This window comes from Bacillus sp. ME78, from assembly GCF_903970865.1.
Lineage (GTDB): Bacteria > Bacillota > Bacilli > Bacillales > Bacillaceae_G > Bacillus_A > Bacillus_A cereus.
The window spans coordinates 1-57,671 of sequence record NZ_CAJCKK010000023.1 but is presented as its reverse complement, the minus strand read 5'-3'; the positions used below and the strand labels follow the sequence as shown (position 1 = coordinate 57,671).

Below are 57,671 nucleotides of genomic sequence, written 5' to 3'. Positions count from 1 at the left end.
AAGCGGCAAAACAAATGCAGGAACTTGGATTTCATACCGCACTAGGCGGAGAGCATACGAACTGGGGTACTTGGAATAGTTTAAGTTATTTTGACTTATCATACATAGAATTTTTGGCAGTTCAACATGAAGAAAAAGCGAAAGAAGCAGAAAACCCATTAGTACAAGAAACAGTGGTGAAACTACAAAATGGAGAAGGAATGCTACAAATCGCAATCCGAACAGATGCAATTGAGGAGCTAGTAGTTAACTTTAAGAAGCACGGCTTACATACGATAGGGCCATTTGAAGGGAAACGCATGAGAAAAGATGGCCGGCTTTTAGAATGGAAAATGTTATTTGTTAAGCAAGAAGAGAACGGACCGAAATTACCTTTCTTTATACAGTGGAATGAAACGGATGAAGAAAGAAGAAACGATTTACATAACAGTGGGACGATTACTGAACATAAAAACAAAGTACAACAAATTGAAACGATTCATTACGCAGTGAAAAACGTTCGAGAAACAGTGCGGAAATGGAAAAAAGTAATGGGACTATCTACAAGCTCAGTTGTGAAAAATGAAAACTGGAATGCTGAGTGTCAAAGTGTAGTATTTGGAGATATTCATGTGCAGTTTTGTGAACCGATTGAAGAAGGGCTAGTACTAGAACATTTGAATAAGAATGGTGAAAATCCATTTGCAGTAGAGTTTACAGGTGGAAATAAAAGAGAGCATGAAGTGCTAGGTAGTTTGTACATATATTAATAGAGGTGAATGTTGTGGAAGAAATGCTTAGAGAGATAGAGAGAAAACTAGAATGGCCTCGTATTGCAAAGTGTACAGCTATTTCAAAAGGTTTTTCACATGAAGAGAAGTATAAAATTGAATTAAAGAATCAAGAAACTTATTTTGTAAAAATATGTGATGCTGTTCATTCTGAACGTAAATAAGAAGAATATACGTATATGCAACAATTAGAGTCATTACATATTCCAACACCCAAGTTAATTCATTTCATAATACTTGAGAAATTAAATAAATGTGTTCAAGTATTTGAATGGACCCGAGGTATAAATGGTGAAGAAGGTTTAACGAAGCTAACGGTGGAAGAACAGTATAATGCAGGAAGAAAAGCAGGGGAAGTATTAAAGAGAATTCACTCAATTGAAAGGGAAAGTGCAAGTAATAAATGGGAAACATCTAGATGGAATAAATACGAAAGATACATAGAGGCACTAGCAGATTACGAGGTGAATTTTCAGGATTTGAAGCCAGTATTAACCTTTGTAGAAAATCATAAAGATTTATTGAAAAATCGTCCAATAAGATTTTTACATGATGACTTCCATCCAGCAAATAGTATGATTCATAATAAGGAGTTTATCGTTATTGATTTTGGTGGATATGATTTTGGCGATCCAATACACGATTTTTATAACGTAGCGATTTTTACTACAAGAATAAGTAAATCATTTGCGGTTGGACAATTTCACGGTTATTGCGGAGGCGAACCATCGCTTCATTTTTGGAAACTGTATACATTGTACGCCGCGATGACATTCCCAGCGGATATAGTTTGGACGAATTGAAGTACGCCGCATTTAGTAGATGAGATGAAGGAAAGATTAAATGGAATTTTAGAAGATCATAATCATTTTTCATCTTATATTCCAAAATGGTATCAATCAAGTGAATTTAATAAATAAAGGAGTAATTTATATGGATAAAATAGCAGTAATTTCAGATATTCACGGTAATATTCAAGCATTAGAATCCGTGTTAAATGATATTAAATTAAGAGGAATCGAGCGCATTATTTGTCTTGGAGATTTAGTAGGAAAAGGACCTCATTCCAGTGAAGCAATTGAAATCATTCGTAAAGAATGTGAAGTAGTCGTAATGGGAAACTGGGATGATTTTATTACAAAGCCGACTGAATTTGAAGCATTAAAATGGCATCAAAAACAATTATCAGAAGAACAAAACGACTATTTAAGAAGTTTACCATTTTCAATCGAATTTTTTATGAGCGGCAAACTCATTCGTATGTTCCACGCCTCACCGAGAAGTTTATATGAAAGAATTCAACCACACGCTTCAAGAGAAGAACGTATTAGTATGTTCGAAAATAGTGATCTGACGGAAAATATAGAAGGGGAAAGAAAACCAGATGTCGTTTGTTACGGTGATGTTCACCAAGCGTTCGTTCAAAATTTCAGAGGGAAAACGTTATGTAACGCCGGTAGCGTAGGAAACCCACTTGAAATAACACAAGCTTCCTATTTAATATTTGAAGGGACTTACAATGAAAAAGAAGCAGCAAGCTTTTCTATCCAACTCGTACGAGTACCGTATGATATTGAATTAGCTATCAGACTAGCAGAAGAACTCGAAATGCCAGAAATTGCAGAATACAAACAAGAATTACGGACTGCACTGTATCGAGGATTTAAGGGGAAATAAGGAGAAATATAAATCAATATTTGTTGTTTATAATTATGTTATGTAGACTAATTACAGGGGAGATATTAGATGGATAAAAAAGAGAATCCGAACGATTGGCCTGTATGGGCGAATGAGTCAGTAGAGATAGTTAGTGCAAATCCTGATTGGCAAGATAAAGGCCGATGTGAAGAACAGCAACTATATGAACTGCTTGCTCCTCTCGGTATAAGCAAAGTAATACATATAGGAAGTACATCCATACCTGATTTACCTGCAAAACCTATCATTGATCTAATGGCTGAAATAGACTCTTTTGAAAGAGTACTAGATATTTCAGCTACATTGGCCATATATAATTGGCATTATGTAAGCCCAGAATTAGATGAAAGACCTTGGAGAAGGTTCTTTGTGAAAGTTAAGAATAATAGGCGTGTAGCTCACCTGCATTTGATGGTTAAAGGAACTGAGCGATGGGAGCAACAACTTTTGTTTCGCAACCACTTACGAGAAAATCCACAATTAGTTTATGAGTATTCAAATCTTAAACAAGATTTAGCTAAAAAATTTAAACAAGATAGAGAAGCATACACAAAAGCTAAAACAGAATTTATTAAACAAGTTCTAAAATGATACAACCTTGGATTGTAAATATGTTTGAATACAAAAGAAAAAACAAACTTTATTTTATAACTTAAACTTACATGAAAGGCATGTAAACAAAGTGATAGACTGCGATATTTTAATGTATTTCCTTTTATTTATTAGGATAAATTATATATAATTGAATCAAGTTCATATAAGGATAGGCAATTACAGGGGATAAGGCGAAAATATGTTAAAAAACGCAAAAAGGGGACAAGAAATATAATGAATGAAGTACTAGAACTAAAAGAAGAACTACTACAAATTAAAAATAACAATTATGCTGTACCAGAAGATGTGGATGCATATCCATATGCGCAGTGGATGTTAGATTATATCGGATCACCTGATGCTGAATTACGTGATGATTTAATTTATAGTACGCTTCACACATGGATTACAAATGATGTATTTAGACAAAAAGAATTACGAGGATTAATGCTGCAAGCAATTAGCTCTGATTATTTATTTTATAAAATTGGTGAAAAGGGAACAGACTCTGTTTTTAAACGTGCATTCTCCGTATTAATTCCACCACTTATTTTATCTGTTCATGAAAGAGAACCACTGTTATCTGAAGAACAACTGTACAGTGTGGCAGAACAAGTGCTGGAATATGTATATTTAGAAGAAGATGTAAGAGGCTACGTAGAAGGAAAAGGCTGGGCACACTCTACTGCACATGCAGCAGATGCGCTCGACGCTTTAGCACGTACAATCCAAAATCGTGAGTTCTCATATGCAATACTAGCTGCCGTTCGTCAGAAGGTACGCTTACATGACTACGTATACATTCACTTTGAGGATGAGAGATTAGTAGCACCAATTATGTCGTTACGTAACCAAAATCTTTTAACTGAAGAAGAGTGGAGCAACTGGTTACATAGTATAGCAACTGTTGAAGACATCCGACATCCGCAGCATGCTATTTTAGTACAAAATATTAGAGCTTTCTTAAGAAGTTTATATTTTAGAGTTTTAGAGACAGAGGGTAGCACATCCTTTACAGATGATATATTGGAGACTTTGAAAGGGTTGCGTAGGTATTAAAAATACGTTTTTCTAAGAGAAAAGTACATAAAACCACTACCTCCCAACCATACTAATAAAATGTGTTGGAGGTGAGTTTTATGGACAAAAAAGACTTTGAAAAAGGGTATAATGATTATTTACATCAAGGAGACGAACGAGCTCAATTTGAAATAGGTCATGAAGTCAATTCAGGAGCAGAACAAATTGTTGCTGTTCGTAAAAATGATGATGGAGATTTAATAGCGTTTAAAACAAGTAGCGGGAGAGAGTTAGATTATATGACTGCTCTTAATGAAGCAAAATCAGGGAAGTTAGCTCATGTGGACGTATTTCATAAGTATGGCAGAGATATTATACGTAGTGAACCGGATGGAATAAAAGAAAATAACTTAGATAATTTACCTTCATTTTAAACGGGTAAACCTCAAGAAGAGAATGTACATTACGATATTCTCTTCTTTGTTTTGCGAAGTTTTCCTAGCAAATAGACGATTCATTTTTAAAGTGAGATCATACTTTTAAAGAGTGCTCTAAATTTCTCTTTATCTTCTGCTGTAAATGGTTTCGGTCCCTTTGTACGTTTACCACTTTTTCGAACCATTGCACTTAAATATCGTGTTTGTAACAATTGTTCAATGTTATCATTCGTATACTTATAGCCTTTATGGTGTAGAACGATACAGCCTTTTGCTAAAGCGAGCGAAGCAAGACCGTAATCTTGTGTTACGATTAAATCTTCTTTTTTTGCTAACTGCATAATTCGGTAATCTGCAGCATCTGCTCCAGAATCAACATAAATTGTTTCGACACCTTTTGGCTGCTCTGCATTAGAATAATGTGAAAAACTAGTAACGAGGGTAACAGGAATTTCCACATTCGTAGCCTCAAAAATAATCACATCTTTTACAGGACAAGCATCTGCATCAACGTAAATCTTCATTTTATCACTCCTATAAATAGGTTCGAGTTGATAATAATGGTAGATTTAGGTTTTGTCAAACGAGAAAGCTTTATTTAAAGTTATTTTCACATACCAAAATAGCCTCGCGTAAACGAGAAATACCTTCCGCAATTTGATCAATATCCACTTTTCCATAAGATAAACGTATATAACCATCTTTCGCACCGAAAATACTACCTGGCATAAAAGCAATTTCTTGTTTTAAACTTTGCATAATGAGTTGTTTTTCGTTTATAGGTTCTTTTAATTTCCCCCAAATGTATATACCACCAGTAGGGTTTGAAAAAGAGATTTTATCATGAAGTTGCTCGTTTAGGGCACGAACGATAACGTCTCTTTTTTCTGCTAATTGTTTTCGTAACGGTACGATATGAGACTGAAATGGTACGGTTTCGAAAAATTGCTGCATAAGCCACTGCGGGAAAATACTCATTCCTAATTCCATTTGGTGCCGTGCGTCTGACAATCGCTCTACGACAGACTGTGGGGCGACAAGCCAACCGACTCGTAATCCTGGCGCAATCATTTTTGATAAAGAATGTACATAAATGACAGTTCCGTTTTCATCTATTGATTTCAAAGTAGGACAAGGTTGTTTCTTTTCTAGCGTCAGCAAACTAGAGGGATCATCTTCAACGATTGCAATTCGTAAATCTGCGCAAAGTGATAATAGTTTTTTTCTACGGTTTGGATGAAGCATCGTCCCCGTAGGATTTTGGAAGTTTGGATTTAAAAAGATCATTTTAATACGGTGTTTTCTATATAACTCCTGTACATCATTTGGATTAATACCATGTTCATCGACAGGTAACGGGAAAATACGAATACCTGCTGATTGGAATAACGGCAAGGAATAACAGTGTGAAGGACTTTCGAAAGCAACGGCATCACCTGGATTTAATAAACATTGCACGATAAGGTGAAGTGCTTGCTGTGCGCCAGATGTAATCATAATGGATTGTTCAGTAGCCTCAACTTTTAAATATTCCTTCATATATTTTACGACCGCTTGTCTTAGCGGGAGATAGCCTTGCGGATGATCGTAACTTAATGAATGCGTTAACGGTTGTTCACGTAAAATCGCTTGTAGTTGATCGTGGGGATAAAGATTACAACCGAGCTCTCCGTTTGCAAAATCAATAATATTTTCATTTTGTTGTACTTCTGCCCGAATATGGCGAAGTAGTGGTAAGTTTGGTAAAAAAGTACCACCTTCTACGAAATTTCTCCAGTTCGGCGTTAATGTTGGAGAAACACCCCACATATGTGTACTCACTCGTGTTCCTTTACCAGTCGTACTCTCTACAATTCCCATAGCACGTAGTTCATTATAAGCAGTCGTTACTGTACTTCTGTTTACATTTAACTGCGTAGCTAATTTCCGTTCTGAAGGGAGGAAGCTTCCTGGAGGAAGTTCTCCATATGTAATACGTTTTTCAATAAAGTCAACAACTTGCTGATAAATAGGGATTTTACTGTCACTATCTAGTTTCCATTCCATAAAAAACGCCTCCGTATCTCTTATATACATCAAGTATAGCAAATTGGCTGGGTAAAAAAACAGCCAATTGGACGGTGTTATATCCAGCCAATTTTACTATGCTAAATAGGGAAGGGGAGATTCGGATGAAACGATGGCAAATGGAATGGCTCCTAGTATCAGTTGCATTAGTATGGGGAGCAAATTATACAATAGGAAAGTATGGAGTGGCATTTATGTCATCCATTCAATTTAATAGTTTACGATTTTTAGTAGCATCACCGGTATTATTACTTATCACTTTTATGATGGAACGCTCATTACGTATTGAAAGAAAAGATTGGTTACGATTAGTAGCAGTCGGTATCGTTGGTACAACAATGTATCAAACGATGTTTATGCTATCTGTGAAATATACTTCAGCAACAAACGCCTCATTATTAATTGCAATGTCACCTATTTTTACAGGGATATTAGCAGTATTGCACAAACAAGAACGTTTTTCGATGAAAGTACAAATTGGTTCAATAGTGGCCTTTGTTGGTGCAGCATTCGTTTTATTAACAGGGCATACAGGAGGAGCTACTTACGAATATGCGTGGCTCGGAAACATAATTGGATTAGTCGCAGCGATTGCGTGGGGATGGTACCCAATATTAGCGCAACCTCTTATAACAAAATATTCCGCAATGAGAGTCACATCTTGGTCAACTTTAATTGGAATTGTACCTCTCGTTGTATATTGTTTATTCAACGTAAATACATTAACGTGGCCAGTAGACATGCCAAGCTGGGGGTCTCTAGCATATTCAATCGTCTTCGCGACAATCTTCGGACTTGCAATGTGGTATGTCGGTATTAGTAAAATAGGCTCAACGAAAGTAATGGTTTATATGTATCTTGTACCATTGTTCGCAGTTATCTTCGCGGCAGTAACTATCGGAGAGCAAATCAACATGATGCAACTCGTTGGCGGACTTATAATCTTTATCGGTTTATATGTTGTAAAAAAGGGTGGAATTCAAAAGCCAGCTCTCAATTTGAAAAAAGTAAGTTAACAATAAAAAGGATCTCTTTCATATAGAAGGAGATCCTTTTGGTTTTTGTAATAAAAGCGCTTGTTCAACAGCCCATTTTTGATGATCATGAATGAGAAGCTCTACAGCAAGTAAAGGAGACATCCACCGCAAAACATGATCTTCCTCACAGTTTTCAGTTTGTGTCTGCACCATGTTCGCAATATAAAAGAACCCATCGTTTAAATAATAAGTATCTTCTTTTTCCGCATAAAAATATCGCATTGCATTACCGATATATTGATTAATTTCAATTACCCATCCTAATTCCTCTAGTAGTTCACGATGTAAGCATTCATCTTTTGTTTCGGTACCTTCCATACCGCCACCAGGTAAAAAATAACGGTCTTCTTTTTGGATAATAGCAATGTTTGAAGAAGTTGAGTTAAAAATAATTGCATAACAACTAGGCCGTAATACATATTGCTCAGTAGGCTTTTTATAACCAAAAATAAGTTTAGATATCATAAAACACGTCACCTCTCTATAAAATACACAAAAGGAATAATAAGGTAAAAATAGAATTGTATAAGTATAATCTTACGAGATTGGAGTGATAACAAAATGATAAATCGAAAGTGTTCGCGCTGTAAAGAAATTACAGGTACATTGCACGGTGGTAAAAAAATTAAGGAAGAATTTCTATGTGAGGACTGTTTGCAAAAAGGAATTGCGAGTGGAGAAATCGAATTATCACAAGTGGAAGAAAAACAAACTTCGTATCTTTCTATAAAAATATTAAAAATAATGAGTGTGATTTATTTAATAGGATCTATTTTAATGGCTTTTTCAACTGGTCCATTTATACATAATATAGGATTTAATGAAATGTCCATTTCAGGATCAGAATTAGGTTTAATAAGTATTGTTATGCTAGGTTCTATATTTCAGTCAGTTCTCGTATTTTGCGGGATATGGGTATTCATCCTATTAGTAGAAACAGTCATTAAAATTTATGAAAAAATGAAGTGAGTGAGAGGGAGAAACATATGCGAGTAAGAAACATCCAAGGGGAAGATTATGTAAAGATTCATTCTGTTTTAAATGATTGGTGGGGCGGGAGAGACATGGCTGCCATGTTGCCAAAATTGTTCTTCATTCACTTTCAAGAAACGAGTTTTATTATTGAAGAAGAGGGAGAAACGTTAGGTTTCTTATGCGGTTTTTTTTCACAAACATATAAAGATGAAGCATACGTTCATTTTATCGGTGTGAATCCGAAGTATAGAAGAAGAGGAATTGCATCGACATTGTATTCTTATTTCTTTGATATCGCTCGTGCAAATAACCGTAAAGTTGTAAAAGCAATCACGTCACCAGTAAATAAAAAATCAATACAGTTTCATAGGGAGATTGGCTTTCAAATTGAGGCTGGGGATGATGAGATAGAGGGTGTATCGGTACATACAAATTATGATGGGAACGGCGGGAGTAGAGTGTTATTTTTGAAAAATGTGTAAAGAGAGGCTAACGTGTTGTTAGTCTTTTTGTGATGAGGAGATAAAAGTATGGAGAATAAACAAAGTAGAAATGAGTATGTAAGACGCATACATACAGTTCAAGATTATATAGAATCAAACATAGACAGTTTACTATCCATTGAAGAGCTAGCGGATATAGCAGGATTTTCAAAGTTTCATTTTCATCGAATTTTTAAAGGAATAGTAGACGAGCCGTTATCACGATATGTAAATCGATTGAAGTTAGAAAGGGCAACAAACCTTCTTACATATCGATTGGATATGACGATTACGGATATCGCTTACCATTTTGGTTTCACAGATTCAGCAGTTTTCTCCCGTACATTTAAAAATTATTACGGAGTAAGTCCGTCTCAATATCGAAATCACAATAGCAAGAATTGCAAAGACGTAAGGGGAATTCCTCAATACAATGAATGTAAGAAGGTTCGAGGAAATGTTGAAATTGTAACAGCGGACGATATAAACGTCGCATACATAAGACATATCGGTACATATGAAGAGTTAACGCTAGCTTTTCCAAACATGATAGAGAAATTATTTCATTACGCAGCAGAGGAAAACTATCATGTATTTGAGGATACGAAAGTATTAACCATTTACCACGATCATCATGAATTTACTGAGGACTATCATTTAAGAACAAGTCTATGTGTAACAATTTCAGATGAATCCACAGTAGAAACGAACGACGTTGGAATAATGGTAATACCTTCTGGAAAATATGCAGTAGGACATTTTGAAATATTCCAAGATGAATATAAAGGAGCATGGGATTTCTTATACGGTGAATGGCTGCCAAATAGCGAATATAAACCGAGAGACTCGTATCCTTTTGAAGTATATAGAAATGATCCAAAGCAGCATCCAAAGCATAAACATTTAGTTGATATATATGTACCTATCGAACCTTTTTAATTATTGGTTAAAGGGGAAGGAATAATGAAAACTGCTGAAAAGTTAGATCAGATTATAAAAGAAGAATATGAAAATATGAATGGTATGTTAGTAGTGCAGAAAGGTAATGTTATTTTTGAAAAATATTATAACGGTTACGGTCCAGATGATGCATTTCACATAGCGTCAGTCACAAAAACGATAATCTCTGCGCTAATTGGGATATGTATAGATAAGGGCTATATAAAAAGCGTTGATCAAAGAGTAATAGAATTTTTCCCGGAATATAACGTTAATTCATCTGAAGTAACAGTAAGCCATCTTCTAACGATGACAGCTCCACATCCATTCGTAGACTGGCAGGAACCGTTAGAAGAACTATGTACACAACAAGATTGGATACAATATACGTTAAATAGGATAGGAAGCGGCGGAGAAATTGGATCTTTTAAATATTCATCTGCAGGAGCTCATATACTATCAGCGATCATAACGAACGCAACAGGAAAAAATGCGCGTGAATTTGCGAATGAATACTTATTTCAGCCACTGGGCATAAGAGAAATTCCAAACTATAATATGAAAGCATTTGGATTTGATGACTTATTCGGAAAAGATGTGAAAGGATGGGTTCACGATCCAAATGGTATTTCGACGGGCGGCTGGGGACTAACGTTAACGGTTAGAGATATGGCGAAGTTTGCACAGATTTATTTGAATGAAGGTATTCATAATGGAAAACAAATACTATCAAAATCATGGATAAAAGAATCGACAGAAATGAACCAAAATCAATATGGTTATTTATGGTGGTTACGAGAAGAAGAGGGTGTCTATTCGTATTGTGCAATGGGTGATGGTGGGAATATGATTTGTTGTATTCCGGAGAAGGATTTGGTTATAGTAATTGCTTCTGAAATTATGCCGAATGCACGGGATAGATGGGAATTGATTGTGAAATATATTCTTCCTTGTATACAGTCAAATCAATAATGATAGCAAAAAGATGGTGTGAATTGGAGTTTCATACCATCTTTTTGTTTTATGACGGAAAGTTCAGGGGAATGTAAGAATTGTGTTAATAAATGTAAATATTAAGTTTTATAGATATATGATTATTTTTTTATGTATAATGAGGACAAGGCCTAAAAATACTTAAATATTTAAGTGAATATTTTAAAAAGGGAGATTAAGGATATATGAAAAGCTTACTTCAAAAAACTTTAGCTGTTACAGGATTAACTGCTTCTTTATTAGGTATGGTTTCTTCCGTTTCATTTGCTTCGATTAGTTGGGATAATAATGCAACGTGGACAGGAAGCGGAGCAAAAGCTAAGGCAACTGCCTATACTGCGAAAAAGAACGAACCTCATTTTTACAAGATGACTGTAAGAGCTAGCTTTGATGATGGGACTTCTAAAGAGTTAGCATTGTATGATGCTAAAATTTCAGATCGTATAAACGTTAGCGTTGCATCCAAAGGACCGGTGACCAGAGGTTATTCGGGTCATGAATGGATAATGGTAGGGGATAGTGCGTACACTTCTAAGGAAATGGTAATTAAATAAAAATCAACAAAACCGTGAAAAAGGATATATACTTTTTTCACGGTTTTTAAAATGAGGAGGATATATGAATCTAGTAATAAAAGAAATAGTGGTGAACAAAGCGATATTCATTATGTTATTTATTACGTTTGTATTGACAATATGGCCGATACTTATCGCAATGTCGACGAAAGATTATTATGATGAAAGATTTTATGATAGTAAAAATGGTTATTTTAATTATTACTATTCCGTTCAACTTACTAATATGGGGGAATTCAATTTCAAACAATTTCAGACGTTAGTAGAATCTGATTTTAAAAACGCTAGCGTTATTACAAATGATATTCGTACTACTATTCCAGGTATCGGCCGAGTAACAATGAATGGTCTCCTTAATAAAAATTGGTCTCCACCATTGCTAAAAGGTTCTCAGATAGAACAACATGAGGAAAATAGTGTAATAGTCGGGAAGAAAATTTATAAAAATACGGAAACAATAAAACTATTTAATAAGGAATATACAGTTAAAGGCGTAGCTGGAGTAAGTACCGAATATGAGTATAATATGAAAATTTATGTCTCTCTAAATGACATGCCAGATGAAGTGAAACAAGTGATACAAAATGAAAAGACATTCCAAATGATCGTTCGTTCTAACGAAAACCCTAAAGAAGAGATAGAAACTTTCATACAGCATTTAAAGCAGAACAATACAGATATAAATGCCAAAGTGATTAGTGAAAAAGAGAACTATGAGAAGGAAAAAAACTCTAGTGAAGCCGTAGAAGAGTTACTCAGTTTTCCAAATAGGCTTTTATGTATAGCTTTAATTACCAGTATAATAGTCAGTTATTATTGGATTTATACGAAGAAAAAGAGTTTGTCGTTAAGGAAAGCTTTGGGAGCAAGTAATGTAAATCTTTTTATTTTTATATTTAGTCAATTGTTTTTATGTGCAATCGCTGCATCAGTCTGTGCAATATGCATTCAATGGATTTTTAAAACTTTGAGTGGAAATATTTTAGAGTTTACAAGTTATAGCATTAGTTTACAATCTACTCATATTGTAATGTGTGTATTTCTTTCACTTACTATAGCTTTTATCCTCTCTGTAATACCATTTGTATATGTGATTAAAAGTGAACCTGCTAAAGCATTAAAGGAGTAAACATGATGAGAATAAAAAGTGCGTTCCTAGCATTAAAAAAGAGATTTCTATTTTCGGTACTTCTTCTAATACAGATTACATTTGGATTAGCAACTATAACGAGTTCAATTAATGTATTTTATAATTTACACCATCTGAATGATAAATCCAGCTCGGTATTAAATGCGGATAAAACATATTTAGTTACTTTTGAAATGACGACAGATAAGTTACAAAGCAATAAATTTAATAAAGAGCAAATTCAAGAAGTTTATAAAACGTTTCAACAAAATAAAGATGTGATTTCGTATGGTACATACGAGACGAGAGTTATTGAAATAGAGTCAAGTAATAGACCATTTCAAAATAGTATGATTACTGATTTGAAACATAAAACGTTTCGCGATGACAGACCTACTATTACAACAATTTTTGTAGATGAAAATTACTATAAAATGTTACAGTTACCTTTAAAATCTGAAGAAGGTTTCTTGCATGAAGATTTTCAAAAAAATAGTGAAGAGAAAACAAAGGTTTTAATGGGTTCATACTTTAAGAAATATTTTCAAGTTGGAGATACAATTAATAATCAATATACAATTACAGGCTTTTTGCCGGAGAATAAATTTATCGTAAATAATAATACGACGAACGCATATTCGAAGTTGGATTACGTAATGATAATACCTATGTCATCTAATAGAGTTGAAAAATATGAAGCAATGTTTTTAAGACTACATCAAAGTACAGTTTTATATTTACGAAAAGATGCAGATGTAAAGAAACTAGAAGAATCAATTCAACTTAAAGGAAACGGCGGTACGTTTTATTTAAAAAATTTGGGTGATGAAATAAATGAAGATGTTACTTTTAACAGCTATTCTGAAATACCTCAACTGATAGTCGGAATCTTATTTATTTTATTCTCAATCGTCGGAATTGTAGTAACGACTATTATTTCTATCTTGATGAGAAAGCGGGAATTTGGTATAAAAATAGCTTTTGGCGAAAGTAAATTTGGAATGTTTATTCAAATTGTTCTAGAGAACATTATTGTAGCAATAGTTGGCTTAGGGATGTCACTAGTTTACTTTTCATGGAGGTATAGGGTTCTATTACAAATGTCGAAGAATTTAAAGGAAGCAACGGTATTAGACTTTAAATTGGATATGCCTATATTGTTTTTAGTATTTCTTTTCTTATTATTGATTATCATTGTCTCGAATGTAATTGTCTTCTTGTTTATTAAAAAGCTTGAACCGAAAACATTAATAGGTGGGATGGAATAATGGGGTTAATTGAACTAAAAGATATTAAGAAGGTGTATAGTAATAAGAATCACAATACGTTCGCGTTAAACGGTATAAATTTAACGATAAATAAGGGCGAAATTATAGCGGTAATGGGGCGATCAGGCTCAGGGAAGAGTACATTACTAAATGTTATAGGGTTAATTGATATGCCAAATGAGGGTGAGTATATGTTAAATGGAAAATCATTAACTGAAATTAGAGCAAATAAAGTTCATAAAACAAGAAATGAAATGATCGGATTTATTTTTCAATACTTTGCATTGTTAAAAGAACATACTGTACTGGATAATGTAGCGCTACCACTCACATATAGAAAGCTAAAGCAACGGGAAAGAAAAAATAAGGCGAAGTTCTATTTAGAAAAAGTAGGTTTAAAAGAACATATGCATAAAACACCGGACGAGCTATCAGGTGGACAACAGCAGCGCGTCGCAATTGCTAGAGCGTTAGTAGGTGAACCAGAATTAATATTGGCTGATGAACCGACCGGAAATTTAGATAGAAAAACAGGAGAAGAAATTATGAATTTGCTATTACAACTGAATGAAGAAGGCCGAACGATTATTATTGTAACGCATGATATTGAAGTAGCGAATAAGTGTAATAGAATTATTGAGTTAGTTGATGGGGAAGTTGTGCGGAGTTAGTAATTCAATAATTATATCTAATTTAAGAATCCGTATTGATTAATTTTTCAAAATGGATTCTTTTTATTTGTAGGATTAAAGTAAAATAACAAATCCTCCCGTAACTTTTTATAACAGAAATTCGTTTAACAAAAGAAAGGATTTTTAATGATGAATGGGGGAGAACCATGAAAATTTTAATACTAGGTGGTACACGATTTTTGGGAAGAGCTGTTGTAGAAGAGGCTTTGAACAGAGGGCATGAAGTTACATTATTTAACCGCGGAACAAACAAAGAAATTTTTCCTGAAGTGGAGCAGCTTATCGGTGACAGAAATGGTGATGTATCAAGTTTAGAAAATCGAAAATGGGACGCGGTAGTCGACACGTGTGGATTTTCTCCACATCACATTAGAAATGTCGGAGAAGTCTTACAAAATAATATAAAGCATTATATATTCATCTCAAGTCTCTCCGTATATAAAGATTGGATTCCGCATGATATTAAAGAAGATTATATATTACAACCCGAACTTACGGGTGATCAAATAAAGGCTGTAGAGAATGGTGAAGTTTCACCTTATGAGTATTATGGTGCACTGAAAGTATTATGTGAAAAAGAAGCAGAGAAGTATTGGCCGGGGCGTGTATTACACGTAAGAGCAGGACTTCTTTCAGGAATGTTCGATTATACAGATCGACTTCCATACTGGATCGGGCGTGTAGCAAAGGGTGGGAAAGTATTAGTACCAGGAAGAAAAATTCGTCCCGTGCAATTAGTTGATATAAAAGATGTCGCGAGATGGGGGCTAAATATGGCAGAACATAATAAAGCAGGAACATTTAATATAACAGGTCCGAATGATGAATTGACGATGGAAGAGCTATTAAATACGTGTAAAAAGGTTACGAATAGCGATGCTGAATTTGTTTGGGTAGACGAATCATTTATGAGTGAACATAATGTGCAGCCTTGGACAGAAATGCCTTTGTGGATTCCAGAAACTTTCCCATTAGATGGTGAGACGAAGCCGTGGAGAGGCGGGTTTTCTATTTGTATCGAAAGTGCGGTTAATGAAGGGCTTACTTTTAGAAGAATAGAAGAGACAGTTACAGATGTGTATGAGTGGATGGAGAGTACGGAAGAATGGGAATTAAAAGCAGGTATTTCAGGGGAAAGAGAAAAGGTGTTATTGGATAAGTGGTATGAAAGAAAGAGAGTTTAAATAAGAATCTTGTGAAAAAAGGACTCTGTTTATTGAATAAACAGAGTCCTAATATAAATCTACCACTCAATTGGTTCTTCTCCGTACATCTCCCATAGCTTAGGAAACATCTTTTTTAAACCTTCCTCATCGTCTTCATCCCAATCTAACTCGATATCAACTTCCTCAAACTCTTCATTTGTTAAGACGTGGTATAGTGTAAAGTATGTATCATCTTCATCCCCAGTCTTCTCCATGTAAACTTCTTGCCCGAAATATAGAGTAAGTTCTTCAATCTCTGGGACGTCATACTCACTCAAGTTTTCTAATACAGGAATTAATCGTTCTGGATTTTCAATACAAGCTTCGTATGTCTCTTTTCCTTGATATAATAACCATCCGCGGAAGTAATCGAAAGTATCATCTGAACAGCCACCCATAATAATATAGGCTGCTGCCCATAAACGGGAGGTATAGGAGTCTTTCAAAAGGCGATGCATATGCGTATCAAAAGCTACAATTTCATGTACTGTACGTTTAGCAAGGTGAGAAGTAAGCCATTCTATTTGTTCTTCTTGGTCCTCACCTTTCGTTTTTGCACGATGAAGTAGTTCCCAAAATTCTTCTTCGGTTATCGTTTTTTCTTTTATGTAACCTTCCCCAGGCAACGGGTCTGTATATCCTTTTTTACGTTTGGAAGCAACTAGTTTATTAGCTTCTTTCATACATTCTTCTTCTGTTTCAAACTCTTTCGCTTTCACACTGCCAGCTGTGCCAATTTTTCCGTAAAACACAACATAGTCTTTTTCTTTCACAACGATTTTCCAAAACTTATTTGATTTCTCAGTTTGCTGGATTAATAACGTTTCCATCCGTACCCCCATAATGTTTTCTAGTGTGCAATATGATTGTAACATATGTATATACACTTGTAATGATGAAAAATAATAGTTTAGAAAATTCGAAAATCATTGAATGAAGTGAATAAATTTAGTAACCTTATTTGTACAGTAATTACATAATTGTTTTGTAATAATTCGATATTTATATGAGGGGGCATTACGGATGGATCTTACGTTTAAAGTTGAGGAAACATGTTTTAATTACCGCGTTGGAGCAATTTGTAAACAGGATAATAAAATACTTATTCTTCAAAACAAAGGGGAAGATTATTGGTATGTACCAGGCGGAAGAGTGAAAATGCTAGAAAATAGTGAAGCTGCGTTAAAACGAGAACTTGCAGAAGAACTAGCTGTTCCTATGAAAGAGAAGAGATTAATATGGACAGTAGAAAATTTCTTTACACTTTCTGAGCGAAAGTTTCATGAGATTAGTTTTTATTATGAAGTAGAGCTACATGAATTACCTGCGAATGGAGCGGATCAATATATTTTGGAAGAAGAGGGTAGAACGTATTTGTTTAAGTGGGTGCCGGTAGAAGAGTTAGATGCATATAACTTACAGCCTGCATTTATAAAAGAGAAAGTAAAGGATATAGCAGTTCATACAGAACATATCGTTTTACAAAATTAAATGTATTCGGAGGGGAAAAGGGTGAAGGGGACTAAAAAAGAAATACATATAGATGATAAAGTAATTCGTTACACACATATCGAAAAAGGTTCTAGTAGGATTTGCTTTATGTTCTCAGGTTCAGGATACAATTACGATAAACCGTTATTTTATTATGCAACGATGTTAATGCTTGAACATAAAATAGATGTTATACATATTCATTATTCCTTTGATGGACAATTAATGAATAAACCAATGGAAGAAGTAACGAAAGTAATGATGGATGATATTCATCCTATAATGAAAGAAGTATTAAAAGATGAGCAATACAACGAGACTTTGTTTTTAGGGAAATCACTCGGAACAATTCCGATTGCAAATGATTTAATGAGGAGAGACGATTTTTTACAGTCAAAAATGATAGTACTTACACCTTTACTAACTTTTGAATCTATTTTTGATTCTATTTTACATAGTAGTCACGAAGGGCTTTTAGTTATTGGGGATAAAGATCACCATTATAATGCAAATCAAATTGATCAGTTATATAAAACGAATTTAACGATCGACGTTGTCAAAAATGCAAATCATTCTGTAAATGTTGGGGAATATGAAACAGAGAATTCAATTGAAGCGATAGCAAATATAATAGAAAAGCTTAAAGAAGTTGTTAGGAAAAAATAACTTATCAATACATGCAAAAAGAGGTGCGAATTGCACCTCTTTTACTTTTAATAAGCCTTCAACACATGAAGCAAATAATCTTTTCGGTTCAGCGGATTATAATCAACACGTTTTCGAGTAGGGAAGGGAGCCATAAGCTTTGTGAAACCAGCTGGCTTCGTTGTAAATATGCCTTCTCCTTCTGTAAATGAATGTAGTATTCGTTTGAAACTCTCTGTTTTCGCAACAGGTAATGATCCTGTTAACTGATAAGAATTGTAATGGAATATAGGCTCTGCAAAAGTTGCTGGAACGGCAGCGAGTTTATACATTGCAGTACTAATTGCGTGCTCCGGTACAGTTAATTCAAACTCATTTACTGGTTCATATACATATGTTTCAGCTTGCTTTAAAGCATCCATTAATACGATCGGTGTCAAATTTCTAAAGTCACTTGCTGTTGTAACAGGACTAGCATAACCAGTATGTGTTAACGTGACGATAATATCTGTAACTTCCCATCCATATAATCCTTGTTTTAACGTTTGAAATACCGTATCTTCAATCGCTTTATGGAATGCTAAAGGTAGTGATCCGAGTTCAACCCCTAAGTGATATGTTACGCCAGAGTTAAGTTCACCACGTTCAACTTTGAATCCGACTGTTGCGTAAAATGGATTCTCTTTTTCACCCATTACTTCAACAGAATTGCCTAAGCCAATTGGTTTCTCGATACATACAACTCGCGTATTTGAAAAAGTAACTTGCAAATTATATTTCTCATAAAGTGTTGTTTCAATTACTTCTTTTTGTACCTCACCGAAAAGGCGAATGTATAGTTCATTATGAACATCATCTTTCCACACTTTAATAAGTGGATCTTCTTCACATAGCTCCATAAGTGCAGCGTATAAATCATGAATTCTTTCTTTTGATACTGCATCAATGGAAGCTTCCATTTGTGGTTCGGCAAAGTGAATATCTTTTATATAATCCGTACGTTCACCAATAATATCACCAATTTTTATATCATTCAGTCCCCACACTTTGCAAAATTCTCCGCTAGGAACGATAGTAGATTGAACAGCATTTCCGCTATGAAACATACACATTTTTTTAATCTTTTCTTTATGTGGTAGAGACTCATCGCGCTGTATATCAACATATTTTCTAACATGTAAGCTACCTGAAAAAACTCTTATATAAGCAACCTTTTCTCCAGAAGGTTCACGTTCAATTTTAAAAACAACACCGGATAATGGTTCCTCTTGTGCCGATGTAAGAGCCGGCATTAGGGCCGGAAGTTTGTCAAGTAGTTCTGTTACTCCTATACCTGTCATTGCTGAACCGAAAAAGATTGGATACACACTTGCTTGCTGTATTTGCTGTTCTAGTTTTTCTCTTAATAGTGCGTCCGGTATTATTTCGTTATTTACATATGACTCAAGTAATGATTCATTAAATGGTGCTAACAGTTCCATACAATCGTCATATGATTTATATTCAATGATCCGGGCTTCTTTCGCTCCTTCGTTTAGAACAGAGTAGAAGGGGAATGCTTCATTTGAAAGAACCTCTTTTATTTGTTTCATAACTTTTTCAGTGTTTGCTCCACTACGATCAATTTTATTAACGAATAAAATTGTCGGTATGTTTAGTTTCTGTAATGTTCGCATTAAAATTTTTGTTTGTGCTTGCACACCTTCAACGGCAGAGATAACTAAAATCGCACCGTCTAGAACGCGGAATGATCGCTCCACTTCAGCGATAAAATCAGCGTGTCCAGGTGTATCAATGACATTTATTTTTACATCATCAATAAAGAAAGAAACGACAGATGCTTTAATCGTAATTCCGCGTTGTCTTTCTAATTCCATTGAGTCAGTTTGTGTATTACCACTATCTACTCGGCCAATTTCTTTAATCACATTCGTTTCATAAAGAATACGCTCAGTCAAACTCGTCTTGCCAGCGTCTACGTGCGCGACAATCCCTATATTTATTGTTGTCATATATCAATATCCTCATTTCATTTTCCATTTTCATTTCCTCATTTCTATTTGTGTATTGCCGCATTATCAATCACTCTCCAGTTCTTTAAATTAGTATTATTATAGTGCAATTAACATTATTTGTAACGCTACAAAGCGCCTTAATTTGGAAAAAATAAAATGAAAACAAAATGCTTGCATTCTAAATCGATATAGATTATATTAATTGACATATCAACTATTGATACATCAAATGTTTTCATTTTGATTGTAAAGGAGGGGTAATTTGACAAGTTCATGCTCAAAAGAAGCGATTATTTTATATAAATTACACTTTCTAAATAAAGAAGTAAGTTCGAAATTTGAAGGGTGTACGGGTATGAGCCAGTCTCGATTAGAGCTTATACTTCAGTTATATGAAGTAGGTGAAATTAGTCAAAAAGCACTTCAGCAAGAAGTGAATATTGATAATGCTGCGATAACGAGGCATTTAAAGCAGCTTGAGGCCAATGAGATGATTGTAAGACGTAAAAATCCAGATGATAACAGAATTACGTTAGTTTCTCTTACTGAAGAGGGACGAAATAAAATTCAAGCGTTTCAAGAGGAAAAAGAACGTTTTGCAGCATCTGCATTTAAAGGATTAAGTGAAGAAGAACGCGACAATCTTTTAAATATGTTAAACCACATTCAAGAAAATATAAAAGAATTATAAAAAAGGGAGAATACAACTATGACTAACTCAGTAAAAACAAATGATTTTAACGAAATTTTAACAGGACGTCGTTCAATTCGTAAGTACGACCCTTCAGTGAAAATTAGCAAAGAAGAAATGACAGAAATTCTTACAGAAGCAACACTTGCACCATCTTCAGTAAACATGCAACCATGGAGATTCCTTGTGATTGAAAGTGACGAAGCAAAAGCAACACTTGCACCACTTGCGAAATTCAATCAATCTCAAGTAGAAACATCTTCAGCAATGATCGCTGTATTCGGTGACTTAAACAACTTTGATAACGCAGAAGAAATTTATGGTACAGCAGTAGAGCGCGGACTTATGCCAGCTGAAGTAAAAGAAGATCAAATGAAAAAACTTTCAGGTTACTTTTCAATGGTTACACCAGAAGTAATGAAAGACACTGTATTAATTGACGGTGGTCTTGTAGCGATGCAATTTATGTTAGCAGCACGTGCTCACGGCTATGACACTTGTCCAATTGGTGGTTTTGAGAAAGATCAAATCGCAGAAGCTTTCGGACTAGATAAAGACCGTCACGTACCAGTTATGTTAATTTCAATCGGAAAAGCTGCTGACAGTGGTTACCAATCAGTACGTCTTCCAATTGAAAAAGTTGCAGAGTGGAAGTAATCTAATTAGGTCATAGAAATATATGGAATATGAAAGGGGAAACACCATGATTATTATTCACGCAATATTTCAAGTAGACCCAGCAAAACAACAATCATTTTTAGAAGAAATTCAGCCACTCATTCATGGTTCAAGAGAAGAAAGTGGAAATGTATCTTATGACTTATATAAAGATACAGAAAAAGAAAGTGTTTATACGATGGTAGAAGTATGGAAAGATGAAGCAGCAGTTGCGAGTCATAATACGAGTGAACACTTTACATCTTTCGTTAGTAAAGCAGCACAATTTTTAACTGCTCCGCTTGATATAAAGGCTTATAATGGAGAGTTAGTAAAATAAGAAGGTAGAAAAAGATGACTTTAGCGTGTGGCTGAGGTCATCTTTTTTTATTTCAATTTAAGGTTGAAATGGTTATATTAGTTAATTTTGTTACAATTTTTTAATCAACATTATTATTCTTCTTCATGTATGTAATCACCTTTAAATAAGTGAAGTAAATTAAGTTTAAATTAATTTGTTTTACTTATACTTAATTTTGTGTTAATGTATATTTAATTTTTTAATGTATTTATCCTTGTTTTATTAAAATAGAAAGAAAAAGAAATGTATTAGAGTTAAAAGTTACACGGTCAGTATGTAAATAATAACTTATAATTTATTTTTAAATTTTTTAAGGGTGTGAACTATAATGAAATTGGTATTAAAAAGCATACTTATTTCCTTTGTTTTTTCAGCAGTAGGTATGTGTTGGTTGCTGTTCTTATTATTTCAAGGGGACGGTGATTGGTTATTATCTTGGATAGGCGTATTAATGTCATATTTATCTTTATATACTTTAATAGATTTATACTGTAAAAATACATACGATAAAAAATTAAATAAATGGCTTATAAAAACAGCGGTGACTAGCTTTAGTTTTGCAGTATTAGGAATCTCATTTTGCATCATACATGAGCTATTAACACCATGGAGTCTTAGTTTAATGGTGTGGTATTGGTTGCTAATGTTAGTATTATTTTTAACGACTATAATATCATTAATCAGTTTAGTATTTGTTAATCGTAAAAATCACAATTTCACCGTTGGATATAGAATGCTCATACTTCTAAATGTATTTCTTACATTAGGACCAGTATTATGGCCGTTATTACTTTCTATTATTGGAAATGGTATGAATGCTAGTGCAGGCTGGTAAAAAGAAATTTAGATTAGTTGTGTAAAGAATAGGATGAAAAGCTGATATAGAATTTTAAATGTTTATGAGAACATGTTTACATAAAAAGTGAAAACATGTTCTCTTTTTATTTGCATGCATAACTCTTCCTTAGTTTAACCTAATTAAATTTAAACGTAAGTATTTCGTAAGGAATGGATAAGAAAAAAGAGAGGTTTATCGTATAGGATGAAAGTATAGCTTGAATCAATACGATATTAATAGAGGAGAGAAAGCCTTATGAAAACACGTAATCAAATTAAGTTGGCAAGTTTAGCAGTTTTATTAGCGGGTACTACTCTATTTACACCTGGTTTTACTGTGAAAGCAGAGTCTACTCAAAATATTTCTAATTCGTCACAAGAACCTAATCAAAAGAATCGGAATGGATGGAAACAAGTAATGCAGGAAACAATACAAATTGGGGCACCAGGGGTATTAGCTAAGACGTCTAATAAAGGGAAAGTTAATAGTTATACTGCTGGCGTGGCGGATTTAATTACAAAGAAACCGGTGAAATCGGATTTTCGCTTTCGGATTGGTAGTGTGACGAAAACTTTTACCGCCACGACTGTTCTTCAATTAGTAGGAGAAAATCGCGTACAACTTGACGATCCAATTGAAAAGTGGTTGCCGGGTCTCGTGCAAGGAAATGGGTATGATGGAAATCAAATTACGATACGACAACTTTTGAATCATACGAGTGGTATCGCTGAATATTTAAAGTCAAAAGACGCTGACGTAATGAATTCGAAAAAAACGTATACAGCAGAAGAAATAGTGAAAATAGGCCTTTCTCTGCCTCCAGATTTCTCGCCGGGCAAAGACTGGTTGTATTCAAACACAGGATATGTAATATTGGGAATGCTTATTGAAAAAATAACTGGTAATAGTTATGCGGAAGAAATTGAAAAGCGAATTATTGAACCTCTGGACTTGCCAAATACGTTTTTACCAGGAAATTCACCCGTCATCCCAGGAAAGAATCATGCTCGTGGATATGTGAAAATGGAAGGAACAGGCGAGTTGAAAGACATTACGTATTATAATCCGAGTTTAGCTAATGCAGCTGGAGATATGATTTCTAATGCGGATGATTTAAACAAATTCTTTTCATCTTTACTCGGTGGTAAGTTACTGAAGGAACGCGAGCTAAAAGAAATGCTTACTACAGTTCCTGTAGAAGGAAAAGGGGTTGGGGATGGATATGGTCTTGGAATCTATGAGACTAAACTTCCAAATGGTGTCTCAGTATGGGGGCACGGAGGATCAATTCCTGGGTTTATGACTTTTGCTGGTGGAGTAATTGGAGGCAAGCATACATTTGCTGTCAATGTTAATTCTTTAGGTCCGGTTGATATTCTTACACAGTTTGATAAAATGATGCAAGTTGAATTTAATAAATAGATGAAGAAAAAGCGAATAGGTTTCTGCAATAGCTGTAAATAAAAGAGATGCTTTTTAAATTTCACAAATAAGGACAGTATTAACATTCATAATATGGTATTAAGTATATGTAGAACATAAATATGATACAAGTGTATTTCAAAGTGCAATTCAATCTTATAGTTTAGTTTAAAAAGGATGTCAGTTGTATGACATCCTTTTTGTTGTGGGACAAAGAGGTGTTGTTTGTTTTGAAAATTGTTATTTTTGAGAGTATTCCATATAATGAGAGGTATAGGGGCTATACAGGGGAGTTATGAATGGATAATACTTTAGTTTGTTAATTATTTTGTTTTAATAAAAAAGTAAATTGATTTGGAGTGAAATACATTGGGACAAAATCAGTTTAGATGGAGTAACAAGCAATTACGAGAACATGTAGAAATAATAGACGGTACAAGAAGTCCACACAAATTATTAAAGAATGCAACATACTTAAATTCCTATATATGTGAATGGATGCAAGCAAATATTTGGATTTATGATGACCGTATTATATATGTAGGAGAAAAGTTGCCAGAGCAACTATATAAATGTGAAGTCATTGATTGTGATGGAAAGTATGTCGTTCCCAGTTACATAGAACCGCATGCACATCCATATCAGTTGTATAACCCAGAGACGCTAGCAAATCATGCGATGCAATTTGGGACAACGACTTTTATTAATGATAATTTAACTCTATTTTTCACATTAAAACGTGAAGAATCATTTCGTTTAGTAGAGGAATTTAAAAAGATTCCAGCTACTATGTATTGGTGGTGCCGTTTTGATGGACAGACTGAATTGCAAAACGGGGAATCTTTGTTTAATAGTAAAGAAATAATAGAATGGCTGAAACAAGAAGCTGTTCTTCAAGGTGGGGAGTTAACAGCATGGCCAAAATTATTACATGGTGATGATGAAATGTTAACTTGGGTGCAGGAAACGAAGCGATTGCAGAAGAAAGTAGAAGGCCATTTTCCGGGTGCATCTGAAACGACTTTAGCGAAGTTAAAACTGTTAGGTACAGATTGTGATCATGAAGCGATGACAGGGCAGGAAGCTTTCACTCGTCTTATGCAAGGTTACACCGTTTCTCTTAGAAATTCTTCCATTAGACCGGATTTAGAAGTTTTATTAAAAGAATTGTTGGAATTAGGCGTGAAACAGTTTGATAGATTTATACTTACTACAGACGGCTCACATCCTTCGTTTTATGAAAATGGAATGACAAACGTAATGATTTCTACCGCGATAAAACAAGGAGTGCCAGTAATAGATGCATACCATATGGCAAGTTATAATATTGCTCGCTATTATAATATGGAACATGTACATGGTTCGATTGCGACAGGTAGAATTGCTAATATCAATATTTTAGAAAGTAAAGAAAACCCAGTACCAATTAGTGTCCTTGCAAAGGGGAAATGGGTGAAGCGTGACGGTGTAAATACGCATGAAGCATTACATATAGACTGGAGTAAATATAAAGTAACTCCATTATCATTAGATTGGTCAATAGAAAAAGAGGATATGATTTTCTCTAATAAAACGGGGATACACTTATTAAATAACGTTATTACAAAACCATATACTAGTGAAATCAATATAGACTGTGATGAATTATCCACAGATCATGATGAATGCTTCCTCATGATGATTGCTCGTGATGGTACTTGGCGAGTAAATACAGTTGTAAAAGGTTTTGCGAAAGAATTAGGTGGTCTTGCTAGTTCTTATTCCGGCACAGGTGATATGATTCTCATTGGAAAAAGTAAAGAAGATATGCTTACAGCTTTTCGTAGAGTAAAAGAGCTCGGTGGTGGAATGGTCGTAGCAGAAAACAATGAAGTGTTACACGAAATAGCATTACCATTGCTCGGGATTATGTCTAATTTAAAAATGAGTGAATTAATACAGGAAGAGAAACAGATGGTGAAATTACTACAAGAGCGTGGCTACGCGTATGATGATCCAGCATTTACAATTTTATTCCTTTCTGCGACGCACTTGCCTTTTATACGAGTAACACCTATAGGATTATATGATGTGAAAAGTAGTAAGGTACTGGCTTCGCCGGTGAATTTAATAAAGCAATATTAAAAGGAAAGGCCCTATAATAGTCTAAATTATAGGGCCTTTTACATTATTAGCATAAGAATATTGTAAGCCTCAAATGATATAGTATCTAAATCATTTGAGGTGATATGTAAATATGAAAAAAACATTTTACATTTTAAGCATATTTATTCTGTGTGTATCGATACAACACGTTGTACATTCCCAATCAGATGCACCAAGGTTATCTTCGGATTGTCTCGAAGAAAGAAAAGTTCGAGATGAAAAGTATGTGAAGAATATAATACAGGACATTAAATACACATTTAATTTAAATATTGATGAACATAGTTTTTGGGAAGTAAGTAAAAGAGATCTGGAGGCTGCCCATTTGATGTATGGTGGAAAGGAAAATGATTCTTATTATAATTCGCTAACTAAAATTTATGATAGTGGTGGATTTAGCGAACAGCCCAGCTTATTTGTGAGGGCGCAAGAAGCATTTTTACTTTATAAAGAAAAAGATAATATCAATGTAATGAAACGCCTAAAACTAGACGTTGAAAAAGGGGAATGGCTCGTTATAAAAACGAAAAAGAAGAAAGGGAAAAAAGTGAAATTCAAGCCGTTGCAATGTGAAAAAGATTATTTGAAAAAGAGAAAAGAATAACAAAATACGTATTCATGCTGTTTTTATTCAACGATATTTTGCTGTTGATTTGAAATAGAAAAAGGTAAACGAACATATTAGCTTTATGGAATATGTTTGTTTACCTTTTTTTGAGAGATTTAAAAATTGGGGATGTTTTTAGTTGGAAATTATGTACTGGCTAATGAACTTATAACATTCAATGAATTTGTTCTTCATAAACATTAGATTTTGTGTCAAATGATTTATACATTGCCGAACCACCTATGTATATTTTATTCTACAGTATTTATAAAAGAATATTGGCCATGCATAAGAAATATGATTGGCACAGTTTTTGCTTGTATTAAATGTAAGGAAGGGAGATTGTATGTAAGGAATCTGTACTCGTAATAGTATAAAACAAGCTACTATTGCATTATTAATCATAGTTGTATTTATAGCGGAACTGTAAATACATACAAATAAATAGATTTTCGGTTTAAAAATTCTGAATTTTCTTTTAAATTATTAGGGGGCAATGGTATGGTTAAATATTCGAAAATTTCTAAGTGGATTCTTGGTGTTGGACTAGTGACAATAACATGTAATGGTTTGCAAATTCAAGCAGAGACAAAAGAGAAAAATGTGAAGAATGTATTACAAATGGAGCCGGTAGGAATACAGAAATCTGTTGATGAATTGGCGCACCCTTCAAAAGTACAAGAAAATGCATCTTTTACAAAACGGTTAAAATTAGCGGATTTATCGCAGCGTCCACTAGCACCAAACGATAATATTAAACCGTTAGCTGAAGAAAAAAAGTATTCAATGGCTGAGTTAAATCAATTAAATAATAAACAATTAACTGATCTTCTTGTGACAATTAAATGGTATCAAATTCCAGAATTATTTCAGTTTAATAGTGATAGTCTTAAATTCTATCAAGATGATAGTCGAATGCAAGCAATTATTAATAAACTAGCAGAACAAGGACAAGCTTATACGAAAGATGATTCAAAAGGGATTGAAACATTAGTAGAAGCTCTACGTGCAGCATTTTATTTAGGTTTTTACCATGATGAATTAAGCAAACTAAATGAGCGTAGCTACCATGATAAATGTTTACCAACTTTAAAAACAATTGCAAAAAATCCAAATTTCAAACTTGGTACATCAGAACAAAATAAAGTAATTGCATCATATGGAAAATTAATTGGAAATGCATCAGCAGATGTTGAAACGGTTTTATATGCAGGTGAAATTTTTAAACAATATAATGATAATCTTGCAACTTTCATTGAAGATCGAACAAAAGGAGACGCTATATATGAGTTGATGAAGGGAATTGACTTTGATATTCAGACGGATATGTACACGACTGGAAAAGAGCCAAAAGATACGATGTGGTTTCGAAATATTGATAACTTTATTAATGAAGTAAATCGTTTTGCACTACTTGGTACAGTAACAAATAAAAACGGATGGTTAATTAATAATGGGATTTACTATGCTGGACGATTGGGCAAGCTTCATAGCACGCCGACAAAAGGACAACAAGTTGTTACAGATGCAATGCGAATTTATCCATATTTAGGAGAGCAATACTTTGTTGCGGCAGAACAAATTACTACAAATTATGGAGGAATAGATGCGAACGGAAAAACTGTAAATTTAGATCAAATTCGAGAAGAGGGTAAAAAGAAATATTTACCGAAAACGTATACGTTTGATGATGGAGCAATTGTCTTTAAAGCTGGGGATAAAGTTAGCGAAGAGAAAATTAAACGTCTATACTGGGCGGCAAAAGAAGTGCGTTCTCAATTTTATCGTACAGTTGGTAGCGATAAACCACTTGAAAGTGGACATGCTGATGATGTGTTAACGATGGTTATTTATAATAGCCCAGATGAGTATCAATTTAATCGTCAACTGTACGGATATGAAACGAATAATGGTGGGATTTATATTGAAGGGACAGGGACTTTCTTTACATATGAACGTACACCAGAGCAAAGTATTTATAGTTTGGAAGAATTATTCCGCCATGAATTTACGCACTACTTACAGGGAAGGTACGAAGTTCAGGGATTATGGGGACAAGGAGAAATGTATCAAAATGAACGTTTAACATGGTTTGAAGAAGGAAACGCAGAGTTCTTTGCAGGTGCAACGCGATTAGATAGTGTAGTACCGCGAAAAAGTATAATTGGTGGGTTATCTAATGATCCTGCAAAACGTTATACAGCATCACAAACATTAAATGCGAAATATGGAACGTGGGATTTTTATAATTATTCGTTTGCGCTGCAATCATATATGTATAATAAGCGCCCTGAAATGTTCGATAAAGTGCATGATTTGATTCGCGCAAATGATGTTTCAAGTTACGATGCATACCGTGCTACATTAAGCAAAGATAATAAGTTAAATGAAGAATATCAATCTTATATGCAAATGCTTATTGATAATCGCGATAAGTATACAATCCCACAAGTATCAGATGAGTATTTAACTCAGCATGATCCAAAATCGCTTTCGGACATTATTTTAGATATTACGAATGAAGCGAAATTAAAAGATGTGAAAGTAACAAAGAATAAATCACAATTCTTTAATACATTTACACTACAGGGGACATATACAGGAAGTGCGGCTAAAGGAGAAGTTGAGGACTGGAAAGTGATGAATGAAGCAACAAATGATATGTTGAAACGTCTTTCAGGAAAAGAGTGGACTGGATATAAAACATTGACTGCTTATTTTGTAAATTACCGTGTAAATAATGCTGGGCAATATGAATATGATGTTGTGTTTAGCGGAGTGAATACGGAAGAAGGTACGGCAGTAGAAAAAGAACCAAATAATTCATTTGAAACAGCAAACCCACTATCTTTGAATATTTTGTTAAGAGGAACCTTGAGCGATCAAGATCAGGGGGATAAATTTGTTATTGATGTAAAGGATCAAAAAGATTTACAAATTTCTGTTACGAACGAACAAAATCTTGGACTGAACTGGGTATTATATTCTGAATCAGATCTAAATAATTATGTAGCTTATGCAACAAAACGTGATGGAAACAAATTGCTTGGAAATTATAATGCAAAGCCAGGGAAATATTACTTAAGTGTATATAAGTATGGTGGTGGAACAGGGAATTATACGGTACAAGTAAAATAGTTTACCGTAATTTGTTTTTAAAGGAAACTTATTTAATTTTTAGCAAAATAAAGTATGTAATGTTAAAAATTAAACTATTTCAATATATCCCTGTTCTAATTATAGAAAAGGGATATATTGGCTTTATATTTTTTAAATTAAATAATCTCATTGGATTTTGACAAGAAAATAATTAATATAGATTTGAATTCTCATTCGTAAAGAATGCTTTAATCTTCTTAATGCTCTTTCATTTTTGTCTCAATGCTTGTTTTCAAATCAGTTGATACTTGATTGAAATACCCCAAAACGATCTCTCTAATATCATCGGATATAACTTTTAAATCACTAGCTAAGTTCTCAGCGAGATGTTCTTTTTCTATCGGTTTTAACTTCGTATAAAATTCACCAGCCTGCGTAAAGTCATTCTGTTTTGTTATAGAAGTTCTTTCAAGTTTACCTTCAACGTACCTTCCGTCACCGCTTGTAATTTGATTAGCGGGTGTCCAATCTTGCTGTTGGTTAATCGTTAATTTGCGAAATTCGGGACCAATTCTTCTTCTTTGTGAATCACTGTAAATGTTAGCGCGCCCTTGCAGCATTTTATCATCTGATAGTTCTGCACCATCCAGTAAATTAGAAGGGGAGAATGCGACTTTCTCTACTTGTTCCATAAAATTTTCAGGATTTTTATTTAATACCATTTTCCCGACTGGTATGAGAGGATACGTCTGTTCATCCCATACTTTTGTGTCATCTAAAGGATCATAAGATAGGTGAGCGTCATCTTTCGGATCCATGAGCTGGACGTATAAACCATACTCCACTGGTTTACCATTTTCAATAGCATCATATAAATCTTTCCCGCTATAATCAGGATTTTCAGCAGCTAGTTTAATTGCTTCTTTATTAGTAATGTACTGTACACCTTCAAATGGGTACCAATGATACTTTACATACTTTCGATTACCTTCCGCATTTCTCCATACATATGTATTAACACTATGTCCTGGAATGTGGCGAAGACTTTTGGCCGTACCATTATTAGAGTATAAACGGACAACAAAATGAATAGATTCAGGTGCTTTAGCGACAAAATTCCAAAATCTATTAGGGTCTATTAAGTTATTTTTAGGTGAAGGCAATAATGCTTGAATCGTTTCAGGGAAACGCATTGGGTCACGAACAGAAAAAACAGGAATGTGATTACATAAAAGGTCAAAAATTCCTTCTTTTGTATAAAATTTTGTAGAAAAACCGCGTACATTTCTAGCAGTATCCGGTGTTCCTTTCGTACTAACAGCTAACGAAAAACGCACCATAACAGGAACTTTCTCATTAGAATTTTGTAAAAAACTTAATTTAGTATTTTCAGACATCGAATATATCGTTTGAAAATAACCGAACGCACCAAATCCTTTTACATGAACAGGTCTTTCTAAAATTTTTTCATGAATAAATTCTTGTAATGACTCATGCAGTACACTATCTTGCTCTAGTACGGGTCCACGTGAACCAACTGTTTGAGAGTGAAGTTTAGCTTGTTCATTACGTTCGTCATTTTCATTAAAGTCTTTCCCTAGTATAGATTGCCCCTGTTTATCATAGTTTTCATCCATCGATATAGCCTCCAAATCTTTTTTGTCCATTGTTACTAAATATGATTCTATAGCCTTAATTATGTATGACACGCACAGTTCAAAGCAGTAACATACCGCTAGATGAAAAAAACACATATGTAGTGGACCTGTTGAAATAGAAGAAATTATGGAAAAATGAATATCGGGAAGAGAAAGCACACGTTTTACTAAAAATGTGGAAGAAAACCACTATTAAAATTTCAATCTTAAAACTTTATTTATAAACGATTATATAGAGAATGAACGTTAAAAAAGGGAAAATAACTAGGAGGAATTTAACATGTCGGATTGGTTTCAATTAGATAAAGAATATATGATGTCTACATATTGTCGTACAGAGGTTGCAATGGAAAGAGGAGAAGGGTGTAAACTGTATGATGTAGATGGTAAAGAGTATTTAGATTTATTTTCTGGCGTAGGAGTAAATGTATTAGGATACAATCATCCTAAAATTGTACAAATGACAATGGAGCAAGTTGCGAAATCGTTGCATTTACCGTTTCATTTTTTAAACCCAGTTGCAATTGAGTATGCAAAAAAATTAGTAGATTGTACTTTAAAAAGCGGAAAAGTCTTTTTTACAAACTCTGGTACGGAAGCGACAGAAACAACGTTGAAATTAATTGATAAATATAGAGCTAATAAGGGTGAAGAACGTGAAGGAATTGTAGTACTGAAGAATAGTTTCCACGGGCGTACGTTAGGAGCACTTCATTTTACGAGACAGGAAAAGGTATATCAAAATTTCCCTAAAACATCTATTCCTGTATATGAAGTAGAGCGCGAGAATATAGACCAATTAGAAGAAACCATTATTAAAGAAAATCCAATTGCAATTATGCTAGAGCCTGTTTTAGGTAGCGGGGGGATTTATCCTTTATCAAATGAATATTTACATGGTGTTCAAAATTTATGTGAAAAATATAATGTACTTCTTGTCGTTGATGAAGTTCAAAGTGGTATGGGTCGAACGGGAAAATTATTTGCTTATCAAAATTTTAATATCACACCGGACATTATTCAAATTGGTAAAGGAGCAGGAGGCGGGATACCGCTAGGAGGAATTATTGTAGGTGAAAGGTTATGTGATGTATTTTCACCAGGAGATCACGGGACAACATTTGCTCATTCATCAATGGGAACAGCTTTAGGTTTAACTGTATTAAATACATTACTTGATGATGGGTTAATGCAAGAAGCTTATGAAACGTCACTATATTTGAATGACAAACTGCAAGATATTCAGAAAGAAAATGCTTATTATATTCAGGAAGTACGTCATGCGGGGATGATGTTTGGGATAAGTGTGAATGACACGAAAGAAAATGTGAAGAAATTACAGATTGAGTTAATGAATAAAGGGATGTTAGTCGATGTAACACAAGGGAATATTATTCGATTACTTCCGCCGTATATTATTACGAAAGAGGAAATTGACGCATTCACTTATGAGTTTATTTCCTGTATTCATAACATAGCTGCTACAGCAAGTATTTAAAAAAATATAAAAAAATATAAAAAGCTGAAGAAGCCGCTATTTTAGCGGCTTCTTCAGCTTTTTAAAATAGTAAATTACTTAACCTAGAGAGCATCTCATTGGACAAATAATTAATTATGTGAAACAATAATAACAGATAAGGAGACGTTAATTTTCCTTAAGTGCTTCGAATTAATTTTATTCAATAAGAGAAGGTGTGCTTAAAGAAGTTAAATTAAAAAGGAGCTGTTTTATTATATGCAACAAAATAATGATTTAAATTTTGAACCTCAAGACGTTAATATTGTCAATCCTAAACAAGCCAGGAAAGCAGTAATTGCTACTGGTATAGGGAACGCAATGGAGTGGTTTGACTTCGGATTATACGCGTATTTAGCGGTTATCTTAAGTCAATTATTCTTCTCAGGTGTTGATAATAGTGGATTGCAACTTGTACTTACATTCGGTACATTTGCAGCAGCCTTTCTCGTTCGACCAATCGGAGGTGTATTCTTTGGTAGAATAGGAGATAAGTACGGCCGAAAAATCGTGTTAAGTACTACTATTATTTTAATGGCACTTTCTACATTATTCATCGCATTACTACCAACCTATGAACAAATTGGTGTATGGGCACCAATACTACTTTTAGTTGCCCGAATGATTCAAGGCTTCTCTACAGGCGGCGAATATTCAGGAGCAATGGTTTATATCGCAGAATCTTCTCCAGATAAAAAGCGTGGTATACTCGGTAGTGGTCTTGAAATTGGAACACTCTCAGGTTACATTGCTGCATCGGTAATTGTTACCATTTTGACGTTATTGTTAACAGATGAGCAAATGCTCAGCTGGGGATGGCGTATTCCGTTCTTAGTAGCTGCACCAATTGGTTTGGTCGGTTTATACTTACGCCGTCATCTAGATGAATCTCCAATCTTTGAAGAGATGGAAAAAGCACAAGAGGAATCTGAAGACAATGAACAATTTTCATTTATGGATATTATTAAATATCACAAAAAAGACTTCTTATTAAGCACAGTAATTGTCGCCTTCTTTAATATTACGAATTATATGATTCTTTCGTATATTCCTTCTTATCTAACTCAAGTACTTAAAGTCAAAGAAACAACGGGCTTATTAATTATTTCTATTACGATGGCACTTATGATTCCACTAGCACTATATTTCGGTAAATTAAGTGATAAAATTGGTAATAAACGCGTCGTGCAAATTGGTTTACTTGGTTTAACTGTATTTGCAATTCCAGCATTTTTACTAATAGGTAACGGACATATTGCAGCTATATTTGCAGGTATTTTCGTACTAGGTTTCTTCTTAAGTGTATATGAAGGAACATTACCTTCATTATTACCATCACTCTTTTTCACTGATGTACGTTATCGAGCACTTTCGATCTCATTTAATATTTCTGTATCGATATTCGGTGGAACAACACCGCTTGTATGTTCATACTTAGTTCATGCAACTGGTAACCCGCTTGCGCCAGCATTTTATTTGACGGGTGTAAGTATTATTGGATTAGTTGTATTTAGTGTATTATTTGTTACGACTTCAGGGCGTGCGCTAAAAGGTTCATATCCTACAGTAGAAACGAAAAAAGAAGCACACCTAATCGCTAAAGAAGACCCTGAAGAAACACTTTGGTGGCATGAAGAGTCATTAGAAATTGAAGCAGGGAAGAATGCTTCCATTTAAAAAGCAACGTAGAAGTATAAAAAGACTCCTATGAATATAGGAGTCTTTTTGTTACGTTATTTCTTTCGTTTCTTCAAACTTTTCTGATAGGCATAAAGCTTATGAATCTCTTCCTTAAATTCATGCAGAAGTACAATGCTTTTACCATTTGAATAACGCACCGTATTATAAGCATCTATAATAATATTACTTTGAATATTTACATCTTCTTCATCATTTATTCTTTCTAGCCAAGCCTCAACAGTTTCTCCCCGTTTTCTATTTAAAGGAGGGGTTAACTTACTCTCTAGCTTGAAAATTTCCTTCCGAATTTCGTTATGCGGCGGTTTATTTCGTTTAAAACGATTTTGGTTCGTTCCTTCTTTATTAGTAATGATAGTAGATTCGAAGGCAGGCATATTTGGTAAACTGAATTGTTTTCGTTTTTTTACTATTTTCCAAACGACGTAAATAGCGATAGCTGTACATGCTATTATGGTAATGCTATTTATGAGTGTGGGGTCAAAATCAGGAAGTTTTTCCCCATTGTCTTCAATTTTAGGTTTTAAGAGATGCCCTTTACTTGCCCAAACCCCTTCAGTATCTTTCAATTCAGCTGCTATGAGAAATGGATTTATAACATAACCGACTCCTAACGCGACTACTTCTGTGATAAAGCTAAAAATAAGACGAATAAAAGGAAAAACTAAAACAAGTACTATACTCATTACACCAATCGTAATGATAGAAATGAAACGTAATAACTGTTGATTCCGATTTGCCCCAGTTAACCAAAATGTAATCATAATGTGTATAACTAATAGTAACAGCTTCCACAAAGGTGGAAAGGGCGCATAAAATATGGCTGAAATACTAAACCAAACAATACCGCCTAACGATTTTTGAACTGGATATCCTGGTCCGACTACATGTACGATAAAGAAGAAAAGCGGTAACATAATTGTGCCGAATAGAGAGAATGGGAGAAGGAAAGAACAACCAATTATTTGAGTAATGAACAGTATGACAAATCCGGTTGTTTTTTTATTCATAAATTTATGAATAAGAAATACGCCTATATAGCCTGTTGCTAAAAATATGGCAATAGCAACAAGGTCATCCCTTTCTGTTAATAATGAAAGGAGGAGAAGCAAAATAAAGTCATTAACGTGATAGAGCCAAGTTTTCAACCGATTCCACCATCCCTTCGCTATTAATGAGGAACGTTGGCTGCGAGAGAAGAGGGAGTTCATTTTTCTGTAAACCAATGTATATCATTGTAGACGAACGTTCTCTCTTTCTCGTTACATAATGAAGGAATCCTTGTTTCGGAAGTAACGTACTATCATCTGAAATACGTGCTAATTCTTCTAAAGCTTTTGCATATTGTGTTTGCCCTTCATGTAACGATAAATGTAATGCACCACCTTCTGCTAATACACTAATAAATAATTCAAACGGTATGTGATGCTTCGTTGCATATTGGCAAATGTATGTTGCGAATGAAATTAAATCTTCAACATTATCTTTCCAACCAAATCCACGATCGGCAGCTAAAGAAAGACAAATCGTCCAACTATAATTTTTTACAGGTTCAAATTGCTTCGCTTGTAATTCTTGCATTTTAGCAGATGCCTTCCAATGAATAGAGCGGAAAGACTCACGCTCATATCGCTTTACACCGATAATAGATGTTTCATCATTGTAAAAAGAAAAATTAGTTCGATAAGAACCAGTTAGAAGTTGCTGAAGTTCTTGCAAACCTGCTACTTCTTTAGGAGAAGGATACACAATAATTTCAGTTTTTAACTTATCGAAAACAGGTAAGTGTACATTTAATAAATGAAAAGGATCTTTTAAAACGCATTCGAACTGTTCAATTTGAAACACACCACGTTTCGTTGCGGTTAATGTTAAATCCCATTTTTGCGCCGAATGTGCAGGTTGTGAAAATGGAAAAGAGAATAACGTTTTTGATATTCGTTCAATTCCTTGATCTTTATGCTGTATAAGAGACGAATCTAAATGAAAATAACAAACACCATTAACGAGAGGGATATGTGCACCGTTTTTCAAATGAATAAAAAACTTTCCAGATTCATCAGGGAAAAGCCGAGTTGTTTGTCTCTCGTTTATAACTTCAAATTTTTTCTCTATGTAAGCGACATATTTATAAATGAAAATCGCAAATAAATAATAGGAGAAAAAGAGAAACATTATAATTCGTTGCGGCATAAAAAACGTAAATAGTATAGCGCCTGGCACAGTTAGTTGAATAATATGGAGTTGAAAAAATAAAGGTACAGTTACAACACGCTGTCCATTCATACTTGCTCAATCTCCACAGGTACGTCAACTTCTTTTAAAATACTTTGCATTATATCATTTTTAGTCGTACGCAGGGCACCTTCCATTGATAAGACAATACGGTGATTCCAAACGGAAGGAGTTAAAAATTGTATATCTTCAGGGGTGCAATATTCTCTCCCGCGTAAGAAGGCTAATGCTTGAACTGCGCGCACTAAAGAAAGTGTGGCACGTGGGCTTACACCGTTAGCGATGTAATCGTGATTTCGAGTAGCTTGTGCAAGTTTAATTATGTAATGTTCTAACGGTTCTGATATGAAAATTTCTTTTATTCGTTTCTGTGATTCTAATATATCTTCTAAAGAGATAACAGGTGTGACACGTTCTAGCGGTATATCGTTACGAAAACGTCGCATCATTTGTAACTCATCTTCAGGAGTTGGATAACCGATTGAAATCGTCATTAAAAAGCGATCAAGCTGTGCATCTGGAAGAGGGAAAGTCCCTTGTGATTCAATTGGGTTTTGTGTTGCAATAACAAAGAACGGTTTTGGGAGAGGAGTAGACTGTTTTTCAAGCGTCACTTGTCGCTCTTCCATCGCTTCTAACAAACTAGATTGTGTTCTCGGCATTGCACGGTTAATTTCATCTGCTAGCAAAATGTTTGTCATAACGGGTCCAATTCTTAACTCAAATTCACTTGTTTTTGGGTTAAAGTATTCAATACCTGTTACATCACTTGGAAGTACATCAGGGGTAAATTGAACACGAGAAAAACTACCGCCAATACTTTTTGAAATGGTTTTCGCCAGTAACGTTTTTCCAGTACCAGGCACGTCTTCGAGTAGTACATGTCCATCAGCAAGCAGTGAAACAAGCAGTAGATCAATAACATTTTCTTTACCAACAAACACAGATCCTATGTTTTCTTTCAATTTATTTATCATATGTACCATTCCTTTCAGTATAAAAGAGCTAATATTTCTATATTTTAACAAATTATTCAGAAAATTAGTATAATTTTTTAATTCAAAGAAATAGATATTTAATTATTAAATTAATCTTGTATATTTTGGAATATGAATATACAATATCGGTATACGATGTATCGTTAGTCGATATATCATAAGGCGATGTATCGGAGGTAGTTATAATGAATGCGAAGGCGCAAAAATATATTCCGTTAACTGAGGCGGCATACTACATATTATTGTCACTTGTAAAGCCAATGCATGGTTATGGAATTATGCAAATGGTAGAAGAGATGACAAATGGAGAAGTAAAACTCGGTCCTGGTACGTTATACGGGAATACGACGAAATTACTTAAAGAAAAATTAATTGTTGAAGTTGCCTCTACAGATAGAAAGAAGTGCTATGAGTTAACGCCGTTTGGGAGAGAAGTGTTAGAGCTCGAGTATAACAGGTTACAGAGATCTGTAAGGAATGGGAATAGTATATTAGGGGAGTGAATGAAAGATGGAGACAAAGAAGGTATTCAAACCTTTCGCGAAATGGAATTATTTCTGTAAAGAAGTAGACGAGGAAAATGAGTTACCTGATATTTATTCAGACAAAGAAACGAAGATACAAAAACTTGTTGAATTGATACAGTTCGTTGCAATTATGTTTGTAACGTTAATTCCAGTGCTTTACTTATGTTTTCTTGGAGTATCAGAATCAGGATTATATAGAGGTATGGTAGGGTTTTTAGTTTGTATATATTCATATGCGTTTATTAATTTATTTAGAAAGCTTAAAAAATTGAAAAAGGAAATATTTTAACAAAGAGTGATATTCTTAGAGAAGATATATTGGGAAATCATCTTCTCTAATCTTTATATATATTTATTTTGTTCATTCTTTTTTACATAATAAAAGACTACCTTTTTAATTCATAGAATTAACAGTTACAAAGATAATACCAGTAACAATACCTAAAAAAATCATAAATGAAGAAGAAATAATTAATAATAAAGAATTAGCAATAAATATCACTTTATTAGATTTTTGATTTTTAAAATGGTAATAAAGTAAAAGACCACAAATAGTAGAAACAATCCATATTGTTAGACCGTAAGGAGTCGTTATTTTTTCAAAATCGAAGATCCAAAAGTAAAAGATGACTATGTGGCAAGTTACTAGTAGAAATGTTGATGGAAGCATTATCTTTTTATTTAAAAGCATTTGTTATCCCCCCTTATGTAAATATTACCAAAAGGGTGTGGGTTTTAATATATAATAAGGAAGAAATACATCTTTAATTAACTTATTAAATGGAAAAATCCCTTATAGAAAAATCTATTTCTACAAGGGATAATAATGTTTTTATTAGAAAGACTGATTTTGCGCAGGTTTAATAAATTGTTCTGGGTTTTCAACAAGTCCGCATACAGCACATTGGACGCGGTATGTAGGTCCTTGATAGGCCATATGAAAAGCATTCATCGTTTCATTTGTGTATTCTTCTTCTACTTGACCAGTTTGTGGATTTAATTTGACTGGTTTTACTTGTTGTTCAAGAATATTAAAGCGAGTACGGTTCGTTTTACAGCTTGGACATAGCATTGGTTCCATATGTATACACCTCCATTTGTATCATTTCTTAAAATCTTTAATTTTATGCAAGCAAAAAACTTTCTCAATATAAATAGGTGTTTAATGTATTTAAAATTCAGAAAAAATAAAATATAATAAAAGTACGAACTGGTTATGTCCAAACCAAATCTCCTGTTTTATGCCAATAAGCTGGGGGGCCGAGAAATCGGCCTCATTTTTTTTTGCTCATTACTACAAGGAACAAGGTTTTTGTGAGACTTTTGTCGAAATTTTAGGGATAGATATAAAGGGGGATGTAAAATGGATTTGAAAATGAAGTACATCATTTTATATGTAGAAAAGTTTGAGGAATGTTTAAAATTCTATAAAGATATTTTACAGTTACCTATAAAAGTAGAGCACGGTACATATATTGAATTTAATACTGGAACTACCATTTTAGCGATGAATACGCGGCAAGATGTGAAAGAATTAACAGGACTACCGCTTACAGAAGGTGAATTAAAGTCTTCTCATTTCGAATTAGGATTCGTTGTTGAGAATGTACAAGAAACGATTGAGCAATTTAGAGAACAAGGAATCAAGATTTTAGTTGAACCTATTGTAAAACCGTGGGGACAAACAATTGCCTACATTGCTGATCCAGATGGAAATTATATTGAAATTTGCAGTTCATTAGAATAGAGGGAGAAAGAGAGATGGGATTTCCAAAACTAGAAACAGAACGTTTACTCTTAAGAGAACTTACACTATTAGATGCAGAAACGATGTTCCAATATTTTTCGAAAGAATCAGTTATACGTTATTTCGGAATGGATTCTTTTGAAAATATTGAGCAAGCGAAAACAACGATTCAAACGTTTAAAAATCGTTATGAAGAGGGCAGTGTATTTCGCTGGGGAATCGAGAAAAAAGGGACGGGCCAATTAATCGGAACGTGCGGATTTCATTTAATTAATAATAATCATAAACGAGCTGAAATTGGTTATGAATTAGATGATACATATTGGGGACAAGGATATGCATCGGAAGCATTACAAGCGATTTTAGCTTACGGATTTGAAATGCTGCAACTGATAAGAATCGCAGCGGTTGTATATGTAGAAAATAAAGCTTCTCAAAAGTTGTTAATAAAAGCAGGATTTCAAGAAGAAGGATTACTTCGAAAACATATGATTCAAAATGGAGTTGCTCATGATACCATTTTATATTCTTTATTAAAAGAAGAGTGGAAGAAGTAATGAGTACAAACGAACTTATAACGATTATGAAGAATCATAGGGAAAATAGATTCATTTTAGGTATAGATGGTTTAAGTCGTTCAGGAAAAACAACATTCGTAGCAAATTTAAAAGAAAATATGAAACAAGAAGGCATTCCGTTTCATATTTTCCATATTGATGATCATATAGTGGAGCGTAATCGACGCTATTATACAAACCATGAAGAATGGTATGAGTATTATTGTTTACAGTGGGATATTACATACTTGAGGCAGAAGTTTTTTCAGAAGTTACAACATGAGACAAAATTAACTTTGCCTTTTTATCAAGAGGAAACAGACTCATGTGAAATGAAAAAAGTACAGATTCCTATTGTAGGCGTAATTGTTATTGAAGGAGTTTTTCTGCAGCGAAAAGAATGGAGAGATTTCTTTCATTATATGGTCTATTTGGACTGTCCAAGAGAGACAAGGTTTCTACGTGAGAGTGAGGAGACACAGAAAAACCTTTCAAAGTTTGAAAATAGGTATTGGAAAGCAGAAGATTATTACTTAGAAATGGAATCGCCGAGGAATAGGGCGGATTTAGTCATTAAATGATTTGAAGAAAACCTCAGCTTTTTGCTTGAAAAGTTGAGGTTATTCTATGTTATCGTAAATTATTTTGTAAGTATTGGGAAGGAAATTCGTATAACAATTTGAATTATATAGTTATAGATAAATCTATAGATGAAAAGATTTCAATAAAGCGAGTGATAACATGAGTATTTTCATTTTAGAAGATGATGTCATACAAGCGCAGCAAATGAAACAACTAGTTGAGGAGATTTGTGAGAAGTACATATTGCCTTTTGATTTTATCGAAGTAACTAGTAAAAGTGAAAACATAATTAATAACATTTCAAAGGTAACATATGTACCAATTTATTTTTTAGATATAGAGATAAAAAGAGAAGAGCGTAAAGGTTTACAAGTGGCGCAAGAAATACGAAAGTATGATACGCAAGGGATTATTGTGTTTGTAACGACACATTCTGAATTTGCACCTATTTCATATCAATATATGGTATCAGCTTTAACTTTTATTGATAAAGGGTTACCATACGAAGAGCGATATATGGTTTTGGAACAATGTTTACTTCAATATGAAGCACGTAATAAGCAGTTCATTCCATCCGATGATTTTATCGTTGAAAATAGTAATGCGACTGTGCGAGTTCCATTTCAAGAAGTTGAATATGTTATGACCGATGAACCGCATCGTCTAGCATTAGTGACGTTAGATCGAATCGTTTATTTTTACGGGACTTTAAAGGAAATTGAATTAATAGATGAACGTTTATTTCGTTGTCATCAATCATATATCGTGAATACGAAGCAAATGTCTTCTTACGATGTGAAGCAAAAAATGATAGTTTTAAAAAGCGGGAAGCGTATTCCAGTATCACGTCGTTTAGTGAGTAAAGTACGTAATATGTTAAAGGGTGAGATGTAATGTATATTTATGATTTATTTGCAATATTGCTTACTAGTATGAGCCATACATTTTTATACATTCAATTAATCCGGTACAACAGATTGTCAGTTAGAATGTTAATAGCTTTAAGTACGGTATTCATTATTCTACTTGCTATTGTCGTAACAGTAACAAGATACCCAGAGTTGAATAGTACCATTGTGTTATTTCTAATAAGTTTAGGGTTAATGCAAAATGAATTGAAACTTAAGCATAATTTATATTTTGCACTAGTTAGTATGGTGATAATAACGTTAGTGAAAATGTTGCTTTTCGATTTAGGAATGAAAATCTTTATGTTAACGCCATTCAATTTATATTTATGGACAGGTAGCATGATTCATCTTATTGTATCAATCCTTACTTTTATCGGTATTTTAGTAGCTCGTAAAAGAATACGAAAAATTGCTCAATATATAGTAGGTAGTCCGCTATACTATGTAACTTATATATTATTAATTATCGGATTCGTTATTGAACTAATTTTAACTAGGCCATCTACTGAGTTTTTAGCGCAATTAAATCAACAATACAGTGAAGTAAGTTATATTTCAGCGATTATTGTATTTTTATTATTAATAATCATTGTACTAATAAGCTCACACCTATCGAAAGAAAAATTACGAGAAGAGCATGAAAAACGTTTAGATAAGGAATTATTAGATTATGTGGAGAAATTAGAGGATATGCATGATGAGCTTGCTAGTTTCCGTCATGATTATATGAATGTATTACTATCGTTAGAAGAGGGAATACGTACAAAAAATGTGAAGGAAATTGAGCAAGTGTATTATGATGTTATAGCTCCTACATTAAAAACAATAAATGATCATGAACTTGATATTGCAAAATTATCTCGCATACATATTCCTGAAGTGAGAAGTGTATTAAGAGCGAAAGTTGGCACTGCCCAGCAACAAAACCTAAAAGTAATGCTTGATATACCGGAGAAAATTGAAAGTATTTCGATGACGATCATTTCATTTATTCGCATCATCTCGGTTTTAATAGACAATGCAATTGAAGAAGCAGTACATAGCGAGGAAAAGATATTGCAAATCGCATTCTTTGAAATGGATTCAGGGCAGTATTTTATTGTACGTAATAGTTCAAAGAGTGAAGTGATTAATTTGCAAAAAATTTATGAGAAAAACCATTCCAGTAAAGAAGGGGCGAGAGGATACGGGTTATTCTCGTTAAAAAGAATCATGAACAAAACAAATAACGCGACATTAGAAACAACTTATGTAAGTCCTTATTTCACCCAAACATTCATATTAAAAGAGATAAAATGACCATCTATGATGAAAATGAAACCGAATAAGAAATAACTACATACTTCCTTCACTTATTTTTATACACTTCAAGTAAGAGGTGAAGCGAGATGAATGGTCTTATTTTTACAACAATGATTAGCTTTGGTTTACCGCTTGTAGCACTTTTATATGCTTTTTGGAAGAAACGCTATTTTCCATATATGTTAGGTGTATTGGCTTTTGTTGTATCACAAATATTAATTCGCATACCAATACTGAATTATTTAAATGGAACTAGCACAGATTTTCAAATGTTTTCTGCTACGCAGCCTGTACTATTTGTACTTTTGCTTAGTTTATCAGCAGGTATTTTTGAAGAGATAGCTCGTTTTATCGCAATGCGCTATTTTATGAAACAACGAGATTGGCAATCTGGTTTTTTATTTGGAGCAGGGCATGGTGGTATTGAGGCAGTATTGATAGTTGGTATCCCGGTAATATCCTTATTATTGTCACAAACAGTCATCCAAAATGGTGATAGTTATTATTTCGGCGGTATTGAGCGTATCTTTGCGATGGTATTGCATATTGGGCTTTCTTTCATTGTATTGCAAGCTGTAGTCCAAAAGAAATTTCGTTATGTTGTTTTCGCTATACTCATTCATGGAGCTGTAAATACATTAGCAGGTATTATACCACTATATGTACCAGGAACAAATGGGATCATTGCTGTAGAAGTTTCAATCGCAATTTCTGCTGTACTTGTTTTTAGCCATAGTTTCATATTAAAAAGAAGGGGTGTATTAAAATGAGAAGAATGTTACTTATTATTATAAGTGCTATCGCGGCGTTCGCGCTCGCAGCTTGTACCGGTAATAAAGTAGATGAAAGTACGTCAAAAAAATTTATTCCGAAGGCGGAAGAAATTGTATCATTATTAAATGAGGCAAAGTATAAAGAAGTGCATGAAAAATTTGATAGTAAAATGAAAGCTGAATTACCAGAAGAAAAAATGAAAGATCTTACACCTGTAATTGAGAAAGCTGGTACGTTCGAAAAAATTGAAAAACAATCGATTGAAGAAAAAAATGGTTTATATACAGTTATTCTTGTAGCGAAATATAGTAAAGAACAACGGACATTTATTATAACTTATAATGAAAAAGAAGAAATAGCAGGGTTATTTATTAAATAAAAAAACAGATACAGTGGAAGTTTCCACTGTATCTGTTTTTTTATTGTAACCAAATTATGGTTATTCATGCTAATATAAACTCATAGCTATATAGAAGGGGTGGGATTAGTATGAAAACAGAAATAGTTCCTAAAAAGAAGTACAGTATAATAAGCTATATATCTTTACTCATCGGCATTTTGTGTTTTCTATTCGTTTTTATAACGCCAACAAGGATAGCGAATGCAGGTAATATAGTTGGAGATTATATTACAATTGCCCTGACAGGTGTAGGTATCATGCTTTCAATAATCACAATGACGAAAAAAACAGAGAAGAAGGGGATTGCTATCCTTTCATTAATACTGTCCTCATCATTTTTTATATTTTGGATCATAGCAATTATCCTATTGTTTACTGGTCAAATTAGTTTTGCGCCGTAATGTGAAATAAAAAGAGTCCTTTTCGTATGATAACGGGTATAGTTACGGGAGTGAAAATATAAAATAACATACAAATTAGGGATGTAAATCACTTATGATTTAGCATCCCTTTTTTTATTGTTATTTCAGTGTTTAAGCGCTTTTATATAGTTAAATAGCGTTCTAAATAATAAGATAAATGGAAAATTTATGTTAAAATAATTATAGAGATTGTGAAAAAATGTTCTTAAACTAGCGTTCAGATTACTTTAAGAAGGTTTTTTCAAAGGAAATGGTAAATATCATATTTTGAAGGGGTGATTGTAGTGGATTAAGTGATTTTTTTAATCTTGGTTAAATACTTTGAAGATAGGGGTTTATAACTATGAATACAAAACTAATAATAGTAGAAGGGTTACCTGGATTTGGAAAATCAACCACTGCAAAGCTAATAAATGAAATTCTAAGCCAAAATAAAATTGAAGTTGAACTATTTTTAGAGGGAAATTTGAACCACCCAGCCGACTATGATGGTGTATCTTGTTTTAATAAATTTGAGTTCAATAGATTATTATCTAACAGTGGAGATTTTAAAGAAGTGCTCCTTAAGAAAGTACTAAAAAAAGGAAGCAATTATTTATTACCATACAGAAAGATGAAAAATGAGTTTGGTGACCAGTTTTCGGACGAATTATTTAACATTATTTTAAAAAATGATATATACGAATTACCATTCGATAAAAATGTTGAATTAATTGCTGACAAATGGAATGACTTTGCTGAAATCGCTCTAGAAGACAATAAGGTTTATATCTTTGAATGTTGTTTCATACAAAATCCATTAACTATTGGGATGATTAAATATGGTGAACAAAAAGAAAAAATAATAAATTATGTAATGAAAGTTGCAAAAATCATAGAGAATTTAAACCCAATGTTATTGTATGTAGAACAAGATAATCTTGAATTTTCATTTAGGAAGGCGTTAAAAGAAAGAACTCCAGAATGGTCCACAGGAATTATCGACTATTACACTAACCAAGGCTATGGGAAAGAACATCACCATTCAGGTGTAGAAGGAGCGTTAAAAGTTCTTGAAGCTAGAAGGAATTTAGAATTAGAAATATTCGATATGTTAAAAATGAAAAAAGAAACAATCAATAATACAAAATATGAAATTGACTCATATAGGTCAATGTTAAAAGATAAGTTAGCCATACAAATGGTGAAATAGCTTTTTACACTAACTGGTGCTTTAGTTGAAGAAGGAAATAAAAAACGCTCAGAATATTTTCTGAGCGTTTTAGTTTGTTATTTCTAATGTTTATTAGCATTTTTCTCTTCCTAAACTGAACCCATTACTCGTATGAAGGACTCTTTTTATTCGGTATCTTCAGGTTGATATTCTAAAATATCCCCCGGTTGGCATTCTAATGCTTTACATATTGCTTCTAAAGTTGAAAAACGGACTGCTTTTGCTTTTCCATTTTTCAAGATAGAAAGGTTAGCCATTGTAATTCCAACCTTCTCCGAAAGTTCTGTTACACTCATTTTTCTTTTTGCTAACATTACATCAATATTAATAATAATTGCCATATTATTCACCTCAGACCGTTAAATCATTTTCTGATTTTATATCTATAGCATCTTTTAATAGTCTTTGGAGAACGGCAGCAAAGACCGCGATTACCATTGAAGCAAAAATCATAATCATTCCGATAATAATAATGCCAGGGGCATCATCTCTCTCTGCCACGAGATAGAAAAGTGGCATACCTAATACATATAATACACTAATTGCCAATGCGCTGTACTTAATATTTTTTAAAGCTTGAACAGATAACTCTGAGAATGCGTTGTTTTTATCAATATAGTTTAAAAGCTTAAATGTTTGGTACAGTGCGAAGTAATAAGGTATTGCTGTTGCGTATAAATTGATAAATACAAGATATTTAATATATGAAATATCTGGATATAATTCTGCGGCGAAATTTCCTATTTTAGGGACTAAAAAAATGCACATAGCAAGAACGGGGATTCCGATCAGAATCACAACGGTCTTTAAAAAGAGTGTGGATCCTTGTTTCATAAAAAGCACCTCATTTATTTAATATCTTATTAATTTAACATGAAATTTATTGTTTAACAATAAATTTTTGTTTATTATAATCATGTTTTTATTGTTAAATAAATTTCGAATTAAAATGAATATAATCGTTCCTTATTTCTGTAAATGATGTTATGTTAAAAGTGATGATTAAGACTTTTGTATATTAAGAGTTTTTAGAAAATCAATATTTTGCGTAATTAGACGAGGTGTTAATGAAATGAAATCGTACACACAGTTTGAACGAAGAAAACACATATTAGATGAGTTGGAAAAGTATAATCGAGTGATGGTAAATGATTTAGCGAAAGTATTAAATGTTACAACAGAAACGATACGAAGAGATTTAGATATGTTGCACAAAGAAGGGCAGCTTACGAAAATACATGGTGGGGCAATTAAGAAAAAAGATCAATCACTAGAATTTCATTTTGATAAACGTCGATCTGAGAATATTGAAGAAAAACGAAAAATTGCAATGGAAGCAAGTAAACTCGTAGAAGATAATGATATTATCGCAATTGAAATTGGGACAACTACAATGCAAATTTTAGATTACATATACGATAGAAAGAATTTGACGATTTTAACCAACTCAATACCGGCTGTGAATAAAATTATTGAGCTGAAAGAACAGTATGATTCCTTTGATTGCAGGTTAATAGTCATAGGGGGGATATTGAATACAAATTCCTTAGCATTGTCTGGAGAAATGACGTTAAACTATCTTGATCATTTCACTGTTAATAAGTTATTTGCTTCGTGTGATGGCATTTCATTAGAAAAAGAACTAACATGTTCGTATATTGAAGATGCCCAAATATATAAGCAGTTAAAAAACAATGCAAAACAAGTTGTAATGATGGCTGATGAATCAAAGTTTAATTTAACAAAGTTTTATAAAAGCGGGAGTTTTAGTGATATAGATGCATTATATACGAATGCAAAGCTTGATGAAGCGTGGGAAAGTGTGTTAACAAGTAATGGAGTAGAAGTAATAACAGTATAGAAAAACAAAAAGAAGGCTATTTCTTAGTAAGTTGAGAAATAGCCTTCTTTTTTTGTTTATATGTTGTTTTGTTTTGTTAATTTGTTGTTTTTACAATTAGTTAACAAATTAACAACATTGTGTTAATAATGAACTCGTACAATATGAATTAGGGGGTGGCAAGAATGCAAATAAAACTATCAAAAGCTGTGTTCTTTTTAATACCAGTTGGAATACCTCTAATCTTGTTTTGGATTATTCCGAATTTCATTAGTTTAGGTATTAGTTTTACTGATTGGGATTTTATGACGAATGATTTTAACTTTGTTGGTTTAGAAAACTATTTCAATTTATTTACACAAGATTCTTTTATGCAAGCATTGCTCAATACGTTTTATTTCGGAATTGGAACAGTCATTCCGACGATTGCATTAGGCTTAGGGTTCGCATTATTTTTCCGAAAGAAATTCAAAGGTTCTGCATTGTATCAATTAATGATTTTTTCACCATGGGTAACGCCAACAATAGCTGTATCCATTGTGTGGTCACTCTTATATGAACCTCAATTTGGAGTTATTAATAAAGTGCTAAACTTTTTCGGGATACCTGGTTTGGACTGGCTTCAGAGTAGTCAAACAGCGATGTTAGCAGTCATTATAATGACTGTTTGGAAATTAGTTGGGTGGACGATGATCTTCTATATCGGTGCATTAGAAAAAGTTCCGGATAGTTTATATGAAGTAGCTAGTATTGATGGGGCAAATGCATGGCAGAAATTTAGATATGTAACACTACCAATGGTTTCATCAACAACTTTCTTCCTAGTTGTCGTTAATACAATTTCTTCAGTGCAGGCTTACGATCAAATAAAAATTTTAACACAAGGTGGACCTAGTGGTTCGACGCGTACGTTACTGTATTTATTCTTCCAACAAGGGTTTGAACAGTTTGATATGGGATCTGCAACTGCAATCGCATTTATCATACTAATCATTACAATTCTACTATCTGTTATAAACAAAATAATAGGTGATAAGTGGGTGAACTATTAAGGTGAATAATATGAACAAAGGTCCATTAATCGTAAAGCATCTCTTTTTAGCTCTATCAAGTATACTATTTGTTTTTCCGTTCATATGGATGGTACTTGGCTCGTTTAAAACATCTAGTGAAGTATTACAAGGAGGCTTTTGGCCTAAAGAATTTCATTGGGAAAATTATCGACAAGTATTAGACATACTACCATTTAACACATATTTATTTAATAGTTTTTATACATCTTTCCTCATTACAATATATGTGCTTGTTTCATCTGCACTATTTGCTTATATGTTGGCATTTTACAAGTTTAAAGGTAAAAGTATTACATTTAGTGTTGTAATGGCAACGTATATGATTCCTGGAGCTGTTTCGTATGTTCCTGTATATGTATTGCTAGGGAAATTTGGTCTGATTGATTCTCATTTTGGATACATGATTTCTATGGCTGTTAGCGTATTCGGTATTTTCTATTTAAAACAATCGTTCCACAAAATTGGTTTTGAAATAGTCGAAGCAGCCAAAATTGATGGAGCAAGTGATTTGCGTATTCTTTGGAAGATTATTTTCCCAATGACACGATCATCATTTGTAACACTAGGATTGGTCACGTTTATTGGTAATTATAATAATTACGTCTGGCCAGCTCTTATTTTGAAAGATAATACGCAAAAGTTAATTACGAATGGAATTGCTGATTATTTCATTAATAGTTCCTTAGGAAGAGATTGGTCACATATTATGGTTGCAAGTACAATCGCAACAGTGCCACTCTTAATCGTATTTTTAATTCTACAAAAATGGTTTTTATCTGGTGTTACTGATTCAGGAATAAAGGGGTAATTAAATAGTAAAGGGGATCTGTGGGATGAAAAAACTATTCATGCTTCTAACAGTTATAACATTGTTTGTAAGCGCACTTGCGGGATGTTCAGGCGGAAAAGGAAGTACGGTTAAAGCGAGTAAAGAAGGAGAGAAGGTTGTTGTTCCATTCATTAATGGAGTAGGAGGTTCTCTTGCAGAGCATGTAGATAAGATTGTAGAAGAATATAATAAAAGCCAGGACAAATATGTAGTGAAAACGACAAAAGCTGGTAGCTATGATGAGTCTTATCAAAAATTACAAAGTGGATTTGCAGCAAATAATCAAGAAGCAATTGCATTACTAGGCTCAGATGTCGTTCAAGAATATGTTAAAAAACAGTTAATCGTACCTATAGATGAATATGTTAAAGATGATACTAATTTCAAAAAAGAAGATTATGGGAAAGGGTTTATGGAGCAAGCAACAATTAACGATAAGTTGTATGGAATTCCGTTTTACGGTACAACACAAATTTTTTATTACAATAAAAAGGCTTTAGCGGAGAATGGTTTTACAAAAGATGATTTAAAGACGTGGGAAGGTGTAGAAAAAGTAGCAAAAACAGTCGCAAAACGTGGTGAAAATGGGAATGTATCATATGCGGGCTGGATGCCAATGTGGGGAACTTCCAATTTAATTGATGCGGTTCGCAGTACTGGCGGAAATGTATTAAGTGAAGATGGTACAAAAGTATTAATTAACGATGACACTTGGGTTACGGTATGGGAGAAATTCCGTACATGGCTTCATGAAGATAAAATTATGAAAATACATTCTGGTGGTACTGGATGGGAATATTGGGATAAAACAGTAATTGATTTAGTTGAAGGTAGAACGCTAGGATTTACAGGATCATCTGGTGACCAAGGATTTGTTTTTAAATCATTAGGAAAAGGAATGACAGAAGAAGAACGTCTTAACACATTTGAAGCATTACCTCAGCCTGCTTGGGGTAATAATAAACCAGCGCCAAAACTAGAAACATATTTATTCACATTAACGAGAAATATTGATCCAGAAGTAGCAAAAGGCGCATATGACTTTATGAAGTTTGCGACAAGTACGGAGAAAACGGCTGAATGGTCCATGGCTACAGGATATATCCCTGTTCGTAACAATGTAACAGATTACGGCCCATATGCTGAATTTGTCCAAAAACAACCACAAGCATTAGTTCCATTAGAGCAAGCTAACAATTATGGAGTGGGACCATTTGTTGATCCAACGGGCGGGAAAATCAATGATGCCTTAAATGTAGCGAAAGATAAAGTAGAGATTGAAGGAATTCCAGCGAAAAAAGCATTAGATGAAGCAGCTAAAGTTGCACAAGAAGAGTTAGATAAAGTTTTGAAAAAGAAGAAGTAATATTACATGAGGTGCTTTTGAACGCAGGAAGTGCCTCTAAATGACCTTCATTAAAACGGAAAAAGGTGTGAGAACGATGATCGAAATAACAAGTACGATAACACTTTCTCCATTCGTAATAAATAAACATTGTTTCCAAATGGATGAAACTGATATTAAAAATTTCACATTAACGATTAATCAAGGGGATAGCCGGAAAATCCCGCTTTTATTAATCGTAAGAGATCCTAGCGGTTATGTACGTATGCAATATCAAACGCCAGTTGCAAATGAAAAACTAGTTGTTTCGAAAGATGTAAAGTTTTGTTCCGCAGGGTGTAGTGGAGGAGAAATACAGTCAGGTAATTGGGAATTGGAAATCATATATATCCCTCATTGTGCAAAGAAAGTAGTGAAATTTACTGGGGCAAAAGTTGAATACACAGTAAATATAGTAGTGAACAATCAGTTGGAACGAAAGTATAATAGAGAGCACTTTTGTAAGGAAAATGTTTTTATCGATGATGACCGTTTTAATAAGGTAATAAATGAAGAACATCGCTGGTATAAAGGAGAATTTCATGAGCACACAGATTTAACTGATGGCGAGATAGATGATGAACTTGGAATGAAAGTATGCGAAAAACAAGAATTAGATTTTTTATATGCAACGGAGCACAATATCGTAATGCCATCGTATGAAAAAGGAAGCACATTAATTATACCATCTATGGAACTTACAACTCCGTACGGTCATTACAATATATTCGGGATAAAGGAATACGTTGACTTTACAAAGTATGTAGATGAATCATTTAGCGCTGAAAAAATGAACGTATTTTTCTCATTGATAAAGGAAAAAGGCTATTTATTGAGCGTGAATCACCCATTTATGAAGCCTTGGGCGAACCAAGTGAATATCGATTTAGAACATGTTCATACGATGGAAATTATGTGTGACCCAACTTATAAAAAAAGTAAATCATCCACTTTAGAAGCTTTACGTTGTTTCGATCAAATGTGGGCAAATGGTCTTAAAATTTGGGGGATAGGAGGAAGTGATTCGCATTTACATCCGTCTAAAACATTCCCAGGATCAAAAGACCCATCCATTTACGGTGATCCAGGAACATATGTATTATGTAATGGTTTATCTATGAAAAACTTAAAATCTGCAATCAAAAAGGGACGAATTTATTTCTCACGTTTTAGAAAACTAGTGATAGATATTCAAAATGAAGGGGAAGCGATATATGTCGGTGATGAGGCTAAGGGAAATATTATTTACAGCATTGCTACTGACAAACCGTGTGATTGGAGACTAATAATAAATGGGCAAATGATAGAACAAAAATCTGGAAGCGACGTAACCTTTGCATTCTCTTTAAATGAAGGGGCGTACGCTAGAATTGAAGGATGGGAAGAGGATGAATTAGTAGCGTTTATTAATCCTATTCATAATAAAGTACAGTATAAAAATGTAAAAACATGGGATGAAGTTATAGGGGGAATGAAAGGTGAATAAAGCAATTATTTTTGATAAAGATGGAACATTAATACAGTTAGATTCCGTTTGGTACAAAATTGTACATCGTGTGTTAGATGATATATTTCAAACGTATCCAAATGAAACAAGTAAACGAGATGATTACTTATCAATTATAGGTATGAATGATAATGATTTTGAGAGTACGAGTTTACTAGCTTGTCGCACAAATTACTTTATTGCGGCTGCATGGTATTCGTTGTTAGAGAATCAACATGTGGATAAAAAGAATTTCATTCATGACGTATGTCTTTTATTCAAAAAGTACTCCACTGCAGATGATCTTATATTTACAGAAGTGGAAGGCGCAAAGGAAACGTTACGATATTTAAAAGAAAATGAATATATTATTGGCGTTGTTACGGCAGACGATGTTGATGCTGCGATTCATTCTCTAAAAATGACCGGGTTATATGATTATGTAGATTTTTTAGGTGCAGATGATGGTGTGAATAGAACAAAACCTGAAAGTGATTTTTATCATATGTTTAAAGAACAATTCTCATTAGCTGAGGAAGATGTACTTATGGTAGGTGATACATTAACAGACGTTACATTTGCGAGAAATAGTAATATTAAAGTAGTGGGCGTCTTATCCGGTGCGAGTAAGAAGGAAGATTTAGAAGGAAAAGCTGATTATATTTTAGACAGTATGAAGGATATTTTGAAGGTTTTATAAAACAACTGTACACCGAATTTTCTCAATAAGAGTACTTATAAAAATAGCTCAATTTCTAGGAGGATATTATGGCTCAACTATCATTCAAAAACATTTACAAAAAATATGATCATGATGTGACAATTGTAAAAGATTTCAACTTAGAAGTAAATGATGGCGAATTTATCGTTTTGGTTGGTCCTTCAGGTTGTGGGAAATCTACAACATTACGTATGATTGCAGGACTTGAAGAGATTTCAGAGGGCGATTTTTATATTGATGGAAAGCGTGTAAATGATGTTACATCGAAAGATAGAGACATTGCAATGGTATTTCAAAACTACGCGCTTTATCCACATATGAGTGTTTATGAAAACATGGCATTTGGGTTAAAACTACGAAAGTATAGTAAAGAAGAAATTGACCAGCGTGTGCAACATGCAGCGAAAATTCTTGGGCTTGATCAGTATTTAAGTAGAAAGCCAAAAGCACTTTCAGGTGGACAACGCCAACGTGTCGCTTTAGGCAGGGCGATTGTTCGAAATGCGAAGGTATTTTTAATGGACGAGCCTTTATCAAACTTAGATGCGAAGTTGCGTGTTCAAATGCGTGCTGAGATTACAAAATTACACAAGCAACTGCAAACAACAACTGTGTATGTTACGCATGATCAAATAGAAGCTATGACGATGGCAACCCGCCTTGTTGTGTTAAAAGATGGGATTGTACAACAAGTCGGTACACCGAAAGAAGTGTATGAAAATCCTGAGAATGTATTTGTTGGAGGATTCATTGGCTCTCCTGGAATGAATTTTTTTAAAGGATTATTAACAGATAACGCGCTTATGGTTAATAAGTGGGAAATTGAAGTGCCAGAAGAGAAAATGAAGGGCTTGCGAAATAAGGGCTATACGAATAAAGAAATCATAATAGGGATACGTCCAGAAGACTTTTATTATGGAAAAGCAATCGAGGCGTTATCATATAACGCAAAAGTAACGGTATGTATTGATGTAGCAGAATTAATGGGGGCGGAAACATATCTATATTCTAGCCTAAATGGACAATCCTTTATTGCACGTGTGGATACTTCTTTAGACGTGAAAAGTCAATCAAATATAGATTTAGTTTTGAACATGGACAAAGTTCATTATTTCGACTTAGAAACTGAGAAACGAATTGTTTTATAGAAAATAATTATGGGATTATATTTTTTAAGTTTCTCCAATTACTACAATTAAATAAAAATAAAAAAAACGATTATCCTTTCAAGTACAGGATAATCGTTTTTTTTATTTTTTAGGAAACAAGTTGTTGTTAGCTTCGTGATAATAGGGGATTACTATTATAAACTTACATAAATACAGCGGGAGATTACCGTCTTGTATACATACAAAGATGAAATAGTCTATGGAGGGACAGCTATGTCGAATTGTAGTAAAAAGATAATAGGACTCATGATAACCTTAAGTATGTTAGGGACAGGAATAATAATGAAAGATAGTGAGATAAAAGCTGAGACGAAAAAAGTAGAACGCCAGCCTAAAAATATAATTATGATGGTTATGGACGGAACGAGTTCAACGGCGACAACATTGGCTCGCTGGTATAAAGGGGCACCGCTTACGTTAGATCAAATTGTAACAGGAGGTGTTCGTACGTTTTCGGCGGAATCAGCTATTACAGACTCAGCGCCAGCAGCAACAGCATTAGCAACTGGAAATAAATCGAATTCAGGATATGTAGGCGTACTACCTTCTATTGTAAATTCACCTAACTTAAAGCCAATAAAAGAAGAGGACAAGTTACGGCCGGTCGCAAACGTATTGGAAGGTGCAAAACGTACTGGCCGTGCAACTGGAATTGTTGCTACATCTGAAATTCAGCATGCTACTCCGGCGGGATTCTCGGCTCACCATGTCAATCGCAAGCAATTTGATGTAATTGCGAAGCAGCAAGTATATCAAAATATAGATGTCGTATTAGGCGGGGGAAAAGCGGCGCTGCTACCTATGAAAAGTAATGGAATCCGAAAAGATGGTGAAAATTTAGTAAAGGTGATTCAAGACAAAGGATACGATTTTGTTGAAACGAAAGATGCGTTATTGAACTCCAAATCTAATAAAATTTGGGGCTCTTTCTCAAATCATGCTCTTGCGTTTGATATAGATCGTATAGCAACAAATCCAGAACAACCAACACTTTCTCAAATGACAGAAAAAGCAATTCAAACATTATCAAAAGACAAAGATGGTTTCTTTTTATTCGTAGAAGGTAGTAAGCCTGATTGGGCAGCTCATGCTAATGATCCAATTGGGATGATTAGTGATGTATTGGCATTTGATGAAGCGGTAGCAAAGGCGTTACAATTTGCAAAGAAAGATGGGGATACGATGCTCATAGCTTTAACTGATCATGGTAACAGCGGTATCTCTATAGGGAATAGAAATACGACAAAAGGATACAATACTACACCGGTTTCTGCATACATTGATTCATTGAAAAAGGCGAAAATGACACTTGAAGGAACTATAAATAAACTGAAATCTGATTTATCAAATGTAGAAGATGTAGCTAAACTATACGGTTTGGATAATCTAACTCATGATGAAAAAGAAAAATTAAAAGCGGCAAAAAAGAAAATGGATGTAGGACGAATTCTTACTACATTATTGGCTAATCGTGCAAATATCGGCTTTACGACAGGAGGACATACAGGTGAGGATGTATTTTTACATTCTTATGGACCTCAAAAACCAGAAGGCTTAATCCAAAATACAGACATTGCGAAGACGATGGCGAAAGCGATGGGCTTTAACTTAGAAGAAGTAACGAATAAAATATTTTTAGAGAGTGAACAAGCCTTTAAGAAAATCGGTGCAACTGTAACAGCCGACAAAACCGAAGGAGCAAACCCGTTACTCGTAGTAAAACATAATAAAGTAGAAGCACAATTATTTGGTAACAAAAATATAATTCGTATCAATGGTAAAGGGTATGAATTAGGAAGTATTATTGTAGAGAGTAATGGAAAGTGCTATGTACCAGAAGAAGCAATTCAACTATTTGTAAAGCATTCTCGTTAAAAAATTGCCAACCAGTTAAGCTAACTGGTGGCAATTTTTGGTGTTTATTCTAAATATAAGGGTTCGGATTGTTTTGGAAAGTTTTCCAGATGAGACTTGTATAAATGTGAAAGGGGAATTATATTTTTTCTTACATTAAAAAATTTCGTTTTGTAGAATAGAGAATTTATACATATAGTAAAGTCTAATGTATTATCAATTAATATTTACGAAAAATATATTAATACTTTAGAATTTCTTTAATTTTCGTTATTTTTTATTTAATATTATTCGTTATATTTATAATGTGTTTATTTCAATTTATCGTATTGAAGCGCAGTTTTATATAATTATAAAGCAATCAACAAAATAAAATCTCCACTAGAGTAAATTTATTATTTTTTTTTGCGTCTTATTTATCCCGCTATTTGCCGGACAGTAAGACCCCCACCTCAAAATTAAGCGAAAGCAAAGAAGTTAGGTGGGGGTCGGGCTGCCTGTAAAAGCCCGATTGGTGAGGGCTGATTAAAGTTTCACTTTATTTACGAAAATTATTATGCAGCTAAGAAAATTGTAATTTATTGAATTAGAGATATATTAGAATTTAGTTGAAGAAAGAGAGAGGGAATAAAATGAATATAGTGCACTTACGTCCTAAACAGCGGTCTAAGTATCGTATTATGCTAGGGAAGTGGTATTACTCTACAAAGAGGTACATTCAGTGGTTAGTAGACGGAAAAACATATGCAAAAAGGCTCCAACAAGAAAAGCTACCTTGTACAGCAATTCAGCACCGAACGATATTACTTCGTAAGCTCAAAGATGTAGATATGTGGTATCAACAGAATAAGGTTGTTAATTTGAAAATTGCTGTTAAAAAACTAAATGGTATCGTCATTAGACCAGGAGAAACATTTTCTTAC

General features: G+C 33.7%; 58 protein-coding genes and 3 pseudogenes (1 of these 61 running past the window's edge). 48 read left to right on the top strand and 13 right to left on the bottom strand.

Translation table 11 applies throughout. The features are described from left to right. The 6 genes and pseudogenes from H6481_RS21250 to H6481_RS21225 form a co-directional block, all read left to right on the top strand. Positions 1-749, top strand: the 3' portion of a protein-coding gene (locus tag H6481_RS21250) for a VOC family protein (protein ID WP_182813141.1). The gene continues 49 nt to the left of window position 1, outside the view; 749 of the gene's 798 nt are visible here — the last part of the coding sequence; its start codon lies beyond the left edge, outside the window; the stop codon is at positions 747-749. A gap of 14 nt (positions 750-763) precedes the next feature. Further along, positions 764-1,690, top strand: a pseudogene (locus H6481_RS21245) (aminoglycoside phosphotransferase family protein). 13 nt (positions 1,691-1,703) lie between these two features. Continuing rightward, positions 1,704-2,447 carry a metallophosphoesterase family protein gene (locus tag H6481_RS21240; RefSeq protein WP_000357655.1) on the top strand — a complete coding sequence of 248 codons (744 nt, stop codon included), beginning with the start codon at positions 1,704-1,706 and terminating at the stop codon, positions 2,445-2,447. 69 nt (positions 2,448-2,516) lie between these two features. Next, a complete protein-coding gene (locus tag H6481_RS21235) occupies positions 2,517-3,059 on the top strand; it encodes a GrpB family protein (RefSeq protein WP_053564111.1) in 543 nt (180 codons plus the stop codon). Positions 3,060-3,296: 237 nt separating this feature from the next. Further along, complete coding sequence (locus H6481_RS21230) at positions 3,297-4,121, top strand: DUF2785 domain-containing protein (RefSeq protein ID WP_182813139.1); 825 nt, start codon at positions 3,297-3,299, stop codon at positions 4,119-4,121. Positions 4,122-4,201: 80 nt separating this feature from the next. Beyond that, positions 4,202-4,516 (top strand): DUF3892 domain-containing protein, encoded by a 315-nt coding sequence (locus H6481_RS21225; protein WP_000358154.1) that lies wholly within the window; start codon positions 4,202-4,204, stop codon positions 4,514-4,516. A gap of 86 nt (positions 4,517-4,602) precedes the next feature. Here the strand turns inward: H6481_RS21225 and H6481_RS21220 are convergent, their stop codons facing one another. Together H6481_RS21220 and H6481_RS21215 are read right to left on the bottom strand one after the other, a co-directional pair. Beyond that, complete coding sequence (locus H6481_RS21220; protein WP_000708772.1) at positions 4,603-5,043, bottom strand: YaiI/YqxD family protein; 441 nt, start codon at positions 5,041-5,043, stop codon at positions 4,603-4,605. A 70-nt stretch (positions 5,044-5,113) separates the two neighbouring features. Beyond that, on the bottom strand, positions 5,114-6,565 hold the full coding sequence (locus H6481_RS21215) for a PLP-dependent aminotransferase family protein (protein WP_053564116.1): 1,452 nt from the start codon (positions 6,563-6,565) through the stop codon (positions 5,114-5,116). Positions 6,566-6,690: 125 nt separating this feature from the next. Between H6481_RS21215 and H6481_RS21210 the strand changes: the two genes are divergently transcribed. Further along, entirely contained in the window at positions 6,691-7,602 is a 912-nt protein-coding gene (locus H6481_RS21210; RefSeq protein ID WP_053564117.1) for a DMT family transporter, read from the top strand. 18 nt (positions 7,603-7,620) lie between these two features. On the opposite strand, the gene H6481_RS21205 is transcribed toward H6481_RS21210, so the two are convergent. Beyond that, complete coding sequence (locus H6481_RS21205) at positions 7,621-8,088, bottom strand: NUDIX hydrolase (RefSeq protein ID WP_157417912.1); 468 nt, start codon at positions 8,086-8,088, stop codon at positions 7,621-7,623. A 96-nt stretch (positions 8,089-8,184) separates the two neighbouring features. Between H6481_RS21205 and H6481_RS21200 the strand changes: the two genes are divergently transcribed. The 9 genes from H6481_RS21200 (at position 8,185) to H6481_RS21160 (ending at position 15,860) form a co-directional block, all read left to right on the top strand. After that, the gene (locus tag H6481_RS21200) at positions 8,185-8,592 is read left to right on the top strand and encodes a DUF3980 domain-containing protein (protein WP_182813138.1); all 408 of its coding nucleotides are present in this window, start codon (positions 8,185-8,187) and stop codon (positions 8,590-8,592) included. Between the two features lie 17 nt (positions 8,593-8,609). Beyond that, positions 8,610-9,080, top strand: a complete 471-nt coding sequence (locus H6481_RS21195) for a GNAT family N-acetyltransferase (protein ID WP_069355841.1) — start codon at positions 8,610-8,612, stop codon at positions 9,078-9,080. A gap of 48 nt (positions 9,081-9,128) precedes the next feature. Next, positions 9,129-10,019 (top strand): GyrI-like domain-containing protein, encoded by an 891-nt coding sequence (locus tag H6481_RS21190; RefSeq protein ID WP_182813136.1) that lies wholly within the window; start codon positions 9,129-9,131, stop codon positions 10,017-10,019. 24 nt (positions 10,020-10,043) lie between these two features. Beyond that, positions 10,044-10,991 carry a serine hydrolase gene (locus H6481_RS21185; protein ID WP_053564120.1) on the top strand — a complete coding sequence of 316 codons (948 nt, stop codon included), beginning with the start codon at positions 10,044-10,046 and terminating at the stop codon, positions 10,989-10,991. 206 nt (positions 10,992-11,197) lie between these two features. Beyond that, the gene (locus tag H6481_RS21180; RefSeq protein WP_023522327.1) at positions 11,198-11,566 is read left to right on the top strand and encodes a hypothetical protein; all 369 of its coding nucleotides are present in this window, start codon (positions 11,198-11,200) and stop codon (positions 11,564-11,566) included. Positions 11,567-11,630: 64 nt separating this feature from the next. Further along, complete coding sequence (locus H6481_RS21175; RefSeq protein ID WP_053564121.1) at positions 11,631-12,716, top strand: ABC transporter permease; 1,086 nt, start codon at positions 11,631-11,633, stop codon at positions 12,714-12,716. Between the two features lie 2 nt (positions 12,717-12,718). Then, a complete protein-coding gene (locus H6481_RS21170; protein WP_182813134.1) occupies positions 12,719-13,984 on the top strand; it encodes an ABC transporter permease in 1,266 nt (421 codons plus the stop codon). After that, complete coding sequence (locus H6481_RS21165) at positions 13,984-14,655, top strand: ABC transporter ATP-binding protein (RefSeq protein WP_098125920.1); 672 nt, start codon at positions 13,984-13,986, stop codon at positions 14,653-14,655. Before H6481_RS21170 ends, H6481_RS21165 begins: the two co-directional genes overlap by 1 nt. Positions 14,656-14,822: 167 nt before the next feature. Next, a complete protein-coding gene (locus H6481_RS21160; protein WP_071732012.1) occupies positions 14,823-15,860 on the top strand; it encodes an SDR family oxidoreductase in 1,038 nt (345 codons plus the stop codon). A 59-nt stretch (positions 15,861-15,919) separates the two neighbouring features. Here the strand turns inward: H6481_RS21160 and H6481_RS21155 are convergent, their stop codons facing one another. Beyond that, a complete protein-coding gene (locus tag H6481_RS21155; protein WP_182813132.1) occupies positions 15,920-16,711 on the bottom strand; it encodes a DUF4240 domain-containing protein in 792 nt (263 codons plus the stop codon). 193 nt (positions 16,712-16,904) lie between these two features. Here H6481_RS21155 and H6481_RS21150 point away from each other — a divergent pair, with 193 nt between their 5' ends. Both H6481_RS21150 and H6481_RS21145 read left to right on the top strand, forming a co-directional pair. Continuing rightward, positions 16,905-17,372, top strand: coding sequence for an NUDIX hydrolase (locus tag H6481_RS21150; RefSeq protein ID WP_053564126.1), 468 nt, complete (start codon positions 16,905-16,907; stop codon positions 17,370-17,372). After that, complete coding sequence (locus H6481_RS21145) at positions 17,373-18,038, top strand: alpha/beta hydrolase (protein ID WP_141528437.1); 666 nt, start codon at positions 17,373-17,375, stop codon at positions 18,036-18,038. Positions 18,039-18,085: 47 nt separating this feature from the next. Here the strand turns inward: H6481_RS21145 and H6481_RS21140 are convergent, their stop codons facing one another. Then, positions 18,086-20,029: a TetM/TetW/TetO/TetS family tetracycline resistance ribosomal protection protein gene (locus tag H6481_RS21140; RefSeq protein WP_000207806.1), complete on the bottom strand. Its 1,944-nt coding sequence runs from the start codon at positions 20,027-20,029 to the stop codon at positions 18,086-18,088. A 265-nt stretch (positions 20,030-20,294) separates the two neighbouring features. Between H6481_RS21140 and H6481_RS21135 the strand changes: the two genes are divergently transcribed. From H6481_RS21135 to colA, 8 genes are all read left to right on the top strand, one after another. Further along, entirely contained in the window at positions 20,295-20,723 is a 429-nt protein-coding gene (locus H6481_RS21135; protein ID WP_000204172.1) for a MarR family transcriptional regulator, read from the top strand. Between the two features lie 18 nt (positions 20,724-20,741). Next, positions 20,742-21,380, top strand: a complete 639-nt coding sequence (locus H6481_RS21130; RefSeq protein WP_095690641.1) for a nitroreductase family protein — start codon at positions 20,742-20,744, stop codon at positions 21,378-21,380. A gap of 46 nt (positions 21,381-21,426) precedes the next feature. Continuing rightward, positions 21,427-21,720 carry a putative quinol monooxygenase gene (locus H6481_RS21125; RefSeq protein WP_000583815.1) on the top strand — a complete coding sequence of 98 codons (294 nt, stop codon included), beginning with the start codon at positions 21,427-21,429 and terminating at the stop codon, positions 21,718-21,720. A gap of 349 nt (positions 21,721-22,069) precedes the next feature. Next, positions 22,070-22,576, top strand: coding sequence for a DUF3902 family protein (locus tag H6481_RS21120; RefSeq protein WP_182813130.1), 507 nt, complete (start codon positions 22,070-22,072; stop codon positions 22,574-22,576). A gap of 258 nt (positions 22,577-22,834) precedes the next feature. Further along, positions 22,835-24,001, top strand: coding sequence for a serine hydrolase domain-containing protein (locus H6481_RS21115; protein WP_098127223.1), 1,167 nt, complete (start codon positions 22,835-22,837; stop codon positions 23,999-24,001). 369 nt (positions 24,002-24,370) lie between these two features. After that, entirely contained in the window at positions 24,371-26,125 is a 1,755-nt protein-coding gene (locus H6481_RS21110) for an adenine deaminase C-terminal domain-containing protein (RefSeq protein ID WP_182813128.1), read from the top strand. A gap of 112 nt (positions 26,126-26,237) precedes the next feature. Beyond that, entirely contained in the window at positions 26,238-26,750 is a 513-nt protein-coding gene (locus H6481_RS21105; RefSeq protein WP_182813126.1) for a hypothetical protein, read from the top strand. A gap of 504 nt (positions 26,751-27,254) precedes the next feature. Next, a complete protein-coding gene (colA, locus tag H6481_RS21100; RefSeq protein WP_182813124.1) occupies positions 27,255-29,891 on the top strand; it encodes a collagenase ColA in 2,637 nt (878 codons plus the stop codon). Positions 29,892-30,109: 218 nt separating this feature from the next. Here the strand turns inward: colA and H6481_RS21095 are convergent, their stop codons facing one another. Beyond that, positions 30,110-31,489: a catalase gene (locus H6481_RS21095; protein WP_182813122.1), complete on the bottom strand. Its 1,380-nt coding sequence runs from the start codon at positions 31,487-31,489 to the stop codon at positions 30,110-30,112. Between the two features lie 301 nt (positions 31,490-31,790). Here H6481_RS21095 and H6481_RS21090 point away from each other — a divergent pair, with 301 nt between their 5' ends. Continuing rightward, positions 31,791-33,008, top strand: a complete 1,218-nt coding sequence (locus H6481_RS21090; protein ID WP_182813120.1) for an aminotransferase class III-fold pyridoxal phosphate-dependent enzyme — start codon at positions 31,791-31,793, stop codon at positions 33,006-33,008. Positions 33,009-33,245: 237 nt separating this feature from the next. After that, on the top strand, positions 33,246-34,703 hold the full coding sequence (locus H6481_RS21085; protein WP_001186932.1) for an MFS transporter: 1,458 nt from the start codon (positions 33,246-33,248) through the stop codon (positions 34,701-34,703). Positions 34,704-34,759: 56 nt separating this feature from the next. Here H6481_RS21085 and H6481_RS21080 read toward each other — a convergent pair whose 3' ends face one another. The 3 genes from H6481_RS21080 to H6481_RS21070 are packed head-to-tail and all read right to left on the bottom strand — an operon-like array spanning position 34,760 to position 37,936. After that, the gene (locus H6481_RS21080; RefSeq protein ID WP_182813118.1) at positions 34,760-35,872 is read right to left on the bottom strand and encodes a DUF4018 domain-containing protein; all 1,113 of its coding nucleotides are present in this window, start codon (positions 35,870-35,872) and stop codon (positions 34,760-34,762) included. Next, the gene (locus H6481_RS21075; RefSeq protein ID WP_089171324.1) at positions 35,847-37,010 is read right to left on the bottom strand and encodes a DUF58 domain-containing protein; all 1,164 of its coding nucleotides are present in this window, start codon (positions 37,008-37,010) and stop codon (positions 35,847-35,849) included. Before H6481_RS21075 ends, H6481_RS21080 begins: the two co-directional genes overlap by 26 nt. Beyond that, complete coding sequence (locus tag H6481_RS21070) at positions 37,007-37,936, bottom strand: MoxR family ATPase (protein ID WP_069355829.1); 930 nt, start codon at positions 37,934-37,936, stop codon at positions 37,007-37,009. The genes H6481_RS21075 and H6481_RS21070 overlap by 4 nt, the downstream gene beginning before the upstream one ends. Before the next feature lie 206 nt (positions 37,937-38,142). Here H6481_RS21070 and H6481_RS21065 point away from each other — a divergent pair, with 206 nt between their 5' ends. Then, positions 38,143-38,460 carry a PadR family transcriptional regulator gene (locus H6481_RS21065; RefSeq protein ID WP_182813116.1) on the top strand — a complete coding sequence of 106 codons (318 nt, stop codon included), beginning with the start codon at positions 38,143-38,145 and terminating at the stop codon, positions 38,458-38,460. Positions 38,461-38,494: 34 nt separating this feature from the next. Then, positions 38,495-38,773: pseudogene (locus H6481_RS21060) on the top strand (DUF2812 domain-containing protein); the annotation flags it as partial. Between the two features lie 105 nt (positions 38,774-38,878). Here H6481_RS21060 and H6481_RS21055 read toward each other — a convergent pair. Next, positions 38,879-39,175 (bottom strand): hypothetical protein, encoded by a 297-nt coding sequence (locus H6481_RS21055; RefSeq protein ID WP_182813114.1) that lies wholly within the window; start codon positions 39,173-39,175, stop codon positions 38,879-38,881. Between the two features lie 144 nt (positions 39,176-39,319). After that, on the bottom strand, positions 39,320-39,565 hold the full coding sequence (locus H6481_RS21050; RefSeq protein WP_000433609.1) for a hypothetical protein: 246 nt from the start codon (positions 39,563-39,565) through the stop codon (positions 39,320-39,322). Between the two features lie 282 nt (positions 39,566-39,847). Between H6481_RS21050 and H6481_RS21045 the strand changes: the two genes are divergently transcribed. From H6481_RS21045 to H6481_RS21005, 9 genes are all read left to right on the top strand, one after another. Beyond that, a complete protein-coding gene (locus tag H6481_RS21045; protein WP_182813112.1) occupies positions 39,848-40,231 on the top strand; it encodes a VOC family protein in 384 nt (127 codons plus the stop codon). Between the two features lie 14 nt (positions 40,232-40,245). Then, the gene (locus H6481_RS21040) at positions 40,246-40,788 is read left to right on the top strand and encodes a GNAT family protein (RefSeq protein WP_000506652.1); all 543 of its coding nucleotides are present in this window, start codon (positions 40,246-40,248) and stop codon (positions 40,786-40,788) included. Continuing rightward, positions 40,788-41,369, top strand: a complete 582-nt coding sequence (locus H6481_RS21035; protein ID WP_071732026.1) for a kinase — start codon at positions 40,788-40,790, stop codon at positions 41,367-41,369. Before H6481_RS21040 ends, H6481_RS21035 begins: the two co-directional genes overlap by 1 nt. A 160-nt stretch (positions 41,370-41,529) precedes the next feature. After that, entirely contained in the window at positions 41,530-42,264 is a 735-nt protein-coding gene (locus H6481_RS21030) for a response regulator transcription factor (protein ID WP_071732027.1), read from the top strand. Beyond that, a complete protein-coding gene (locus tag H6481_RS21025; RefSeq protein WP_182813110.1) occupies positions 42,264-43,580 on the top strand; it encodes a GHKL domain-containing protein in 1,317 nt (438 codons plus the stop codon). The genes H6481_RS21030 and H6481_RS21025 overlap by 1 nt, the downstream gene beginning before the upstream one ends. 89 nt (positions 43,581-43,669) lie before the next feature. Then, entirely contained in the window at positions 43,670-44,353 is a 684-nt protein-coding gene (locus tag H6481_RS21020; protein WP_089171321.1) for a YhfC family glutamic-type intramembrane protease, read from the top strand. Next, complete coding sequence (locus tag H6481_RS21015) at positions 44,350-44,736, top strand: DUF3887 domain-containing protein (protein ID WP_029442652.1); 387 nt, start codon at positions 44,350-44,352, stop codon at positions 44,734-44,736. Before H6481_RS21020 ends, H6481_RS21015 begins: the two co-directional genes overlap by 4 nt. A 110-nt stretch (positions 44,737-44,846) precedes the next feature. Continuing rightward, positions 44,847-45,158, top strand: coding sequence for a hypothetical protein (locus H6481_RS21010; RefSeq protein WP_000845548.1), 312 nt, complete (start codon positions 44,847-44,849; stop codon positions 45,156-45,158). A gap of 364 nt (positions 45,159-45,522) precedes the next feature. Next, positions 45,523-46,371 (top strand): hypothetical protein, encoded by an 849-nt coding sequence (locus tag H6481_RS21005; protein ID WP_182813108.1) that lies wholly within the window; start codon positions 45,523-45,525, stop codon positions 46,369-46,371. Positions 46,372-46,517: 146 nt separating this feature from the next. On the opposite strand, the gene H6481_RS21000 is transcribed toward H6481_RS21005, so the two are convergent. Then, positions 46,518-46,733 (bottom strand): helix-turn-helix transcriptional regulator, encoded by a 216-nt coding sequence (locus tag H6481_RS21000; RefSeq protein WP_000974619.1) that lies wholly within the window; start codon positions 46,731-46,733, stop codon positions 46,518-46,520. A gap of 10 nt (positions 46,734-46,743) precedes the next feature. Further along, positions 46,744-47,226, bottom strand: a complete 483-nt coding sequence (locus H6481_RS20995; RefSeq protein ID WP_000809125.1) for a DUF2975 domain-containing protein — start codon at positions 47,224-47,226, stop codon at positions 46,744-46,746. 238 nt (positions 47,227-47,464) lie between these two features. On the opposite strand from H6481_RS20995, the gene H6481_RS20990 reads away from it, so the two are divergent. The 9 genes and pseudogenes from H6481_RS20990 to H6481_RS20950 form a co-directional block, all read left to right on the top strand. After that, positions 47,465-48,253 carry a DeoR/GlpR family DNA-binding transcription regulator gene (locus tag H6481_RS20990; protein ID WP_000844587.1) on the top strand — a complete coding sequence of 263 codons (789 nt, stop codon included), beginning with the start codon at positions 47,465-47,467 and terminating at the stop codon, positions 48,251-48,253. 164 nt (positions 48,254-48,417) lie between these two features. Beyond that, positions 48,418-49,284 (top strand): sugar ABC transporter permease, encoded by an 867-nt coding sequence (locus H6481_RS20985; RefSeq protein ID WP_182813106.1) that lies wholly within the window; start codon positions 48,418-48,420, stop codon positions 49,282-49,284. 10 nt (positions 49,285-49,294) lie between these two features. Further along, positions 49,295-50,113 carry a carbohydrate ABC transporter permease gene (locus tag H6481_RS20980; RefSeq protein WP_182813104.1) on the top strand — a complete coding sequence of 273 codons (819 nt, stop codon included), beginning with the start codon at positions 49,295-49,297 and terminating at the stop codon, positions 50,111-50,113. A 25-nt stretch (positions 50,114-50,138) separates the two neighbouring features. Next, positions 50,139-51,500, top strand: coding sequence for an extracellular solute-binding protein (locus H6481_RS20975; RefSeq protein ID WP_182813102.1), 1,362 nt, complete (start codon positions 50,139-50,141; stop codon positions 51,498-51,500). A gap of 76 nt (positions 51,501-51,576) precedes the next feature. Next, a complete protein-coding gene (locus H6481_RS20970; protein WP_182813151.1) occupies positions 51,577-53,004 on the top strand; it encodes a CehA/McbA family metallohydrolase in 1,428 nt (475 codons plus the stop codon). Further along, on the top strand, positions 52,997-53,704 hold the full coding sequence (locus H6481_RS20965; protein ID WP_182813100.1) for an HAD family hydrolase: 708 nt from the start codon (positions 52,997-52,999) through the stop codon (positions 53,702-53,704). The genes H6481_RS20970 and H6481_RS20965 overlap by 8 nt, the downstream gene beginning before the upstream one ends. A 68-nt stretch (positions 53,705-53,772) precedes the next feature. Continuing rightward, complete coding sequence (ugpC, locus tag H6481_RS20960) at positions 53,773-54,873, top strand: sn-glycerol-3-phosphate ABC transporter ATP-binding protein UgpC (RefSeq protein WP_182813098.1); 1,101 nt, start codon at positions 53,773-53,775, stop codon at positions 54,871-54,873. Positions 54,874-55,140: 267 nt separating this feature from the next. Then, entirely contained in the window at positions 55,141-56,769 is a 1,629-nt protein-coding gene (locus H6481_RS20955; protein ID WP_259347388.1) for an alkaline phosphatase, read from the top strand. A 611-nt stretch (positions 56,770-57,380) separates the two neighbouring features. After that, positions 57,381-57,671, top strand: a pseudogene (locus H6481_RS20950) (VanW family protein); the annotation flags it as partial.

What these genes read in the sequence shown, in the direction of transcription:
- H6481_RS21205 (WP_157417912.1), bottom strand. Translation starts at nt 8,088, where the DNA reads ATGATATCTAAACTTATTTTTGGTTATAAAAAGCCTACTGAGCAATAT.
- ugpC (WP_182813098.1), top strand. Translation starts at nt 53,773, where the DNA reads ATGGCTCAACTATCATTCAAAAACATTTACAAAAAATATGATCATGAT.
- H6481_RS21150 (WP_053564126.1), top strand. Translation starts at nt 16,905, where the DNA reads ATGGATCTTACGTTTAAAGTTGAGGAAACATGTTTTAATTACCGCGTT.
- H6481_RS21140 (WP_000207806.1), bottom strand. Translation starts at nt 20,029, where the DNA reads ATGACAACAATAAATATAGGGATTGTCGCGCACGTAGACGCTGGCAAG.
- H6481_RS21040 (WP_000506652.1), top strand. Translation starts at nt 40,246, where the DNA reads ATGGGATTTCCAAAACTAGAAACAGAACGTTTACTCTTAAGAGAACTT.
- H6481_RS21220 (WP_000708772.1), bottom strand. Translation starts at nt 5,043, where the DNA reads ATGAAGATTTACGTTGATGCAGATGCTTGTCCTGTAAAAGATGTGATT.
- H6481_RS21185 (WP_053564120.1), top strand. Translation starts at nt 10,044, where the DNA reads ATGAAAACTGCTGAAAAGTTAGATCAGATTATAAAAGAAGAATATGAA.
- H6481_RS21170 (WP_182813134.1), top strand. Translation starts at nt 12,719, where the DNA reads ATGATGAGAATAAAAAGTGCGTTCCTAGCATTAAAAAAGAGATTTCTA.
- H6481_RS20995 (WP_000809125.1), bottom strand. Translation starts at nt 47,226, where the DNA reads ATGAAACAAGGATCCACACTCTTTTTAAAGACCGTTGTGATTCTGATC.
- H6481_RS21155 (WP_182813132.1), bottom strand. Translation starts at nt 16,711, where the DNA reads ATGGAAACGTTATTAATCCAGCAAACTGAGAAATCAAATAAGTTTTGG.
- H6481_RS21235 (WP_053564111.1), top strand. Translation starts at nt 2,517, where the DNA reads ATGGATAAAAAAGAGAATCCGAACGATTGGCCTGTATGGGCGAATGAG.
- H6481_RS20970 (WP_182813151.1), top strand. Translation starts at nt 51,577, where the DNA reads ATGATCGAAATAACAAGTACGATAACACTTTCTCCATTCGTAATAAAT.
- H6481_RS21095 (WP_182813122.1), bottom strand. Translation starts at nt 31,489, where the DNA reads ATGGATGAAAACTATGATAAACAGGGGCAATCTATACTAGGGAAAGAC.
- H6481_RS21090 (WP_182813120.1), top strand. Translation starts at nt 31,791, where the DNA reads ATGTCGGATTGGTTTCAATTAGATAAAGAATATATGATGTCTACATAT.
- H6481_RS21010 (WP_000845548.1), top strand. Translation starts at nt 44,847, where the DNA reads ATGAAAACAGAAATAGTTCCTAAAAAGAAGTACAGTATAATAAGCTAT.
- H6481_RS21045 (WP_182813112.1), top strand. Translation starts at nt 39,848, where the DNA reads ATGGATTTGAAAATGAAGTACATCATTTTATATGTAGAAAAGTTTGAG.
- H6481_RS21005 (WP_182813108.1), top strand. Translation starts at nt 45,523, where the DNA reads ATGAATACAAAACTAATAATAGTAGAAGGGTTACCTGGATTTGGAAAA.
- H6481_RS21075 (WP_089171324.1), bottom strand. Translation starts at nt 37,010, where the DNA reads ATGAATGGACAGCGTGTTGTAACTGTACCTTTATTTTTTCAACTCCAT.
- H6481_RS21050 (WP_000433609.1), bottom strand. Translation starts at nt 39,565, where the DNA reads ATGGAACCAATGCTATGTCCAAGCTGTAAAACGAACCGTACTCGCTTT.
- H6481_RS21000 (WP_000974619.1), bottom strand. Translation starts at nt 46,733, where the DNA reads ATGGCAATTATTATTAATATTGATGTAATGTTAGCAAAAAGAAAAATG.
- H6481_RS21230 (WP_182813139.1), top strand. Translation starts at nt 3,297, where the DNA reads ATGAATGAAGTACTAGAACTAAAAGAAGAACTACTACAAATTAAAAAT.
- H6481_RS21025 (WP_182813110.1), top strand. Translation starts at nt 42,264, where the DNA reads ATGTATATTTATGATTTATTTGCAATATTGCTTACTAGTATGAGCCAT.
- H6481_RS21175 (WP_053564121.1), top strand. Translation starts at nt 11,631, where the DNA reads ATGAATCTAGTAATAAAAGAAATAGTGGTGAACAAAGCGATATTCATT.
- H6481_RS21165 (WP_098125920.1), top strand. Translation starts at nt 13,984, where the DNA reads ATGGGGTTAATTGAACTAAAAGATATTAAGAAGGTGTATAGTAATAAG.
- H6481_RS21240 (WP_000357655.1), top strand. Translation starts at nt 1,704, where the DNA reads ATGGATAAAATAGCAGTAATTTCAGATATTCACGGTAATATTCAAGCA.
- H6481_RS20975 (WP_182813102.1), top strand. Translation starts at nt 50,139, where the DNA reads ATGAAAAAACTATTCATGCTTCTAACAGTTATAACATTGTTTGTAAGC.
- H6481_RS21160 (WP_071732012.1), top strand. Translation starts at nt 14,823, where the DNA reads ATGAAAATTTTAATACTAGGTGGTACACGATTTTTGGGAAGAGCTGTT.
- H6481_RS21065 (WP_182813116.1), top strand. Translation starts at nt 38,143, where the DNA reads ATGAATGCGAAGGCGCAAAAATATATTCCGTTAACTGAGGCGGCATAC.
- H6481_RS20990 (WP_000844587.1), top strand. Translation starts at nt 47,465, where the DNA reads ATGAAATCGTACACACAGTTTGAACGAAGAAAACACATATTAGATGAG.
- H6481_RS20980 (WP_182813104.1), top strand. Translation starts at nt 49,295, where the DNA reads ATGAACAAAGGTCCATTAATCGTAAAGCATCTCTTTTTAGCTCTATCA.
- H6481_RS21115 (WP_098127223.1), top strand. Translation starts at nt 22,835, where the DNA reads ATGAAAACACGTAATCAAATTAAGTTGGCAAGTTTAGCAGTTTTATTA.
- H6481_RS21145 (WP_141528437.1), top strand. Translation starts at nt 17,373, where the DNA reads ATGTATTCGGAGGGGAAAAGGGTGAAGGGGACTAAAAAAGAAATACAT.
- H6481_RS21190 (WP_182813136.1), top strand. Translation starts at nt 9,129, where the DNA reads ATGGAGAATAAACAAAGTAGAAATGAGTATGTAAGACGCATACATACA.
- H6481_RS21105 (WP_182813126.1), top strand. Translation starts at nt 26,238, where the DNA reads ATGAAAAAAACATTTTACATTTTAAGCATATTTATTCTGTGTGTATCG.
- H6481_RS21125 (WP_000583815.1), top strand. Translation starts at nt 21,427, where the DNA reads ATGATTATTATTCACGCAATATTTCAAGTAGACCCAGCAAAACAACAA.
- H6481_RS21035 (WP_071732026.1), top strand. Translation starts at nt 40,788, where the DNA reads ATGAGTACAAACGAACTTATAACGATTATGAAGAATCATAGGGAAAAT.
- colA (WP_182813124.1), top strand. Translation starts at nt 27,255, where the DNA reads ATGGTTAAATATTCGAAAATTTCTAAGTGGATTCTTGGTGTTGGACTA.
- H6481_RS21120 (WP_182813130.1), top strand. Translation starts at nt 22,070, where the DNA reads ATGAAATTGGTATTAAAAAGCATACTTATTTCCTTTGTTTTTTCAGCA.
- H6481_RS21015 (WP_029442652.1), top strand. Translation starts at nt 44,350, where the DNA reads ATGAGAAGAATGTTACTTATTATTATAAGTGCTATCGCGGCGTTCGCG.
- H6481_RS21225 (WP_000358154.1), top strand. Translation starts at nt 4,202, where the DNA reads ATGGACAAAAAAGACTTTGAAAAAGGGTATAATGATTATTTACATCAA.
- H6481_RS21020 (WP_089171321.1), top strand. Translation starts at nt 43,670, where the DNA reads ATGAATGGTCTTATTTTTACAACAATGATTAGCTTTGGTTTACCGCTT.
- H6481_RS21210 (WP_053564117.1), top strand. Translation starts at nt 6,691, where the DNA reads ATGAAACGATGGCAAATGGAATGGCTCCTAGTATCAGTTGCATTAGTA.
- H6481_RS21055 (WP_182813114.1), bottom strand. Translation starts at nt 39,175, where the DNA reads ATGCTTTTAAATAAAAAGATAATGCTTCCATCAACATTTCTACTAGTA.
- H6481_RS21030 (WP_071732027.1), top strand. Translation starts at nt 41,530, where the DNA reads ATGAGTATTTTCATTTTAGAAGATGATGTCATACAAGCGCAGCAAATG.
- H6481_RS20985 (WP_182813106.1), top strand. Translation starts at nt 48,418, where the DNA reads ATGCAAATAAAACTATCAAAAGCTGTGTTCTTTTTAATACCAGTTGGA.
- H6481_RS21215 (WP_053564116.1), bottom strand. Translation starts at nt 6,565, where the DNA reads ATGGAATGGAAACTAGATAGTGACAGTAAAATCCCTATTTATCAGCAA.
- H6481_RS21195 (WP_069355841.1), top strand. Translation starts at nt 8,610, where the DNA reads ATGCGAGTAAGAAACATCCAAGGGGAAGATTATGTAAAGATTCATTCT.
- H6481_RS21180 (WP_023522327.1), top strand. Translation starts at nt 11,198, where the DNA reads ATGAAAAGCTTACTTCAAAAAACTTTAGCTGTTACAGGATTAACTGCT.
- H6481_RS21130 (WP_095690641.1), top strand. Translation starts at nt 20,742, where the DNA reads ATGACTAACTCAGTAAAAACAAATGATTTTAACGAAATTTTAACAGGA.
- H6481_RS21085 (WP_001186932.1), top strand. Translation starts at nt 33,246, where the DNA reads ATGCAACAAAATAATGATTTAAATTTTGAACCTCAAGACGTTAATATT.
- H6481_RS21200 (WP_182813138.1), top strand. Translation starts at nt 8,185, where the DNA reads ATGATAAATCGAAAGTGTTCGCGCTGTAAAGAAATTACAGGTACATTG.
- H6481_RS21070 (WP_069355829.1), bottom strand. Translation starts at nt 37,936, where the DNA reads ATGATAAATAAATTGAAAGAAAACATAGGATCTGTGTTTGTTGGTAAA.
- H6481_RS20955 (WP_259347388.1), top strand. Translation starts at nt 55,141, where the DNA reads ATGATAACCTTAAGTATGTTAGGGACAGGAATAATAATGAAAGATAGT.